The sequence below is a fragment of the Desulfoprunum benzoelyticum genome, from assembly GCF_014201505.1.
Taxonomy (GTDB): domain Bacteria; phylum Desulfobacterota; class Desulfobulbia; order Desulfobulbales; family Desulfocapsaceae; genus Desulfoprunum; species Desulfoprunum benzoelyticum.
In genome coordinates this window covers 10,924-67,930 of record NZ_JACHEO010000010.1, presented here as the reverse complement: position 1 = coordinate 67,930, position 57,007 = coordinate 10,924, and the positions used below count along the sequence as shown (strand labels likewise).

Annotated in this window: 50 protein-coding genes, 2 tRNA genes and 1 pseudogene (1 of these 53 cut by a window edge); 24 read left to right on the top strand and 29 right to left on the bottom strand. The window is 62.8% G+C overall.

The features are described 5' to 3' along the window. From HNQ81_RS09765 to HNQ81_RS09745, 5 genes are all read left to right on the top strand, one after another. Positions 1-306 carry the 3' portion of a TerS protein gene (locus HNQ81_RS09765; protein WP_183350829.1) on the top strand. 147 nt of this gene lie to the left of the window's left edge, so the window shows 306 of its 453 coding nt (coding positions 148-453); its start codon lies beyond the left edge, outside the window; its stop codon occupies positions 304-306. A 74-nt stretch (positions 307-380) separates the two neighbouring features. After that, positions 381-938, top strand: a complete 558-nt coding sequence (locus tag HNQ81_RS09760; RefSeq protein WP_183350827.1) for a hypothetical protein — start codon at positions 381-383, stop codon at positions 936-938. A 10-nt stretch (positions 939-948) separates the two neighbouring features. Then, positions 949-1,122 (top strand): hypothetical protein, encoded by a 174-nt coding sequence (locus HNQ81_RS09755; protein WP_183350824.1) that lies wholly within the window; start codon positions 949-951, stop codon positions 1,120-1,122. Between the two features lie 8 nt (positions 1,123-1,130). Then, positions 1,131-1,361 (top strand): hypothetical protein, encoded by a 231-nt coding sequence (locus HNQ81_RS09750; RefSeq protein ID WP_183350822.1) that lies wholly within the window; start codon positions 1,131-1,133, stop codon positions 1,359-1,361. A 584-nt stretch (positions 1,362-1,945) separates the two neighbouring features. Then, complete coding sequence (locus tag HNQ81_RS09745; protein WP_183350820.1) at positions 1,946-2,425, top strand: hypothetical protein; 480 nt, start codon at positions 1,946-1,948, stop codon at positions 2,423-2,425. Here HNQ81_RS09745 and HNQ81_RS09740 read toward each other — a convergent pair. The 3 genes from HNQ81_RS09740 to HNQ81_RS09730 form a co-directional block, all read right to left on the bottom strand. Continuing rightward, positions 2,409-2,486: transfer RNA gene (locus HNQ81_RS09740), tRNA-Pro, on the bottom strand. The genes HNQ81_RS09745 and HNQ81_RS09740 overlap by 17 nt on opposite strands. A 47-nt stretch (positions 2,487-2,533) precedes the next feature. Continuing rightward, positions 2,534-2,609 (bottom strand) — tRNA-Asn (locus HNQ81_RS09735). Positions 2,610-2,869: 260 nt separating this feature from the next. After that, positions 2,870-3,541, bottom strand: a complete 672-nt coding sequence (locus HNQ81_RS09730; RefSeq protein ID WP_183350818.1) for a flavodoxin family protein — start codon at positions 3,539-3,541, stop codon at positions 2,870-2,872. A gap of 287 nt (positions 3,542-3,828) precedes the next feature. Between HNQ81_RS09730 and HNQ81_RS09725 the strand changes: the two genes are divergently transcribed. After that, on the top strand, positions 3,829-4,290 hold the full coding sequence (locus tag HNQ81_RS09725; protein ID WP_183350816.1) for a CBS domain-containing protein: 462 nt from the start codon (positions 3,829-3,831) through the stop codon (positions 4,288-4,290). Positions 4,291-4,551: 261 nt separating this feature from the next. Next, on the top strand, positions 4,552-5,001 hold the full coding sequence (gene rpiB, locus HNQ81_RS09720; RefSeq protein WP_183350814.1) for a ribose 5-phosphate isomerase B: 450 nt from the start codon (positions 4,552-4,554) through the stop codon (positions 4,999-5,001). Between the two features lie 174 nt (positions 5,002-5,175). On the opposite strand, the gene HNQ81_RS09715 is transcribed toward rpiB, so the two are convergent. The 3 genes from HNQ81_RS09715 to HNQ81_RS09705 form a co-directional block, all read right to left on the bottom strand. Continuing rightward, positions 5,176-5,928: an SDR family oxidoreductase gene (locus HNQ81_RS09715; RefSeq protein ID WP_183350812.1), complete on the bottom strand. Its 753-nt coding sequence runs from the start codon at positions 5,926-5,928 to the stop codon at positions 5,176-5,178. Further along, positions 5,928-7,112, bottom strand: coding sequence for an aminotransferase class V-fold PLP-dependent enzyme (locus HNQ81_RS09710; protein ID WP_183350810.1), 1,185 nt, complete (start codon positions 7,110-7,112; stop codon positions 5,928-5,930). Before HNQ81_RS09710 ends, HNQ81_RS09715 begins: the two co-directional genes overlap by 1 nt. Positions 7,113-7,383: 271 nt before the next feature. Continuing rightward, positions 7,384-8,085 (bottom strand): FadR/GntR family transcriptional regulator, encoded by a 702-nt coding sequence (locus HNQ81_RS09705; RefSeq protein ID WP_240191637.1) that lies wholly within the window; start codon positions 8,083-8,085, stop codon positions 7,384-7,386. A gap of 420 nt (positions 8,086-8,505) precedes the next feature. Here HNQ81_RS09705 and HNQ81_RS09700 point away from each other — a divergent pair, with 420 nt between their 5' ends. The 3 genes from HNQ81_RS09700 (at position 8,506) to cimA (ending at position 14,397) form a co-directional block, all read left to right on the top strand. After that, entirely contained in the window at positions 8,506-10,617 is a 2,112-nt protein-coding gene (locus HNQ81_RS09700) for an acetate--CoA ligase family protein (protein ID WP_183350808.1), read from the top strand. A gap of 49 nt (positions 10,618-10,666) precedes the next feature. Then, complete coding sequence (locus tag HNQ81_RS09695) at positions 10,667-12,547, top strand: bifunctional acetyl-CoA hydrolase/transferase family protein/GNAT family N-acetyltransferase (RefSeq protein ID WP_183350806.1); 1,881 nt, start codon at positions 10,667-10,669, stop codon at positions 12,545-12,547. 257 nt (positions 12,548-12,804) lie between these two features. Next, positions 12,805-14,397, top strand: coding sequence for a citramalate synthase (gene cimA, locus HNQ81_RS09690; RefSeq protein WP_183350804.1), 1,593 nt, complete (start codon positions 12,805-12,807; stop codon positions 14,395-14,397). A gap of 22 nt (positions 14,398-14,419) precedes the next feature. Here cimA and HNQ81_RS09685 read toward each other — a convergent pair whose 3' ends face one another. Together HNQ81_RS09685 and HNQ81_RS09680 are read right to left on the bottom strand one after the other, a co-directional pair. Next, positions 14,420-15,448, bottom strand: a complete 1,029-nt coding sequence (locus HNQ81_RS09685; protein ID WP_183350802.1) for an FAD:protein FMN transferase — start codon at positions 15,446-15,448, stop codon at positions 14,420-14,422. Between the two features lie 43 nt (positions 15,449-15,491). Then, complete coding sequence (locus tag HNQ81_RS09680) at positions 15,492-15,824, bottom strand: hypothetical protein (protein ID WP_183350800.1); 333 nt, start codon at positions 15,822-15,824, stop codon at positions 15,492-15,494. Between the two features lie 312 nt (positions 15,825-16,136). Here HNQ81_RS09680 and HNQ81_RS09675 point away from each other — a divergent pair, with 312 nt between their 5' ends. Further along, complete coding sequence (locus HNQ81_RS09675; protein ID WP_183350798.1) at positions 16,137-17,114, top strand: malate dehydrogenase; 978 nt, start codon at positions 16,137-16,139, stop codon at positions 17,112-17,114. 85 nt (positions 17,115-17,199) lie between these two features. Here the strand turns inward: HNQ81_RS09675 and HNQ81_RS09670 are convergent, their stop codons facing one another. Beyond that, on the bottom strand, positions 17,200-18,981 hold the full coding sequence (locus HNQ81_RS09670) for an aldehyde ferredoxin oxidoreductase N-terminal domain-containing protein (RefSeq protein WP_183350796.1): 1,782 nt from the start codon (positions 18,979-18,981) through the stop codon (positions 17,200-17,202). Beyond that, entirely contained in the window at positions 18,978-19,400 is a 423-nt protein-coding gene (locus HNQ81_RS09665; protein WP_183350794.1) for a 4Fe-4S binding protein, read from the bottom strand. The genes HNQ81_RS09670 and HNQ81_RS09665 overlap by 4 nt, the downstream gene beginning before the upstream one ends. 270 nt (positions 19,401-19,670) lie before the next feature. Between HNQ81_RS09665 and HNQ81_RS17925 the strand changes: the two genes are divergently transcribed. Continuing rightward, positions 19,671-21,698: a transglycosylase SLT domain-containing protein gene (locus tag HNQ81_RS17925; protein WP_183350792.1), complete on the top strand. Its 2,028-nt coding sequence runs from the start codon at positions 19,671-19,673 to the stop codon at positions 21,696-21,698. A gap of 36 nt (positions 21,699-21,734) precedes the next feature. Here HNQ81_RS17925 and HNQ81_RS09655 read toward each other — a convergent pair whose 3' ends face one another. The 9 genes from HNQ81_RS09655 to HNQ81_RS09615 form a co-directional block, all read right to left on the bottom strand. Continuing rightward, entirely contained in the window at positions 21,735-23,231 is a 1,497-nt protein-coding gene (locus tag HNQ81_RS09655; protein WP_183350790.1) for an ABC transporter ATP-binding protein, read from the bottom strand. After that, positions 23,228-23,722, bottom strand: coding sequence for a xanthine phosphoribosyltransferase (gpt, locus tag HNQ81_RS09650; protein ID WP_183350788.1), 495 nt, complete (start codon positions 23,720-23,722; stop codon positions 23,228-23,230). The genes HNQ81_RS09655 and gpt overlap by 4 nt, the downstream gene beginning before the upstream one ends. Before the next feature lie 67 nt (positions 23,723-23,789). Beyond that, positions 23,790-24,710, bottom strand: a complete 921-nt coding sequence (locus HNQ81_RS09645; RefSeq protein WP_183350786.1) for an ABC transporter permease — start codon at positions 24,708-24,710, stop codon at positions 23,790-23,792. Next, the gene (locus HNQ81_RS09640) at positions 24,710-25,771 is read right to left on the bottom strand and encodes an ABC transporter permease (protein WP_183350784.1); all 1,062 of its coding nucleotides are present in this window, start codon (positions 25,769-25,771) and stop codon (positions 24,710-24,712) included. The genes HNQ81_RS09645 and HNQ81_RS09640 overlap by 1 nt, the downstream gene beginning before the upstream one ends. A gap of 35 nt (positions 25,772-25,806) precedes the next feature. Further along, positions 25,807-26,838 carry a BMP family ABC transporter substrate-binding protein gene (locus tag HNQ81_RS09635; protein WP_353740488.1) on the bottom strand — a complete coding sequence of 344 codons (1,032 nt, stop codon included), beginning with the start codon at positions 26,836-26,838 and terminating at the stop codon, positions 25,807-25,809. A gap of 125 nt (positions 26,839-26,963) precedes the next feature. After that, on the bottom strand, positions 26,964-27,698 hold the full coding sequence (locus HNQ81_RS09630) for an ATP-binding cassette domain-containing protein (RefSeq protein ID WP_183350780.1): 735 nt from the start codon (positions 27,696-27,698) through the stop codon (positions 26,964-26,966). Next, on the bottom strand, positions 27,691-28,653 hold the full coding sequence (locus HNQ81_RS17920) for an amino acid ABC transporter permease (RefSeq protein ID WP_420842278.1): 963 nt from the start codon (positions 28,651-28,653) through the stop codon (positions 27,691-27,693). The genes HNQ81_RS09630 and HNQ81_RS17920 overlap by 8 nt, the downstream gene beginning before the upstream one ends. 12 nt (positions 28,654-28,665) lie before the next feature. After that, positions 28,666-29,460 carry a transporter substrate-binding domain-containing protein gene (locus HNQ81_RS09620; protein WP_183350778.1) on the bottom strand — a complete coding sequence of 265 codons (795 nt, stop codon included), beginning with the start codon at positions 29,458-29,460 and terminating at the stop codon, positions 28,666-28,668. A gap of 70 nt (positions 29,461-29,530) precedes the next feature. After that, positions 29,531-29,698 (bottom strand): hypothetical protein, encoded by a 168-nt coding sequence (locus HNQ81_RS09615; RefSeq protein ID WP_183350776.1) that lies wholly within the window; start codon positions 29,696-29,698, stop codon positions 29,531-29,533. Between the two features lie 342 nt (positions 29,699-30,040). Here HNQ81_RS09615 and pdhA point away from each other — a divergent pair, with 342 nt between their 5' ends. The 4 genes from pdhA to lpdA are packed head-to-tail and all read left to right on the top strand — an operon-like array spanning position 30,041 to position 34,888. Beyond that, positions 30,041-31,147, top strand: a complete 1,107-nt coding sequence (gene pdhA, locus HNQ81_RS09610; protein WP_183350774.1) for a pyruvate dehydrogenase (acetyl-transferring) E1 component subunit alpha — start codon at positions 30,041-30,043, stop codon at positions 31,145-31,147. Then, positions 31,140-32,120, top strand: a complete 981-nt coding sequence (locus HNQ81_RS09605) for an alpha-ketoacid dehydrogenase subunit beta (RefSeq protein WP_183350773.1) — start codon at positions 31,140-31,142, stop codon at positions 32,118-32,120. Before pdhA ends, HNQ81_RS09605 begins: the two co-directional genes overlap by 8 nt. 12 nt (positions 32,121-32,132) lie before the next feature. After that, positions 32,133-33,431, top strand: coding sequence for a dihydrolipoamide acetyltransferase family protein (locus HNQ81_RS09600; RefSeq protein ID WP_183350771.1), 1,299 nt, complete (start codon positions 32,133-32,135; stop codon positions 33,429-33,431). 20 nt (positions 33,432-33,451) lie between these two features. Beyond that, positions 33,452-34,888 (top strand): dihydrolipoyl dehydrogenase, encoded by a 1,437-nt coding sequence (gene lpdA, locus HNQ81_RS09595; RefSeq protein WP_183350769.1) that lies wholly within the window; start codon positions 33,452-33,454, stop codon positions 34,886-34,888. Between the two features lie 45 nt (positions 34,889-34,933). On the opposite strand, the gene HNQ81_RS09590 is transcribed toward lpdA, so the two are convergent. From HNQ81_RS09590 to HNQ81_RS09555, 8 genes are all read right to left on the bottom strand, one after another. Continuing rightward, positions 34,934-36,229, bottom strand: a complete 1,296-nt coding sequence (locus tag HNQ81_RS09590) for a citrate synthase (protein ID WP_183350767.1) — start codon at positions 36,227-36,229, stop codon at positions 34,934-34,936. Positions 36,230-36,646: 417 nt separating this feature from the next. Continuing rightward, positions 36,647-38,482: an SLC13 family permease gene (locus HNQ81_RS09585; RefSeq protein WP_183350765.1), complete on the bottom strand. Its 1,836-nt coding sequence runs from the start codon at positions 38,480-38,482 to the stop codon at positions 36,647-36,649. Positions 38,483-38,501: 19 nt separating this feature from the next. Then, complete coding sequence (locus tag HNQ81_RS09580) at positions 38,502-39,128, bottom strand: LysE family translocator (RefSeq protein ID WP_183350762.1); 627 nt, start codon at positions 39,126-39,128, stop codon at positions 38,502-38,504. Positions 39,129-39,199: 71 nt separating this feature from the next. Beyond that, positions 39,200-41,092: a thiamine pyrophosphate-binding protein gene (locus HNQ81_RS09575; RefSeq protein WP_183350760.1), complete on the bottom strand. Its 1,893-nt coding sequence runs from the start codon at positions 41,090-41,092 to the stop codon at positions 39,200-39,202. A 173-nt stretch (positions 41,093-41,265) separates the two neighbouring features. Then, on the bottom strand, positions 41,266-41,892 hold the full coding sequence (upp, locus tag HNQ81_RS09570; protein WP_183350758.1) for a uracil phosphoribosyltransferase: 627 nt from the start codon (positions 41,890-41,892) through the stop codon (positions 41,266-41,268). A gap of 207 nt (positions 41,893-42,099) precedes the next feature. Further along, entirely contained in the window at positions 42,100-42,996 is an 897-nt protein-coding gene (locus HNQ81_RS09565; RefSeq protein WP_183350756.1) for a DMT family transporter, read from the bottom strand. Positions 42,997-43,170: 174 nt separating this feature from the next. Beyond that, positions 43,171-44,496, bottom strand: coding sequence for a tetratricopeptide repeat protein (locus HNQ81_RS09560; RefSeq protein ID WP_183350754.1), 1,326 nt, complete (start codon positions 44,494-44,496; stop codon positions 43,171-43,173). A 10-nt stretch (positions 44,497-44,506) separates the two neighbouring features. Beyond that, a complete protein-coding gene (locus HNQ81_RS09555; RefSeq protein ID WP_183350753.1) occupies positions 44,507-44,809 on the bottom strand; it encodes a hypothetical protein in 303 nt (100 codons plus the stop codon). Between the two features lie 266 nt (positions 44,810-45,075). Between HNQ81_RS09555 and HNQ81_RS09550 the strand changes: the two genes are divergently transcribed. Both HNQ81_RS09550 and HNQ81_RS09545 read left to right on the top strand, forming a co-directional pair. Continuing rightward, a complete protein-coding gene (locus HNQ81_RS09550; protein WP_183350751.1) occupies positions 45,076-46,518 on the top strand; it encodes a sensor histidine kinase in 1,443 nt (480 codons plus the stop codon). Next, a complete protein-coding gene (locus HNQ81_RS09545) occupies positions 46,515-47,876 on the top strand; it encodes a sigma-54-dependent transcriptional regulator (RefSeq protein WP_183350749.1) in 1,362 nt (453 codons plus the stop codon). Before HNQ81_RS09550 ends, HNQ81_RS09545 begins: the two co-directional genes overlap by 4 nt. A 17-nt stretch (positions 47,877-47,893) precedes the next feature. Here HNQ81_RS09545 and lon read toward each other — a convergent pair whose 3' ends face one another. Continuing rightward, positions 47,894-49,942: an endopeptidase La gene (lon, locus tag HNQ81_RS09540; protein WP_183350747.1), complete on the bottom strand. Its 2,049-nt coding sequence runs from the start codon at positions 49,940-49,942 to the stop codon at positions 47,894-47,896. A 492-nt stretch (positions 49,943-50,434) separates the two neighbouring features. Between lon and HNQ81_RS09535 the strand changes: the two genes are divergently transcribed. The 5 genes and pseudogenes from HNQ81_RS09535 (at position 50,435) to HNQ81_RS09515 (ending at position 53,632) form a co-directional block, all read left to right on the top strand. Further along, positions 50,435-51,214, top strand: a complete 780-nt coding sequence (locus tag HNQ81_RS09535; RefSeq protein WP_183350745.1) for a universal stress protein — start codon at positions 50,435-50,437, stop codon at positions 51,212-51,214. A 61-nt stretch (positions 51,215-51,275) separates the two neighbouring features. Continuing rightward, entirely contained in the window at positions 51,276-52,334 is a 1,059-nt protein-coding gene (locus HNQ81_RS09530) for a sulfite exporter TauE/SafE family protein (protein WP_183350743.1), read from the top strand. Between the two features lie 2 nt (positions 52,335-52,336). Further along, positions 52,337-52,750: pseudogene (locus HNQ81_RS09525) on the top strand (universal stress protein); the annotation flags it as partial. Beyond that, positions 52,733-53,221, top strand: coding sequence for a universal stress protein (locus HNQ81_RS09520; RefSeq protein WP_337833440.1), 489 nt, complete (start codon positions 52,733-52,735; stop codon positions 53,219-53,221). The pseudogene HNQ81_RS09525 and the gene HNQ81_RS09520, both read left to right, overlap by 18 nt. 111 nt (positions 53,222-53,332) lie before the next feature. After that, positions 53,333-53,632 (top strand): hypothetical protein, encoded by a 300-nt coding sequence (locus HNQ81_RS09515; protein WP_183350739.1) that lies wholly within the window; start codon positions 53,333-53,335, stop codon positions 53,630-53,632. A gap of 78 nt (positions 53,633-53,710) precedes the next feature. On the opposite strand, the gene rbr is transcribed toward HNQ81_RS09515, so the two are convergent. After that, entirely contained in the window at positions 53,711-54,286 is a 576-nt protein-coding gene (gene rbr, locus HNQ81_RS09510) for a rubrerythrin (RefSeq protein ID WP_183350737.1), read from the bottom strand. 386 nt (positions 54,287-54,672) lie between these two features. Here rbr and HNQ81_RS09505 point away from each other — a divergent pair. Beyond that, a partial coding sequence (locus HNQ81_RS09505; protein WP_183350735.1) for a retention module-containing protein occupies positions 54,673-57,007 on the top strand: 2,335 nt, incomplete at its 3' end.

Sequence of the window (57,007 nt, the reverse complement as noted above, 5' to 3'; positions counted from 1 at the left end):
TCTGATGCCTGGAGCGCGACAGATTTGATTTTTGCCGGGATTCTTGCGCGGACAATGGCCGATATTCGATCCCTGCAAGGCGATATTCGTAAAGAGGGTGACATAGTAGACGGCAAGAAAAATGCCAGGCATGACTTGCTCGACATGTTTGTCAGGCGATCTTTGGCTATCTCCCGGTTAATCCAGGTTCACTCATTGGCGACAAGCGGTCGAAGCGGCGACCAGGCGCGGAAGAACAGCCTAGCACGCGAGGCCCGCGACACCGACGGCGATGATGATCTTATTCCCGGAACTCGTGTCCAGTAGTCACCGCCCTCGAATTATGGCTATGTCCATATCGGGCACAGCCAAAACCCCCAAACAAACATGAGGTATCGAAAATGAAGAAACTGACCGATTACAAGGAATGGACCGAAGCCGAGGCCAAACTCAACGAGCTGAAGACCGAGCGCGACCGGATCGAGGCGGAGCTTACCGAGCTTTACAGCAGGAGCAAACCTTCCGGAGTCGATAAACTGACCGCCGCCGCCGAAATCCTGTTGTCTGGAGGTCAGGCAGTTGCACCGACCGGCGAAGGCTACGAAAAGCGGCTCAACGAACTTCACGGGCGCAAGCGGGTTGTTCTGAAGGCCGTTGAGATCCACGAGCGAGCGATGAAGGATCTTCGAGCCAAGCTGTCCGCCGAAATCTGCCGAGAGCTGAAACCGCAGTATCGAAAAATCGTTCAGCGGGTTGCTGATGCGGCGATGGCCTTGGATGCGGCAATGCAGGCGGAGAAGGATTTCCGCGACCAGCTCTTTCAGGCGGACATCGCCTATGCGGGCCACCTGGTCCCGACAGTTTTTCACGGTGTGGGAACGCTGGATGACGACAACAGCCGTATCAGTCAATTTTTCCAAGAGGCCAGGTCAGCTGGCTATCTTTCTTCAATTCAATAGAGGTGAAATCATGAAAACAGCAGCGGATGGTCTACAACGCAGAGGTGAAATTTTTGGAGCTGGACAGGCCAGGGTTGAGCGGATCAGAGAGCGGCGGAAGGCTGCACTTGCGGAGACCGAGGCACGGATTGAGGTTTTAGAACTGCGGGCGCGATTGCTCAAAAATCAGATTCTACATGGATGAGGTGAATCATGAAAGAATTCGCGAACGGATCACGAACCCCGCCCTCCTATGACCGCAACGCTATTCCAAGCGACGCGATCCAAAAAAACCCGGACCTCTTCAAAAGCCGTGATGGTCGTTTTGTTTGGTACCGAGGGCAGAAGTTCCCGTGTGTCGGGCGGGTCAGTACGCAGAAGGCAGACTGGCGTCTCGACATCCTCCGCAGGCGGCAGAGGCTTAACGAGTTGATGATGGAGTAACACCCTGCACCGCCCTGGAGGGCAAAGCAGGACCAAGGCCGGGGCGGAGAGATCTGCTACCGGCCTTTTTTGTGCCCGGCGGATTGAAGAGGCTATGGGGAATAGGCAAGGGCAGAGGACGGAACTTCTGCAACACGTTGCAGAAGTGGATTCCGGAAATACCCGCGACCTAGCCGCCGAAGCCGTAGGATGGAGCGGAACTCCGGCCTTTTCTATTTCTGGCGACCGGCGGCGACCACCCACCCGAACCCCACCATTGCACACACATTGCACACTGGCACACGAAACAGGCTGAAATAAGCAGCAGGATAGCCTTATTTTGAGCGTTTGCCGTTTACACGATCAACAGGTAAGCATATCACGCATAATCGACGCTACAGGGACAGGTCAGTCACGCCGATGAGATGCCCGCAGATTTGCGGAGTCATGCCGAGACGTCCCCAAAAATGGGGAGGTTGCCGAACTGGGCGCAAACTTGGGCTCAGTGTTGAGCTGACAGCAAAGTTGCGTTTAGTGACCAGTGCAAACTTGCGCCCGTTGCCGCCCGTGCCCGTGACCTCTACGACCGGCAGGCGCGGGAGAGGATGATAGCCACGCAGAACAACGCCGCTGCAAAAGCAGCCCCGGTAAATTTACCGGAGCAGGTCAAAGGCGATTCCCGAGACCTGGCAGGCAAGGCGCTGGGGGTTCTTGCCGACAAGATCAACGAGACTGCGGCTCCGGGGGATCGGGTCAGCGGGGTTGCGTTGCGTCAAAGAGTGATCGGAAGCACGACAGAGAAAAATCTATGTGTTCGTAACGAACAAATAGAACAACCGGATGGAGCAGAAGACAGCGAACAATCAACGGGGACCAAGAAGGAGGTGGCGAACAAGGTGGGAACCCGCTCAAGACTGAGCCGGTTACACCTGACCACGATCATGGACGGCGGCGGAGGGATGGTAAAATACCTGTCCATCACCTCAAAAAGGTGGACAAAAGGTGGACAAACTGAATTTTCCCGACCTATCGGAAAAGAAAATATTAGAAAATTTGCTGTAATTTCAATGGTCGGGGCGGAGTGATTCGAACACTCGACCTCCTGCTCCCAAGGCAGGCGCGCTAACCAGGCTGCGCTACGCCCCGACTGTCAAAAGAAAGGCCCGATTGAAAAATCGGGCCTTGAAAAATTCTGGCTCCCCGGGACGGATTCGAACCGCCGACAAGGTGGTTAACAGCCACCCGCTCTACCGACTGAGCTACCGAGGATTATGGACACCCTTCCAATGCCGCTGATTTTTCGACAAACTTTGTTGCGTCTATCGTTCGTGCCGCGGCTCTCTCATCGGCAAGGCGTCATTTGTGGAGGCGACTCTACACCAGTAGCGGCGGGGCTGTCAACGGTTTTTTCGCCTTCAGCCGGGTCTCGACCGCCACCCCGCCCCTCTTCCACCGATCGCTCGGCGACCCTGGCCAACACGTATCGGTTGACTGTCGTCATCTCTTCCGGATTACGGTTCGATCCAGGTTCATAACCCCCGGGTCTTCTCCCAGTACTGAGCTTCAAACGGCCACTCCTGCCGGCAGTACAGCATCAACTGCCGCATCCTTTCCTTGAACTGGGCCTTGCGCTCCGCGATCTCGGGCGATGCAATCTGATTTTGCCAGTCATGGACCAGTTTGCGCCCGAGGGACCGGGCATTCTCCACTATTTCCGGAGTGAATTCATAGTTGGGCAACTCTCCCATGTTGGCCCAGACCGAACCGACCGGGGTGATGCCGGTGGCGATCAGGAACTGGTTCATATACTCGGCGACGGGCTCTTCGTCGCCGCCTCCCGATGTCACCACCGCGGCCCCGTACCTGCCTTCGAAGCCAAGGCAATGAACGACGCCGCAGCATCGATCCATAAAGGCCTTCAGCTGGGCGCTGACGCTGAAAATGTAGTTGGGACTGGCCAGAACGACACCGTCGCTGGCGATGATTTTCGCCTTCAGGTCTTCAAAATCATCCTTCTGCGGGCAGATCCCCTTCTTGTGACAGACATCACAGCCCTTGCATGGCTTGATGGTCCCGCCCGGGAGCGCAATTGTTTCATACGTGGCGCCTTCCGCCTCCGCTCCCTTCAATACCTCCACCATCAAACGACCGGTATTTCCTTTTATCTTTCGAGGACTTCCAACAATGCCGATTATTTTCATACCTTGCAAATCTCCTTTTTTGACTTCGATCCCAACAATTGCCCGGATCCCATTAGCTACATTGTAGCAGCAACCGCTACCGGGTTCACGCGATTTTCATTGGCAACGGCCGGAAATCCCCTGCTCAGCCGGCAAAGCCTCTGATCTGCCTGAACGGCTCGGGATAGAGCAAAAATTGTCTTGAGGGCCTGGAGATGAATCGAGTAGTATCAATAAATGGTTAAGAAACCGAGTAAATCTCAAACTGAATGAGGATCGGACCTATGCGACAGACTGCAAGAGATATCATGGTTACGGAATTCAGCACTATCAACCACCATGCATCGGTAACCGAGGCCGTCAGGTTGATATACAACGGCAAGGTCAGGGAAACCGGCTATAAAACGATCTGTGTCATGGTGACGAATGATTTCGGCGATCTTGTCGGCGTTCTCTCAATGTTCGATATTCTTTACCATATACGACCGCCTTTTTTGAACTACCTGGGAGACAGCGTCCAGATCGGGATACAGGAGCTCGAGTCCTATGTCAACCGGTTCAAGGAACTGACCGTCGAGCAGGTAATGAATACTCCGGTCAAGTATGTCCTGCCGGACACCGATATCATGAAAGTCGTCGACCGGATGGTCAAGGACAAATGTCGCAGACTGCCCGTCGTCACAGGCAGCAAGGTTATCGGCATTGTCTATCTCTCTGAAGTGTACTGTCATATATGCAAAAACTGGCTGGATATCGACCTGACCGCGTAGTCGGCCGGATCCTTCCGATACCGGGGAACTTGTTCTGATACAGCGACAGGATCGCGGCAACATCCCGGGAAAGACAGTGTACGGCAGCAAATCCGCTAACGGCTCTATTGAAACTCCGGTAGAGATCGGAATAAAAACGAATACTCCATGGTTGCATCGCCATGAAGGCGTTCATTCCGTGCCGGGAAGATTACCTGAAGCTTGTGAACGAAGCCGATGTCTGCAACTGAACGATAGACACGAATCCTGGGAGACAGCGCCATGATAGTAGCTCTGGGGTCAGACCACGCCGGATATGTGCTCAAGGAGGAACTGAAAAGATTTCTCGCCGCCCGAGGGTGCGAAACCCTGGATTTCGGGACCGATTCCGGAGAGTCCGTTGACTATCCCGATTTTATCATTCCCGCGGCGGAAGCCGTTGCCGATGGAAGGGCACACTGCGGAATAGTCATCGGCGGCAGCGGCAATGGCGAGGCCATTGCCGCGAACAAGGTCGAAGGGATCCGCTGCGCTCTGTGCTGGAATACGGAGGCGGCGAGATTGGCGAAACAGCATAACAATGCCAATATGATCGCGCTGGGGGCGAGATTGATTGCACCGGATGCCGCAACCGGGATTGTCGCCACATGGCTGGATGCTGAATTTGAGGCCGGCAGACATGTCGCCAGGATCGCAAAGATTGCCCGGTTCGAGCGCGGCGAAACGCGCTGACATCGATCACCGACCGCCTTCAGGTTTTCTTCATCCTCGTTTTTCCGGCTGAACTCCCGAGGATGATTCGAGATATTTCCCTTTGATCGACGACGGCGGCGACACCGGCAGCCCCGGCCCAGCCGTTGCCGTCCCGGTCCGAAGCGGCATCGCCGTACCGTTATTGCCCTGCTTTCACTGCCGATCGATGGCGAACGGGTTCCAGCTCTGGCAGACCGGCATGACCTCGACCCGGTTGATGTTGACATGGGCCGGCCGGCAGGCGACCCAGTGGACGATCTCGGCGATATCGACGGCGGTCAGCGGCTCGGTGCCGGCATAGACCGCATCGGCCTTGTCCTTGTCGCCTCCGAAGCGGACCACCGAAAATTCGGTCTCGGCCAGCCCCGGCTCGATGTTGGTGACCCTGACGCCGGTGCCATGGAGATCGCAGCGCAGGTTGTTGGAAAACTGGCCGACGAAGGCCTTGGTCGCCCCATAGGCGTTGCCGCCGGGATACGGCCAGGTTCCGGCGATCGAGCCGGTATTGACGATGTGCCCCCGCTTGCGCGCCACCATTCCCGGCAGGAGGAGGCGGGTCATGTACAGCAGCCCCTTGATATTGGTGTCGACCATGACCTCCCAGTCGCCGAGGTCGGCGGTCTGAGCCGGATTGAGGCCGAGGGCCAGGCCGGCGTTGTTGACCAGGACATCGACTGCCCGAAAATTCTCGGGCAGGGCCGCCACCATCTTCTCCACCTCGGCCAGCTGCCGGACGTCGAAACAGGCGCAATGAACCGGAACACCGCTCAGCTGCTGCGCCAGTTGCCCCAGCCTCTCCTCTCTCCTGCCGCAGAGCACCAGCTGCCAGCCGGCGCCGGCGAACAGCTCGGCGCAGGCCCGGCCGAAACCGGAGGTCGCCCCGGTAATGACGATCGTTTTTGCCATCAGTTGTCTCCCTTTGAACGTTGTTCGGCGCAGATCCGGTTGACGATCGCCGCCGCCCCGATCATCTGCCGGTCCTGTTGATAGAAATGGGGCGCCAGCCGCAGGTAGCCGGCCGGCCCGGTCATCACCACTCCGGCGGTGGCGAGTTGCTGCATGATGGTCCCCAGATCGCCGTCGACCTCGAGGGCGACGATGCCCGACCGGTTGCCCGCGGCAAACCGCAGCGGTCGGACCAGCACCGGGTCGCAGTGGGCGAGAAAGACCTCCTGCAGGCGGAAGACCTCGTCGCGGATCGCCGCGATGTCGTAGCGGAGGAAGACCTCCTCCAGCACGGCGTTGAGGCCGGCGGCATGGTCCCAGGCCACGGTCGAATATTCGAACAGCCGCCCATCGTCATGGGGGTTCCAGCGATGATCGAGGTAGTCGAGACCCTGCCGCATCATCCCGGGACCGGTCATGACCGGCTGCAGTTTGCGACGGAAATCACTGCTGGTGTAGAGCAGGCCGCTGGCCCATGGCCCCATCAGCCATTTCCAACCGGACGCGGCGAGGGCGGCGATATGGCAATCCTCCGGCCGGACCGGCAGGCAGCCGAGGCTCTGGGCGCAGTCGACCACCAGGTCGATCCCCCGTTCCCGACAGAAACTCCCGAGAAGCCGGAGATCGGCGGCGTAGCCGGAGGAGAACTGGACGTGGCTGACGGCGACGACCCGGGTTCGCGCCGTCACCCGCGCCTCGAGCTCCTCCAGCGACCAGCCCCGCGGCCGGTCGCCGGGAGCGGGACGGCCGAGCGGGTCGCGGTCGGCGAGGAGGATCAGCTCGACCCCGCGCCGGCCCTGCAGGGCCCAGGGATAGTGGTTGCTCGGGTATTCGTGGACATAGCTGACGACCTGATCGCCGGGGGCGAAGGGATAGCCGTTGGCCACCATCGACAGGGCCTCGGCGGTGTTGTGAACGAAGGAGACGTCGGCGGCGGGGCAGCCGAGCAGCCGGCCGGCGTTGGCGTGCAGGCGCGGCAGGATGTCGAGGTGATTCTTCAGGCCGCCCACCCCGTGGACGGCGATATCGTCGGTAAAGTCGCGGATGGCCCGGGCTGCCGGGCGATACAGCGGGGAAACGGAGCAGTGGCCGAGAAAGATCGGCTCGTCCGGCTCGGGAAAAAGATCCGGCGTACCGGGCAACATGGGCACCTCCCCGTGGCGGGATTGGAGACAGTGATTACTGCTTCAGAATTGCAGCGATTTTCGACGACACCTGCACTATAGAGGCGGCATAACTGTTGGTCAAGCCCTTCTTCGACGATCCCGGGTTGGCCGGGCCGGGGGCTGTCCCCCTGGAGTTCAAAAGATTACGCAGCGGATGGAGGCCCCTGATCGAAGAGGCGCCGAGGTACGGCAAAAAGAGAGAAACACCGGCGAGGCGCCGCGGAAGCGCGGCGAGCGTCTTCCGGGCCGGTCAGCGACTGTGAAAATATTCCTTCACATAGATGATATGCTCGCGCATGGCCTCAAAGGCCTTTTCCGGTTCACGGTTGCGGATACATTCGAATACCGACCGATGATGATTGAGAATGTCCGCCAGCGATCCGGGATCGTCATACATATGGGTGAGGTTTTTTTTGATACCAACAAAGAGGAAGTCGTAAAAATTCCGCATCAGGTGGATCAGCACGGGATTCTTGGTGGCAAATGTAACCGCCATGTGGAAGGCGGTGTCCGACCCGATGCCGATCCTCTCGGTTTCCTGGAGATCCGTCTCCATTTCGATAAGACATTTCTCCATCGCCAGCAGATCGGTCTGGCCGGCCCGTTTCGCCGCCAGAAAGGCGGAATTGCATTCAAGCCCCATGCGGACCTCGAGGAGGTCGTCGATGCTCGCCTCCTCGATCGACATCGAAATCCCGAGAGAGCCGCTACGCTGGCCGTCCGGCAGGCTGACAAAGGTCCCCTGCCCCTGCCGGTGTTCGAGCAGGCCCATACCCACCATCTTTTCTATGGCGTTCCTGACGGACGTTCGACTGACCGACATCGAGTCGGCCAGTTCCCTCTCCGGCGGTATCTGCTGGCCCGGCTTGAACTCGCCTTTATAGATGAGTTCCCGTATCTGTTCAAAGACCTGGTCGGATATTCGCTTTGGTTTGATCGGCTTGAGTACCATAGTCAGAGAGTGTGGAATATGCCGTCAGGCCCCGGGAGGAGACGGTTTGACAGGGTTTTCCGGAATCGATCCGGCGTTTTTGCCATATCATACGGGTAACTGATATTCAAACTGCTTAATGTTACGGAAATTTCGCAAAAGGTGCAATAAAAAACCATCAGGATTCAACATGATTTGCCGATCTGGCTGCCGCCGGGTCGAAAAATCATGCCTAACCATTTCTCCCGGTGCAGATCACGATGACACAAAACCGGATCGAATCGCGTCCGGCAATGACGGACATGCTTTTGTCGGGCCCCGGGCTTGCCAGACAAAGGGACATGATATAGACTGTTTCAGTACTTTTGACACCCAAAAAATCCGGACATTACGCATCTCTGCTGAATTCTATCGGCACGTCACGAGAGGACCGACACCGTTATGCTAGAAAATCTCTTTTTCCCGGAAAACGTTGCCGTCATCGGCGCCTCCAGGCAGCCGGGCAAGGTGGGCCACGATATTCTCGCCAATCTGGTCAAAGACGGCTTTGCCGGCGACATCATCCCCGTCAACCCCGCCGGCGGCACCCTCTTTGATCTCAAGGTCTACCCGAGTCTCAGGGAATACCCCGGCACCGTCGACCAGGCCATCGTCGCGGTCCCCAAACCGCACGTGCTGTCGACGGTCAAGGATGCCCTCGCCAAAGGCGCCAGAAATGTCATCATGATCACCGCCGGCTTCAAGGAGACCGGGAGCGAAGGGGCCGAACTCGAGGCCGAGCTGACCGATCTCTGCCGCCGCAACGGCGCCCGGCTGGTCGGCCCCAACTGCCTCGGCCTGCTCAACACCGGAAACAGACTCAACAGCTCGTTCGCCGGCTCTCTTCCCAGGACGGGCCGGATCGGCGTCTTCTCCCAGTCCGGTGCCCTCTGCACCTCGATCCTCGACCTCGCCGAAGGCCGCAATCTCGGCCTGTCGAAGCTGATCAGCATCGGCAACAAGGCCGATATCAACGAGAACCACATGCTGGAATATTTCGCCGGCGATCCCGATACCGACGTCATCGTCGGCTACCTCGAAAACATCGTCGCCGGCGATTCCTTTATCAAGACCGCCACCGACACCTGCTCGATCAAGCCGGTGATCATCCTCAAATCGGGCACCAGCAAGGCCGGGCAGAAGGCGGCCGCCAGCCACACCGGCGTCCTGGCCGGGGCCGACACCGCCTACGGCGCCGCCTTCAAGCGCTCCGGCGTCATCCGCGCCGACACCTTCGAGGCCCTCTTCGACTACGCCACCGCCCTGTCGATGCAGCCCCTGCCCAAGGGTGACCGGGTCCTGATCATCACCAATGCCGGCGGCCCCGGCACCATGGCGGCGGATGCGGTCGAACATGCCGGCATGACCGTCGCCGAACTCGAGACCAACACCGCGACCTCGCTTCGGGAAAAACTGCCGGCCGCCGCCTCCGTCGGCAACCCGGTCGACGTCCTCGGCGACGCCCCGCCCGAGCGCTATGCCGATGCGCTCTTGGCGGCCCAGAGCGACGACTCGGTCGATGCGGTCATCGTCATCCTCACCCCCCAGGCGATGACCGACCCCAGAGAGACGGCCCGGCGCATCGCCCGCTCGATCGACGGCAGCAAACCGGTCCTCGCCTCGTTCATGGGCGGCAAGGAGGTCCTGCCCGGCCGCCAGGAACTGACGGCCGCCAGCCTCCCCGACTACGAGTCGCCGGAGCGGGCGGTGGCCGCCCTGAAGGTCATGTACCAGTACGCCACCTGGAAGAACCGGCCGCCGCGGGTCGTCACCCGTTTCCGGGTCAACCGCCGCCGCGCCTCCCGCATCATCGGCCGCAACATCAGCAACGGCATCTTCCAGCTCAACGAGAGCAAGGCCAAGAAGATTCTCGACGCCTACGGCTTCAACATCCTGCCGGGCCGACTCATCACCTCGGCCGAGGAGGCGATGGAATACGCCCGCGGCATCGGCTTCCCGGTGGCGATGAAGATCGTCTCCCAGGACATCGTCCACAAGAGCGACATGGGCGGGGTCAAGCTCCACCTCGCGACCGTGCAGCAGGTGCGCGACGCCTTCGACCTGATGATGATGCGCATCCTCCAGCAGGTGCCGAACGCCAGGATCGAAGGGGTCTATCTCGAGAAGATGGCCGATCCCGGCCTGGAGATCATCCTCGGCATGAGCCGCGATCCCCAGTTCGGGCCGATGCTGATGTTCGGTCTCGGCGGCATCTTCGTCGAGGTCATGAAGGACGTCACCTTCCACCTCGCCCCGATCACCCAGGAGGAGGCGATCCAGATGCTCAAATCGACCCGTTCCTACGGCATCCTCGAAGGCAAGCGGGGGCAGAAGGGGGTCGATATCCCGGCGATCGCCACCGGCCTGCAGCGGATCAGCCAGTTGACGACCGATTTTCCCCAGATCACCGAACTCGACATCAACCCCTTCATCGTCGGCGACATCGGCACCGACCCGGTCGTCGCCGACGCCAGGATCACCCTGGCCCGACCGCTTGAGAACAAGCGGGGCTGAGCGGCCACGAGGGCGAACTGCAAAAAATCATCTACCAAGGTGCAACGATATGGAGTTTGACAGCAACTGGCAGGAACGGTATGCGGCGATGGTGCGCAGCCCGCAGAAGGCGCTCAAGGAGATCCGCTCCGGACAGCGGGTCTTCATCGGCACCGGCTGCGGCGAACCGACGGAGTTGGTCAAGGCCCTGACCGCCAGGGCCGGCGAGCTCTCCGACGTCGAGATCATCCAGCTCTTCACCAAGGGCGACGCCTCCTATGCCCGGAAGAAATACGCCGACTGTTTCCGGCTCAATTCCTTCTTCATCGGCCAGAACGTCCGCGACATGATCCAGGAGGGGCTGGGCAGCTACACCCCGATCTTCCTGTCGAACATCCCCCACCTCTTCAACACCGGCCTGCTGCCGCTCGACGTGGCCCTGATCCAGACCACGCCGCCGAACAGGCACGGCAAGGTCAGCCTCGGGATCTCCGTCGATATCGTCAAGAGCGCGGTCGAGAACGCCTCGCTGATCATCGCCCAGGTCAACCCGCAGATGCCCTGGACCCGGGGCGACAGCGTCATCGATATCTACGACATCGATATCCTGGTGCCGGCCGACGTCCCGCTGATCGAACGGGAGGATGATTCGACGCATGAGATCAGCCGGATGATCGGCCGCAATATCGCCACCCTCGTCCCCGACGGGGCGACGATCCAGTTCGGTCTCGGCCGGATGCAGGGGCTCGGCCGCCTGCCCCATGCGACGATGGAATTCCTCAAGGACAAGAAGGACCTCGGCATCCACAGTGAGATGATCACCGACTCGATCCTTCACCTGATCCGCTCCGGCGCCGTCAACGGCGCACGCAAGTCGAGCGACCGCGGCCGGATCGTCGCCAGTTTCTGCATGGGGACGAAGGAGCTGTACGATGCCGTCAACGACAACCCCCTGTTCTGCTTCCGTCCGACCGAATACGTCAACGATTTCCGGGTCATCAGCCAGCAGACGAAGATGGTGGCGATCAACATGGCCCAGGAGATCGACCTCACCGGCCAGATCTGCTCCGATTCCCAGGCCGGGATGCTCTATTCCGGGATCGGCGGCCTCGTCGATTTCAACCGCGGCGCCACCGTCAGCAAGGAGGGCAAGAGCATCGTCGCCCTGCCCTCGACCAGCCTCGACGGCAGCCGCTCCAACATCATGACCCAGCTCAGCCCCGGCTCCGGGGTCTCGATCACCCGCGGCGCCGTCTCCTACGTCGTCACCGAATACGGCGTCGCCTATCTCTACGGCAAGAGCGTGCAGGAGCGGGTCATGGCCCTGATCGCGATCGCCCATCCGAAATTCCGCGAGCAGCTGTTCCGGGAGGCCATCGAGGCCCACTACATCCGGCCCGACATGGCCCGGGTCGGCGACAAAATCATCCTCCCCACCGACGAGACGATGCGCACCGTGCTGCTGCTCGAGGACGGCACCCAGATGACGATCCGCTCGATCCAGCCGACCGACGAGCCGCTGATGCGCGACCTGGTCTACACCCTGTCGCGGGAGACCATCTACTACCGCTTCATGAGCAGCCAGGTGGCCTTCAGCCATCGCCAGATCCAGGATTTCGTCTACGTCGACCACCGCAAGGACGTGGCGATCGTCGGCACCGTCCCCGAGGCCCACGGCGAGGATATCGTCGCCGTCGGCCGCTACTACCTCGACGAAAAAACCAACCGGGCCGAGGTCGCCTTCGTCGTCCGCGACGACTGGCAGGGCCGACGCATCGGCTCCTTCCTGTTCAAACACCTGACCGACCTGGCCAAGCGCAACGGCATCGCCGGCTTCACCGCCGAGGTCCTGCGCGACAACATCCGCATGCAGACGATCTTCAACCACTCCGGCCACAGGGTCCAGACCCGGCTGGTCGAGGGGGTCTACAGCTTCGTCATCGATTTCTGACCGTCCGCCGCCGCATCGCCGCCCCTCGCCGGCGATGCGGCACACCGCCCGCCAACGCTCCGTCCCTTGCCAACCGACCCAACCCGCCCCGCAGGTCCGGGGCCTGAAAATCGGGAAATGGCGGGGAGCGGAGAGAACTGTTTGCTTTTCCGCAAATCCTCCTTACTATAGTTGGCTTAACCGGAAACGATGCGGGGAGCGGCCGTGCTGCGCCCTGCGGCCAGGTTTCGAGACGAGCACCGAATAACGAGGAAGTCATGGGCAGAACAATAGAAATCTACGACACAACGCTGCGGGACGGCACCCAGGCCGAAAATTTCAACATCTCGGTCGACGACAAGATCCGGATCACCCAGGCCCTCGACCGATTGGGCATCGATTTCATCGAGGGGGGCTGGCCGGGGGCCAATCCCGTCTCGGCCGAATATTTCCAGAAGATCCAGGGGATGAGCCTGAAGCACGCCAAGGTCGCAGCCTTTGGTTCGACCCGCCACTTCCGCAACACCGCCGACAAGGACCCCAACCTCCTCTCTCTGCTCGACGCCCGCACCCCGGTCATCACGATCTTCGGCAAGAGCTGGGATGTCCACGTCCGCGATGCGCTCCATATCGGCCTCGAGGACAACCTCCTGATCATCGAGGACTCGCTGGCCTTCCTCCGCCCCAAGGTCGAACACTTGTTCTACGATGCCGAACACTTCTTCGACGGCTTCAAGGACAATCCCGACTACGCCCTGGCGACCATCGGCAAGGCGATCGACGGCGGCGCCGAGACCATCATCCTCTGCGACACCAACGGCGGCACCCTGCCGCACGAGCTGCCGCCGATCATCGACCGGGTCAAGCAGTACCTCGAAGGCTGCAGCCGCAAGGTCAGACTCGGCATCCACTCCCACAACGACTCGGAATCGGCCGTCGCCAACTCGCTGCTCGCCGTGTCCCTCGGCATCGATCAGATCCAGGGCACGATCAACGGCTTCGGCGAGCGCTGCGGCAACGCCAACCTGACCTCGATCATCCCCGCCATCGTCTTCAAGATGGGCCTGGCCTGCGAGGTGCGCAAACACATCGACCGTCTCTACACGACCTCGCGCCTGGTCAACGAACTGGCCAACCTGCCGAACAACCGCTACCAGCCCTACGTCGGCGAGTCGGCCTTCGCCCACAAGGGCGGCATCCACGTCAGCGCCGTCAGGCGCAACCCGCTGACCTATGAGCACATCGAGCCCGACAAGGTCGGCAATATCCGCCGCATCCTGATCTCCGACCAGGCCGGCAACGCCAACGTCCTCCACAAGGCCAAGAAGTGGGGGCTGAAGCTGAGCGCCTCCGACCCGCTGCTGGCAACGATCACCAGCGAACTGAAGGAACTGGAGAACCAGGGCTACCAGTACGAGGCCGCCGAGGCCAGCTTCGAACTGCTGATGCGCCGGGTGCTCGGCCTGCAGCGCAACTACTTCAAGTTCGAGAGCTTCCGGGTGATCATCCACAAGGTCGACATGGAACGGGCCCCGATCACCGAGGCCACCATCCGTCTGTACGTCGGCGGCGACGAGGTCCATACCGCCTCGATGGGCGACGGCCCGGTCAACGCCCTCGACTGTGCGATGCGCAAGGCCCTGACCCGCTTCTATCCCTGCCTCGAGGAAATGGTCCTGACCGACTACAAGGTCCGGGTTCTGACCGGGGAACACGGCACCGAGGCCAAGGTCCGGGTCCTGATCGAAAGCCGGGACCACGTCTGCAGCTGGAGCACCGTCGGAGTTTCGGTCAATATCCTGGAGGCGAGCTGGCAGGCTCTGGTGGACAGCATCAACTACAAGCTGATGAAGGAAGACAACAGGAAGTAGGACGCACAGATCCCCTCGAACTTCATGGGGTATCGAGAAGTTTCACCTTATCTCTGATTCCCTTGGTCATCAGGACCTCACCGTCTTTGTCGACGATGACCCCGTCCATGCCGAGCCGCTCCAGGGCGGCGATGCCCTGCTGCGGCCCCATGATGAAGATCCCGGTGGCGAAGGCATCGGTGGCGGCCGCCGACGGGGCGATGACCGTGACGCTGCGGCACAGATCCTGCGGGTATCCGGTTGTCGGGTTGAGGAGATGGTGATAGCGGACGCCGTCGGCAAAAAAGTAGCGCTGATAATCACCCGAGGTTGAAATCGCCCCATCGTCCAGATGCACCGTTGCCAGCAGGGCGGTGTCATCGTCGGCCGCTCGCGGGTGCTGGATGCCGATATGCCATGGCCGGCCGTCCGGCTGCCGCCCGAAGAGCCGGATATCGCCGGCGACGGCGACGATCCCGTCGTCGATCCCGTGGTCCCGCAGGACGGCGGCAGCCCGATCGGCGGCATAGCCTTTGATGATCCCGCCCAAATCGATCTGCACCCCCTGTTTGTCGAGGTAGACGGTGGAGGCTCCGGGGTCGACGACGATATGGCGGTAGCCGACCAGATCCATGGCCGCGGCGATCGCCTCCCGCGAGGGGATCTTCTTTTCCTTGAAATCCCAGAGCCGGACCAGGGGGCCGACCGTCACGTCGAAGCCGCCCTTTGTCGCCTCGGCGGCATGGACCGCCTTCTCGATGACGGCAAGGGTTTCTGCCGAGACCTTCACCGCCGCAACCCCGGCGTTCCTGTTGATCCGGCTCAGTTCACTGTCCGGCGCATAGAAATTGAGAAGCTTGCCGACCCGCTCGAGTTCGCGGTAGGCGGCATCGATCGCCTCCCTGGCCCTGGTCTCCGAGCGCGTCACGACCGTGATCGTCACCAGGGTGTAGAGCGATGTCCGGCTCTCGCGGAACAGGCGCTTGCGCTGGCCGCCATAAAGGAGGAGGGCAAGCAGCAGGAGGCCAACGACAACGATGATCAGAGTACGGAGGAGGGTATTGCGCGCCATTGTTGCAACCGGGGCCATAGCCGGGCGGAGATCGGTCCCGTCGCTATGGTTTCTCGAAAAAGATATAGGACGTCGAATAGTCGCTGAACTCGAAATAGACCTTCTTTTCACCAGGGTCCACCGCCCCGTTGAGATTGTCGTCGAGGATGCCGTAGCCGAAGCGGTACGGCCTCTCGCCCTTGCCGTCGGTGGCGGCTGCCGTCGACAGCTTGTCGATCTTCAGAAAGCGTTTGACCAGTTTGTCACCGGCATAGACCTCGAGCACCCCGTCCGTCCCGGTCCAGTTCTGGACGGCCCGGCCGAACTTGTTCTGGGTTTCCTGGGTGCAGGCGGCGCAGCCCAGGAGCACCACGGCGATGACACAGAAATATTTCATTGCACTTCCACCTCATGTTCGTCGGTTCACCACAACGCCGGACCAATGCCCCAGGGCTGCCGGCGTCCTCTTCGTCTGCGACAGACTATCCCACAACCTGCGGCACGACAAGCAGTTTCACACGACCGCCCAACCTGACCGCTGATGATAACGGATGTTCGCCTTCTTGCCTCTTTATTCATTTTCATCTCTATGGTATCTTACCGCCATTGCCTGCGAACACTGACATCTCGATTCACAGGAATCCTGGATATGGACGGGCAACCGGTGTAACATCATTATTCAACAACCCTAAATCACATGGAGGACTCGATGAAATCCCCAGTACGCGTGGCCATAACCGGCGCCGCCGGCCAGATCAGCTATTCCCTCATCTTCCGCATCGCCGCCGGCGACATGCTTGGCCCCGACCAGCCGGTGGTCCTGCAGCTTCTTGAAATCACCCCGGCGATGGGCGCCCTCAACGGCGTCGTGATGGAACTCAACGACTGCGCCTTTCCGCTGGTCGCCGGCATCGTCGCCACCGACGATCCGAACGTCGCCTTCAAGGACGCCGACTTCGCCATTCTGGTCGGGGCCCGTCCCCGCGGTCCGGGCATGGAACGGTCCGACCTGCTCCAGGCCAACGCCGCGATCTTTTCCGTCCAGGGCAAGGCCATGAACGCCCACGCCAACCGCAATATCAAGGTCCTGATCGTCGGCAACCCGGCCAACACCAACGCCCTGATCACCCTGAAGAACGCCCCGGATCTCAATCCCCGCAACATCACCTCGATGATGCGCCTCGACCACAACCGGTCGCTGTCGCAGATCGCCGCCAAGGTCGGCAGCCACTGCACCAAGGTCGAGAAGATGGTCGTCTGGGGCAACCATTCGGCCACCCAGTTCCCGGACATCAGCCATGCCACCGTCGACGGCAAACCGGTGGTCGACCTGGTCGACAACGACTGGTACGTCAAGGAGTTCATCCCCGTCGTGCAGCAGCGCGGCGCCGCCATCATCAAGGCCCGCGGCGCCTCCAGCGCCGCCTCGGCCGCCTCGGCGGCGATCGACCACATGCGCAGCTGGGCCCTGGGCAGCAGCGGCCAGTGGGTCAGCATGGGCGTCTACAGCGCCGGCAACTCCTACGGCATCGACGAGGACATCATGTACGCGTTGCCGATCACCTGTGAGAACGGGGAGTGGCAGGAGATCAAGGGGCTTGCCGTCAGCGACTTCGCCCGCGGCATGATGACCGCCACCGAGCAGGAACTGGTCTCGGAGCGCGACGCCATCGCCCATCTGCTGTAACGATCCCGGCGCGGCTGGCTATCGGCGGGGAATCTTCGATTGCCCGCCGACCAGCCGCCGTCGCTCTCGCTGCATCCGCCGTCCTTCAGCTTCCCTCGTTTGACCGGGGCCCGTCCGCCCCCGACCCGGCCGCCGCCAGCTCCATGATCCGCCGGCCGTACTCCTGTTTCAGGACATCGAGATACTCCCTGCTCACCGGTCCTTTCCAGGTCCTGACATCATAGAACCGTTTGGGGATCGTCAGGGCATCAGGATCGAAGCCGGTGGCGATGCGGGCCTGCCAGCGCAGGCGGCGGACATAAGCGGCGACCTCGGGGATCGACCCGGCCAGGGTGTCGAAGCCGACAGCCGCGAGACACTCCGCCAGCCTGGTGTCGGTATAAACCGAGCGGGCAAAGAGGCACGCCACCATCGAGGTGAGAAAGACCCTTCCAGGCTCGTCGGCAATCAGAAAGTCGACAGCCGGCTCGACATCGCGACGAGCGTTCTTCTGGTCGTAGCTGTAGGCCCCGGTATCGAGATGCGAGTGGCGAAAACCGAGGGTCTGGGCGGCGAAGAACAGCTCGCCGGTGGCGTATCCGGCCATCTCCTGGCCGAGGACGCAGGCGAATTCGCCGCCGCCGTACGCCGCTGCCGCCCGCAGGGTTCCCATGCCGAGAAGGCGGTAGAAGTCATTGATCCCCCGACCAAGATATTCGGCGGCCTGCTGGTAGGCGGCGGCATCGCCAAACTTGAGAGGGACCACCGTCTCCTTCTCCGAGACCAGACCCTGCTCGCTTGCCTCCGTGGCCCAGGCCAGCGCCACGCCGCCGGACATGGCATCGAGGCAGACCTTGTCCATGACATCGAGGATCCGCAAGACGTCAAAAGGCCTGGTCACCCCCAACATGGTCCCGGCCGCGAAGATCGGCTCGTAGTCATAGGCCACCTGGTGGTAGTGATAGCGGTTATCCTTCAGCGTTTTCTCGCGAACATAGCCGACATGGATACAGCCCACCGGGCAGCCGGAACAGGCCCCATTGCGCAGCAGGGTCTCGTCGGCGAAGGCCTCGCCCGTTATGCCGGCGATGGCCGGATCGCAGGTCTTCTGCAGGTTGTTCCAGGGCAGGGATTGAAGATCGTTCAAGCCCTGCAGGTTGGCTGCAGTACCGAGATTGTAATACTTGCGCATCATATCGGTGGAGGTCGCCTGACCGTAGACCTCCTTGAAAACCTTGGCATAGGCGCTGCCGGCCGGCCCGGCGAAATCGCCGTCACCCTGGACGACGATGCCCTTGAGGTTCTTCACCCCCATCACCGCTCCACCGCCCATTCTGCCGAAATGGCGGTAAGAATCGACGTTGATGCAGGCCATTGCCGAGCCGATCTCGCCGGCCGGACCGATGCGAAGGATCGAACGATGGCCTGGCCCCCTGGCAAACATCCGCCGCAGCAGCTTGCCGGAGGCATCGGCCTCCAGGCCCCGCATGAAGTCGACATCCCTGACCTCCAGGTGCCGGCCGCCCACCACCAGACACGACAGCCTCCACGCCCGGCCGGTGATGACGAGGGCATCGAGATCGGCGAAGCGCAGGGCATGGGCCAAGCGACCGCCGGCGTGGCTTTCGGTATACTGGTGATGATACGCCGATCTGAAGGCGCAGACGGTCTTGCTCATCAACGGGAAACAGCCCGTCAGCGGTCCGATGGCAAAGATCAGCGGCTGTGCCGCATCATCCCAGGACAGGTCATTGTTGGCGAAGCGATCATAGAGCAGGGCCGCCAGGCCGCTGCCGCCGGCCACCAGATTGCGGCCGTCGAGCAGCTTTATTGACCCTTTTCCTGTTCCCAGATCGACACAGAGCACCCTGAATTCTTCCCGGATCATCGCCGCACCTCCATGCTGTCGCCGAACTCCGCCAGTTCCAGGCAGTCCTGTGGGCAGAACTCGACACAACGGCCGCAATGGATGCAGACGAAGACCTCCCCCCACCGATTGACGGAGACCGCATCCACCGGACAGGCCTCAACGCATTGGCCGCACTGGAGGCAGAGCTTCTTGCGGACCACCACCCCGCCCCCAAGGCGCTGGCTGAAGGCCCCGGTCGGGCAGGCGGCCACGCACGGGGCGGGATCGCAGGCCAGGCAGTGCACCGCCATGAAACCGGTCGACAGGCCGCCGGCGGTATGAATCCGTATCCCCGCGGAACTCCAGGAGAGACGCTGATGGATCAGCCTGGCGCAGGCAATGGCGCAGGAATGGCAACCAATACACTGGTCAATACGTGGAGCCGCAAGCTGTTTCATGATGGTTCCCGGGGGCGAAGCGCTCGCCGCCACTATTTTCTGAAGATGTTCGCCGCAAATGCTGCTGCACGACGTATCCAACTCGTCGCTCAGCATAGCAAAGCAGGTCAATAAAGCAAGGAAGGAGACCGCCAATTCCCCACGGAACCGCGGACCACCGCCAAACATCTTGTCTTTCCGATGTTTTTCGATAAATCCAATTGACATCGGGACCGTCTTTCTTTATCACTTCGAGATCAGACACACCCACCATCCCGAGGAGAGCTCCCCGTGCCCCGTCACATTCGGAATCTGCCCGTTGTCTTTCTGCTCGCCGTCCTGCTGTCCATCTTTGCCGGCAACCGCCCGGTCGCCGCCGAAATCGTCAGGCTCCCAATCACCCTCGATTATCCCCTGCTGCAGAATCTCATGATCAACAAGGCCTTCAGGGAACGAAACGAATCGGTGGTGCTGGTCGACGAGGGCAGTGGCTGCCTCTACCTTGCCCTCTCCCACCCCCGGATCATGGAGGAGAAGGGCTTCGTCCGCCTTGAAATCGAAATAACGGCCCACGCCGGCACGCCGCTCGGCCGTGAGTGCCTGATGCCGCTGGCGTGGAAAGGCTTCCTCGTCCTCTACCAGCAGCCGGCCATCAACAGCCGGACCTGGCAGCTTTCCTTCCGCACTTCCCGTTCCGGTCTCTTTGACCGCAACCATCAGCCGATTCAGCTCGGCGGCATCCTCTGGCAGCTCATCGAATCCCGGGTCTTCACGTACCTCAATTCAATCACCATCGACCTGGCGCCGCCGGTCAACAATCTCAAGGAATTTCTCTTCCCGATGTTTCCGCAGCATGTGCGGCAGCAGACGCAGACGATGCTCGACAGCCTGCGCGCCGGCGAACCGCAGATCACCCCGGAGGCGATCAAGCTCGACATCCTCGCCGATGTCAAGGAAATCTACCGACCCGAAGATGCCCGTATCACCGAGACCCTGAGCGGCAAGGAACTGGAGGAGGTCGTTGCGGTCTGGGAAAACTGGGATGCCCTGCTCAGTTTCATGGTAGCAATGACAGCCAAGGATGTCCTCAGCCCGGAGGAACGCCAGACCTTGATGGACGTTCTCCTCGAAACCCGGTACTCCTTCCTTGACAGCATCGGCAGCAACTCCGTCACCCACGATTTCGTCCGGGTCCAGTTCGCCAGTGCCTGGAAACAGCTGGCCCCGATCTTCCGCAACCATATCACCGCCGACTCTTCACCCCAGAGAATCGGCTATCTCTCCTTTTTCACCGCCGCCGACGCCCTGACGATTCTCGACGGCCTCGGACCGACCTTCGGCATCGAGGTCAGCCGCAACGGCATGATCCGGCTGGCCCGGATGCTCAGCAGCGATCCTGCGATCCTCCGCTACGGTTCCGGGATCAACCCCAACCTCCAGCGTCTGTTCGAGGTCACCCCGGAACCGGTGCAGGCCCCGGCCGCAGCGGAGGATGAAGTGCCGCCGGAGGGGAAATTTCTGGAGCAGGACCTGCCCCTCACACCGCCACCGGAACCGTCCTCGCAACCGCCCCAGGCACCCCCTTTGGAACCTCCTTTGGAACCGCATTCGGAACTGCCTTTGGAACTGCCTTTGGAACTGCCGGCTGAACCGTCATTGGCACCACCACCGGAGCCGACCTCGAGTCTCTTCGACTTCCTCTGCGCCCCGCTCCATGCGGCCGAGGGCCGCAACCTCGAAGAGTTGCGCAAATGGACCGTTACGAGGGGCAACGTCGACAACATTGTGCGGAAGGTCGTGAACCTGCTCAAGGCCCAGGCCCAGACAACCGCCCGGGAGAAAAAGGTCCCCCCCGCCTTCCGCTCGACCTACCGCCTGATGATACCGGCCATAGCGTGGCAGGAGAGCTGCTTCCGTCAGTTCGTGGTCCGCGATGACAAGCTGACCTACCTGTTATCGTACAACAACAGCTCGGTCGGCCTGATGCAGGTCAACACCCGGGTCTGGCGCGGGGTGTACGACCTCGAACGGCTGCGCTGGGATATCCGCTACAATGCCGCCGCCGGCTGCGAGATCGCCACCCTGTACCTGAAAGATTATGCCTTGCGGGAGCGGAAAGGGCAGAAGAAACCGGACAACGAGACCATCGCCCACCTCGTCTATGCCATGTACAACGGCGGACCGGGCCAGTATCGGAAGTACCTCGAACGGCAGCGAAACGGGAAGCTGTATGCCAGTGACAAACTGTTTCAGGAAAAATTCAAATGGGTCTCCGCCGCCGACTGGGGCAAGATCAGCAAGTGCCTGATCGGCGGCTGAGGCCGCCGCTCAGGACACCCCGACCCGGCGGGGTTCTCAGGCGGTGATTTCGAGACCCGCCATCATCTGGGGAATACGGGCGACATGCTCCCGATCGTCGATGGCAAAGGTGGCGACGATCCGGCCCTCGAACATCACCGCGATGCGGTCGGACAGGGCCAGGGCCTCGGCCAGATCACCGGTCACCAGCAGGATGCCGGCCTGCTCCCGGGCCTCGAGCAGCAACCTCCAGACATCCTCGGTGGCGGCGATGTCGAGACCCTGGGTCGGCTGTTCGGCCACGATCAACCGGGGTTTGCGATAGAATTCCCGGGCCAGCACCATCTTCTGCAGGTTGCCGCCGGACAGCTGCCAGGCAAGCGCCTGCGGATTCGGCGGGCGGATGTCGAACTCGTCGATCAACCGCTTCGCCTTCTCCTCGGCCTGCCGGCGCTGCAGCCAGGGGCCGCGGACGAAACCGCCCCGCGTCGTCAGCAGAAAATTATCGACCAGATCAAGGTTGCGGCAGGTGGCGAGCCCCTGCCGGTCCTCCGGGATATAGCTCAAGGCGAGATCCCATTTCTGGTCGGCGAAAAACTTCCGCCATTCCATGCCGAGCAGGCGGATGCTCCCCGCCGGCGGCCGATGCAGGCCGCAGACCATCTCCACCAGCGGTTTCTGGCCGTTGCCGGCCACCCCGACGATGCCGAGAATCTCGCCCTGCCGGACCTCCATGTCGATCGCCTGGAGGCCGTCACCCGCTACCTTTTCCACCTTCAGCACGATCTGCCGCGGCTCGACGGCCTGTCGATCGACCTCCAGCAGGACCTCGCGCCCCACCATGCGCTCGGCCAGTTCGACGGTCGAGGCGACCGCCGCTGCCGCGACCCGGTCGACGACCTCCCCCCGCCGGAGGATGACGATATTGTCGGCAATCGCCATGACCTCCTCGAGCTTGTGGCTGATGAAGACGATGGCCTTGCCCTGGCCGACCATCAGCTTCATCGTCGCAAACAGGTTGTCGGCCTCGCTCGGGGTCAGGACCGCGGTCGGCTCGTCGAAGATCAGCACCCGACTGCGACGGTGCAGCAGCTTGAGGATCTCGACCTGCTGTTTCTCGCCCATCGACAGATCGGCGATCCTGGCCCCGGGGTCGACCTTCATGCCGTAGAAGGCGGCCAGCTCCCGCACCTCGTCGTTGATTTCCGCCCAGTTCAGCCACATCCCACCGCCGTGGCCGAGCTGGATATTCTCGGCGACGGTCATCGCCTCCACCAGCTTGAAGTGCTGGTAGACCATGCCGATTCCGGCGGTGATGGCCTTGTCGGTCGAGGTCAGCTCGATCGGGGCGCCGTCGTGAAAAATGGTGCCGGCATCCGGCTGCAGCTGCCCGGCCAGAATCGACATCAGGGTCGACTTGCCGGCCCCGTTCTCGCCGAGCAGGGCCAGAATCCTGCCCTCCTCGATATCGAGACTGATATCGCGATTGGCGTGGACCGGTCCGAAAGATTTACTGACCGCCTGCAGGCGGATGAGCGGCGTCTTCCCGCTCATTCGGTGGTCCTGTCCCTGCCGGCCAGCGGAGTGACGAACTGGGATTCCGAATCCCAGGGAAAGAGGATCCAGGTATCCTGGCTGACCTCGGTGATATAGGTGTCGACCTGGGGCCGACCCGCCGGCTTGGCATAGACTGTGGCGAAGTGAGCCTTCGGCACCATCTGTTTGACGATCGCGGCGGTACGGCCGGTATCGACAAGATCATCGATCAGCAGCCAGCCCTCGCCGTTGCCCTCGAATTTCTTCAGTACGTCGGCCTCGCCTTTCTTGTCCTTCCAGTCGTAGCTCGACACGCAGATCGTATCGACCAGGTGGATGTCGAGCTCCCGGGCGATGATCGCCGCCGGCACCAGGCCGCCGCGGGTGATGGCGATGATCCCCTTGAAGTAGTCGAGATGAAGCAGGCGCCAGGCCAGGGCCTTCGAGTCACGGTGCAGTTGATCCCAGGATATCGGATAGGTCTTGCGGTAGGTGCTGTTGGTTTGCATGCTGTTTCCTCTGTTGATGTCTTACCGATCACTCTCCGCCGGGCAGTCCAGGGGCGGCGGTCTTCCCCTAGTCCGCCGGTTCCATGTTGACTCCCAGCGCCGCCGGAGCCTCACTCGCCCCCCGCCGCCATGAGGACAGGACCAGGACGATGACGGTCAGGGCATAGGGCAGCATCAGCAGCAGCGAGGAGGGAAGCTGGGTGCCCGAGGCCTGCAGGCGCAGCTGCAGGGCCATGATGCCGCCGAACAGATAGGCCCCGAAAACGGCCCGCCCCGGACGCCAGAAGGCAAAAATGACGAGGGCCACCGCGATCCAGCCCCGGCCCCCGGTGAGGTTGTTGGTCCACAGATGGGTGTAGGAAAGCGACAGGTAGGCCCCACCCAGTCCCATCAGAAATCCGCCGCCAAGGATCCCGAACCAGCGATAGGCGGCGACATCAAGGCCTGCCGCCGTCGCCGCCGCCGGATATTCCCCTGCCGCCCGCAGGCACAGTCCCGGTCGGGTCCGCATCAGGCCATACCAGATCAGGGGCGGGAGGCCGTAGGTCAGGTAGACCAGCGGATCGTGGTTGAAGAAGATCGGGCCGACGATCGGGATCTCGCTCAGCAGCGGCAGGGCGACGGGGGAAAAGCCGGGCGCCGTGCGGCCGACGTAGGCATTACCGAGATAGTCGGCCAGGCCGGTGCCGAGGATGGTCAGGGCCAGGCCGGACACGACCTGGTTGCCCCTGAACCACAGGCAGACCATGCCGTGAATGGCCGCCGCCAGAGTGCCGGCGACCCCGGCGGCGACAAAGGCCAGGACCGGGCTGCCGGTGGTCAGGGCGACGACAAAGGCGGTCAGGGTGCCGAGGATCATCACCCCCTCGACGCCGAGGTTGAGAACCCCCGATTTCTCGGTAACAATCTCGCCGAGGGTCGCATACAGGATCGGCGTTCCCGATTGCACCGCCGCCGCCAGGAGGGGCACGATGATCGCCAGTTCCATCAGCTCCTCCTCACGCTGAGGCGATAGGAGGTGAACAGCCCGCCGGCGAGGACGGTCAGGAGAATCAGGCCCTCGAGGATGCCGCCGAAGGCTGCCGGCACCTGGAGGTCGAGCTGCAGATTTTCAACGCCCACCCGCAGACCGGCAAGGAGAAAGGAGGCGATGGCGATGGTCAGGGGATTGAGCCGGGCCAGCCAGGCCACGACGATGGCGGTATAGCCGTAACCGACCATGATGCTCGGCTGCAGGCGGTTGATGGTGGCGGAGGCCTCGAGAAAACCGGCCCAGCCGGCCAGCGCCCCGCTGATCACCATCACCAGCACGACCAGCCGGTCATAGGGAATCCCGGCATAGCGGGCCGCCCGGACGCTGTCGCCGGCCGCCCTCAGTTCGAAACCGATGCGGGTGAAGCGGATGAAGACCCACACCACCGTGCCGAGAACCAGGCAGTGGCCCAGCCCCCAGTTGACGCTGGTCGAACCGATTTTGCCGACGACGGCCTGCGGCGGAAACTCGCTGGTCATCGGAAAACCATAGCTGGTGGGGTCCTTCCAGACGCCGTAGACCAGATAGTCGAGGAAGAGGATGGCGATGTAGTTCATCATCAGGGTGACGATGATCTCGTTGGTCTGCAGGCGCTGGCGGAGGAGGGCGGGAACCATCCCCCACAGGCCGCCGGCCAGGGCGGCCATGAGTATCATCGCCGGCAGCAGGATCGGGCCGGGCAGTTCCGGGAAGGTCAGGGCCACCCAGGTCGCGCCGACGGCGCCGAGGGCGAACTGCCCCTCGGCCCCGATGTTCCAGATCTGGAGGCGGAAGGCCACCGCCACCCCGAGGGAACAGAGGAAGATCGGGATGGCCTTGATCAGACAGTCTTCAATGGCGAAACGGGAACCATAGGCCCCCTTGAACAACACCGCGAGACCGGTAAGCGGAGAAATATCCCTGAGGCTGAGAAGGACCCCGCTCAGCACCAGCGACAGAGCGACAGCCGCCCCTAAAACGAACCAGGAACTCCAGCCGCGGGGCTCCTGTCTCCTGGTGATCCGAACCCGGAACATCCGCTGACCGTCGATGGGCGGAATCGTTGCCGCCCCTACTCGGTGGTGCCGACCACGCCCTGGACGAACCAGGTCATGCCGAGCAGATCCTGATCCGGGGCGACGACGCCGGCGGCGATCCTGACCGCTCCCTTCTGGTCTTTGATCGGGCCGACGAAGATCCGGTTGCTGCCGGCGACGATGTCGGCCCTGGCGGCCATGACCCTATCCTGCAGTTCCTTGGGGACCATGGCGCTGAACGGGGCGAGGTCGACGATGCCGGTCTCGATCCCCGGCCAGACCGACTCGGCCTTCCAGCTCCCGTTCCGCACCTGTTCGATCACGTTCCTGTAGAACGGCGCCCAGTTCCAGATCGGCGCGGTGAGATGGGACTTCGGGGCGAAGGTGCTCATGTCGGTATTGTAACCGATGGAATAGACCCCCTTCTCCTGGGCGGCCTCCTGCGGCCCCGGCGAATCCTGGTGCTGGGCGATGACATCGGCGCCGACATCGAGCAGCGATTTGGCGGCCTCTTTCTCGGTCGCCGGATCATACCAGGTCTTGGTCCAGACGACCCGGACGGTGGCCTCCGGATTGACGGCCTGGACCCCGAGGGTGAAGGCGTTGATGCCGCGGATGACCTCCGGAATCGGGAAGGCGGCGACGTAGCCGATGGTTTTGCTCCTGGTCATGCCGCCGGCGACCATCCCCGAGAGATAGCGGGCCTGGTACATGCGGCCGAAATAGTTGCCCATGTTGTCGGCGGTCTTGAAACCGGAGCAATGCATGAATTTGGCGTTCGGAAACTGTTTGGCAACCTTCAGCATCGGGTCCATGTAGCCGAAACTGGTGGCAAAGATGACATCGTAGCCCTTGCGGGCCATGTTCAGCATGACCCGCTCGGAGTCGGGCCCCTCGGCGACCGCCTCGACATACGAGGTCTTGACCCCTTCCATCCCGTCGAGTTCCCGGCGCGCCAGATCATGGGCGTAGGACCAGCCAGCATCGCCGATCGGCGAAACGTAGATGAAACCGACATTGATCTCCTTTTCCGCCGCCTGGACGGTGGAAAAGCTCAGGCACAGCATCAGTACAGCGAGGGCTTGCAGCACGCGCATCACACGATCCTCCATATTCTCGATAGTCTGTTCATTGTCGTCATCGACACTGTTGCATTGCGGCTTTGACGCTTACGGCCGCCAGGAGGCAGGCCTTACAGCACCTGCTTGAGGAAGAGCTGGGTTCGCTCCTCCCGCGGACTGGTGAAGAAATGCTCGGGGGTCCCGGTCTCCACGACCTTGCCCTGATCCATGAAGATCACCCGGTCGGCAACCTCGCGGGCAAAGCCCATTTCATGGGTCACCACCACCATCGTCATTCCTTCACGGGCCAATTGTTTCATGACATCGAGGACTTCACCGACCATCTCGGGATCAAGCGCCGAGGTCGGTTCGTCGAAGAGCATGACCTTCGGATCCATCGCCAGGGCCCGGGCAATGGCCACCCGTTGCTGCTGGCCGCCGGAAAGGCGGGAAGGGTACTCCTTTTCCTTGTCGGCGATACCGACCTTGACCAGCAGTTGTCGTGACTTTTCCTCGGCGACCGTCCGGCTCCGCCGGCGCACCCGGATCTGGGCCAGGGTCAGGTTCTCCAGGACGTTCTTGTGCGGGAAGAGATTGAACTGCTGGAAGACCATCCCGACCTCGGCCCGGATCTTGTTGATATTGGTCTTGCGGTCGGCGAGATCGACCCCGTCGATATAGATATGGCCGCTGTTGAACGATTCCAGGCCGTTGATGCAGCGAAGAAACGTCGATTTGCCGGAACCGGACGGGCCGATGACGACCACCACCTCGCCTTTGGCGACCTCGAGGGATACTCCATCCACCGCCCGGACGGTGATGCCGCGGCCGGTGAATATTCTTTTGACGTCGACGGCTTTAATCACTGACGGCGAACCTCCTTTCCATATAGAAGACCAGTTGCGACAGCACCGAGGTGATGATCAGGTACATCGCCGCAATCACCAGCCAGACCTCGAAGGTCGCGAAGGTGCTGGTAATGATCTCCCGCCCGGATTTGGTCAGGTCGGTGATGGCGATGACCGACACCAGCGACGAGTCCTTGATCAGGCTGATGAACTGGCCGGACAGCGGCGGCAGGATCCGTTTCAGGGCCTGGGGCAGGATGATGTCGAGCATCGCCTGGGGCATGGTCATGCCGAGCGAGCGGGCGGCCTCCATCTGACCGCGCGAGATCGACTGGATTCCGGCCCGGACGATCTCGGCGATATAGGCCCCGGCAAACAGCGCCAGGGCCCCGACCCCGGCGACGTTGCGGCTGAGATTGAAGACGGTGCCGACAAAGAAGTAGGCGATGAAGATCTGGACCAGCAGCGGCGTCCCGCGGATGAACTCGATATACACCGCCGCCAGCCCGTTGATCGTGAAGTTTTTCGAGATCCGCGCCAGACCGGTGAGCAGGCCGATGATCAGACCCAGGATTCCGGAGACGAAGGAGATCCAGATCGTCGTCCACATCCCCATGATCAGCGGTCCCATCTTCCAACTGGAGGAAAATCCGACCGCATCCCCGGAAAACACCTCTTCCTCGAGTTCGACCTTGACGGAGGCGCTGTCGACCTCGAGCACCGCTTTCTCCCCGGCCGCGGAGGTGACGGTCACGGCGGTCACCCTACCCTGGCCGTCAATCGCCGAGACCTGACCGTCGAACGGGGCCTTCTGCAGATCTTCGGCCTTATAGAAAAAATACTGAGGAACCCGGTACCAGCGCCATTCGTAGTCTATCTTCTGCACGGCCCCCCAGATTGCCGCGGCCATCCCGAGGAGGATGACCGCCAGCAGAAGTCTCCAGGGCCACGTATCGCCAGTGGCATTCACAATAGTTCCCTTTTATTACTGGATTTCTTTCAACCAGGCATCATCCTGGAACCATTTGTGATAAATCCGTTCGTAGGTGCCGTCATTCTTGACCTGGTACATGAAATTTTCCAGCCAGTTGAGAAAGTCGGCATCGCCCTTGCGGACACCCCAGGAAATCGGTTCGAAGGTGAACGGGGTATCGAGGTGGACGATCTTGCCCTGGCCTTTCTGGCTCATTGCGACGATGTTGTAGGGCTGGTCATAGATGAAGGCGTCGATCTTGCCGTTGACCAGTTCCATGACGCCTTCCTGCTCGGTCTCGTAGCTGTTGTACTTGGCCTTGGGGATCATCCTCTTGGTCGCCTGCTCACCGGTCGTGCCGAGCTTCGAGGCAACGGTGTACTTGGGATCGTTGAGATCCTTGTAGGTCTTGATCGTAGCGGCGAGATCCTTTTTGACCAGAATGGTCTGACCGATGACGACATAGGGCGGGGCGAAGTTGATGCTCATATTCCGCTCCTGGGTCAGAGTCATCCCGGACATGATGATATCGAACTTGCCGGTCAGCAGGGCGGGAATGATGCCGTCCCAGGCGGTGCTCACCAGTTCCAGTTCGACCCCCATGGCCTTGGCCATCGCCGCTCCCATGTCGGCGTCGAAACCGATGATCTCGCCCTTTTTGTTCTGCAGTTCAAACGGCATGTAACCCGGCTCCATTCCGACGCGCAGCTTGCCGCGCTTCTGGATTTCTTCAAGGGTGCCGGCCATGGCGGTTGCGGTCATCGCCAGGAACACCAACGCGGCAAACAGCAGGGACAGTCTTTTCATTGTCTTCTCCTTTGGCAGCTGTTTCAGATTGACAAGGGCCTGGAAGCGGACCCCCGTACCATACGCCCTTTCAGAACGACTTGCCCTCGTCGAGCAGTTCCTCGATGATCATCCGCGTACCCTGGCATTCCGGGTTGGGACAGCGGGGCATTTCCGTTATCGGCAGGTAGACGATCATCGGTTGCCGGCACTTGGGACAGACCAGTTGAACCGGTTCGTTTTTGCCGCGGTCATGCATGGGCAGTGTCCTCCCTCTGAAAGAATTCACCTCATTTACAATGCCTTTGCGTAACAAACTACACGGTAAAACTCAAGGAGAATCTTGCCCCCCGACACGCTCTCGCAATCGCATGCAGCGGCATTCAAGTGGTCAATTTCATTGATGTTGCAACCGGGACTGGAACGTACCCGAAACGGCTCCATCCGACCGAAACCCCGATTGCCACCGTCAATCCATTTTTCCCCGGCAGGCAATTGTAATTCTCTGCCCAAGAGATATAGTTGAAACAGAACCAAACACGACGCAGACATCCTTCCCTAACTGCCGGCGGCCACATCAGGCTGCTCAATGGAGGCGACCATGCCACGAAGTGACATTGCGGTTACCGACAGCCTCGAAAGTCTCTCCATCCTCGACGAACACGGCAATCTCGACCGGGACCTGGAACCGCAGCTCTCCAAGGCCCGGCTCCTCGAGCTGTACCGAGCGATGCTGCTGGGCCGCCGGTTCGACGAGCGGCTGCTCGATCTCCAGCGCCAGGGCCGGATCGGCACCTTCCCGCCGATCAAGGGCCAGGAGGCCGCACAGATGGGCGCCGTCTTCAACCTGCGGCCAAGCGACTGGTTCGTCCCGGCCTTCCGCGAAACGGCGGCCGAGATCTGGCGCGGCCGGTCGCTGGAGAGCATCATCCTCTACTTCAACGGCTTCAACGAAGGCGGCCTGGTCCCCGAAGGCCGCAAGGACCTGCCGATCGCGATCCCGGTCGGCTCCCAGGTCCTGCACGCCGTGGGGCTGGGCTGGGCCGCCCGCTACCGCCAGACCGACGAGATCGTCATGACCTTTTTCGGCGACGGGGCGACCTCGGCGGGCGATTTTCACGAGGGCCTCAACTTCGCCGCGGTCTACCAGACCCCGGTGGTCTTCGTCTGCCAGAACAACCAGTGGGCGATCTCCGTGCCGGTCAGCCGCCAGACCCATACCCCGACCCTGGCCCAGAAGGCCCATGCCTATGGCATGCCCGGCATCCGGGTAGACGGCAACGACGTCCTGGCGGTGTACGCCGCCGCCGCCGAGGCGGCCGAGCGGGCCCGCAGCGGCGGCGGACCGACCCTGATCGAGTGCGTCACCTACCGGGTGATGATGCACACCACCGCCGACGACCCGAAACGCTATCGCAGCGAGGAGGAGGTGGCCCAGTGGCAACAGCGCGATCCCCTGCCCCGGTTTGCCGCCTACCTCCAGCAGAAGGGGACGGCGACCGAACCGCAGCTGGCGGAGATGGAGACGGGGGTCATGGAGGAGATCCAGGCGGCGGTCGATGCCGCCGAAAAGCGGATGGGGGAACTCGGCGATCCGCTCGCCATGTTCGACCACCTCTATGCCGAGATGCCGCCGCAGCTGGAGGCCCAGAAATCGGCCCTGGCCCGGGAACTCGCCGACGGCGGCAAGGAGGTCGACGATGAGTAAGATGACGATGGTGCAGGCGATCAATCTGGCCCTGCGGCAGGAAATGGCAAACGATGACCGGGTCGTCCTGCTCGGCGAGGACATCGGCCGCGACGGCGGGGTCTTCCGGGTGACCGAGGGCCTGATCGACGCCTTCGGTCCAGAGCGGGTGCTCGACACCCCGCTCGCCGAATCGGCGATCGCCGGCATGGCCGTCGGCATGGCGATCTACGGCCTGCGACCGGTGTGCGAGATCCAGTTTTCCGGTTTCGCCTACCACTGTTTCCACCAGCTCGAGAGCCACGCCGCCCGGTTGCGCTGGCGCTCGCAGGGGCGGCTGTCGGTGCCGATGGTGCTGCGCGCCCCTTACGGCGGCGGAGTGCGGGCCCTCGAGCACCACTCCGAGAGCCGGGAGGCCTACTGGGCCCACACCCCCGGGCTGAAGACCGTCATCCCCTCCGGCCCCCGCACCGCCCGGGCCCTGATGGTCAGTGCCATCCGCGACCCCGACCCGGTGGTGTTCTACGAGGCCAAAGGACTCTACCGGGCCTACCGCGAGGAGGTGCCGGACGAGGAGGAAATCATCCCCATCGGCCGGTCACAGATCGTCCGCGAAGGCGGCGACCTGACGATGATCGCCTACGGGGCGATGGTCCGGCCGGCGCTGGAGGCGGCGGAGGAACTGCGAGCCAGCGACGGGGTCGAGACCGAGGTCATCGATCTGCTGACGATCGCGCCGCTCGACGACACCCTGATCCTCCAGTCGGTGACCAGGACCGGCAGGGCGGTGGTGATCCACGAGGCCCCGCGCAGCTTCGGTCCCGGCGCCGAAATCGTCACCCGCCTGATGGAGGGGGCCTTCTACTACCTCGAGGCGCCGATCGCCCGGGTGACCGGCTACGACCTGATCATCCCCTATTTCAGCCGGGAAAAATGGTATATTCCCAACGTCCGGCGCATTGTCGACGCCGCGCGCCAGACCCTTACCAGCTAAGCGGGAGCCGCCATGTCCAGAACGTTTCGATTGCCCGACCTCGGCGAAGGGGTCCGTGAAGCCGAAATCCTGGCCGTCCATGTCACGGTCGGCCAGGTCATCCGCGAAGGCGATCTCCTCCTCGAGGTCGAGACCGACAAGGCGGCGGTCGAGATCCCGTCGCCGTTTTCCGGCACCGTCCAGGAGATCCGGGTGCGCAAGGGAGATATGGCCAAAGTCGGCGCTATCCTGATCAGTTTCGCCGATAGCGCCACGGCGGCGGCAAGCGGACCCGCCGCCAAACCCGCTACCGTGGCGCCGCCTGCCGAGACCCCCGGCCATTCCGCTGCCGTTCCAGGATCACCGGTGCCGGCCTCGCCGGCGACCCGCCGCCTGGCCCGGGAACTGGGGGTCGACCTGCGGGCGCTGACCCCCAGCGGCGCCGGCGGGGTGGTGACCAGAGACGACGTCCTCGCCTTCGCCGAGGGCACGGGGAAACCCGAGACCCCGCCGCCAGCCCCGCAACCTTCGCCGCCGGCTTCGGAACCGGCGCCGCCGCCCGAGGCCACGGTCGAGATCACCCCGCCGACCCTGCCCGATTTCAGCCAGTGGGGTCCGGTCAGCCGCGAGCCCTTCCACTCCATCCGCCGGGCGACCGCGGTCCGGATGACGACCTCCTGGACCCGGATCCCCCACGTCACCTGCCAGGATGCGGTCGACATCACCCGGCTCGAGGCCTTCCGCCGCCAGCACAAGGGCGAGATCGAACAGGGCGGCGGCCGCCTGACCATGACGATCTTCGCGCTGAAGGCGGCGGCCACGGCGCTGAAGCGATTCCCCCATTTCAACGCCAGCCTCGATCCGACAGCCGGGGAGATCATCGTCAAGCACTACTATCATATCGGCATCGCCGTCGACACCGAACACGGCCTGATGGTGCCGGTGATCCGCGATGTCGACCGCAAGAGCATCAGGGAGCTGGCGGTCGAACTGCAGGGAGCCGTCGACCGGGCGCGCGAGCGCCGCACCAGCCGGGAGGAAATGGTCGGCGGCACCTTCACCATCACCAATGTCGGCGGACTGGGGGGCAGTTACTTCACGGCGATCATCAACCATCCCGAGATCGCCATCCTCGGGCTCGGTCAGGGACGGCTGCAACCTGTCGTCGTCACCAGCGCCGAGGGCGAGCACGACATCGTCCCCCGGCTGATGATGCCGATAATCCTCTGCTTCGATCACCGGGTGGTGGACGGGGCCGACGCCGTCCGCTTCCTGCGCCGGATCATCGAACTGCTCGAGGACCCGGACGAACTGTTCCTCACGATGATTTAACCCGTAAACGGAGACAGGCCATGGTCATGGGCGAAATGGAACTGACCTGCGAGGTCCTGGTCATCGGCAACGGCCCGGCCGGCTACGCCGCCGCCTTCCGGGCCGCCGACCTCGGTCTCGATGTGACCCTGGTCGACCCCCGGTCGAAGCCGGGCGGCGTCTGTCTCTTTGAAGGCTGCATCCCCTCCAAGACCGGCCTGCACCTGGCCGAGCTGATCGTCGACGCCCGCCAGGCGGCGGCGATGGGCCTCCATTTCGCGCCGCCGCGCCTCGAGCTGGCCGAGGTCCGGAGCTGGAAACAGCAGGTCATCGCCACCATGGCCGACGGCCTTCTCCAGCTCGGCGCCAGGCGCGGGGTCCAGTTGATCACCGGGCGGGCGCAATTCGAGAACTCCACCACCGTTCGCCTGGAGCACGCCGAGGTCCGCCGGGTCCGCTTCCGTCACGCCGTCATTGCCACCGGCTCCCGCCCGGTCGCCTTCCCCGGTACGGCCTTCCGCCCGGGGAGCCGGATCATCGACTCCTCCCAGGCCCTGGCCCTGGCCGACATCCCGGATTCGCTGCTGGTCATCGGCGGCGGCTATGTCGGTCTCGAGCTGGGCTCCCTGTATGCCGCCTTCGGCAGCCGGGTGGAGGTCGTCGAGGTTGGCGATCGCCTGCTGGCCGGGGTCGACCGCGACCTGGTCGAACCGCTACAGCGCCGCCTGAGCGGGCTGTTCGCCGCCATCCACCTCAACACCAGGGTCCTGACGCTGACGGAGCAGGACGACGGGGTGAAGGTCCGGTTGCAGGACGCCGACGGCGGGACCAAACCGCTGGTGGTCGACCGGGTGCTGGTGGCGATCGGCCGCCAGCCCAACAGCGGCGATCTTCATCTGGACAAGACGGCGGTGCAGCTCGGCGAGCGGGGCAATATCATCGTCAACGGGCAACAGCAGACGGCCGACCCGCATATATTCGCCGCCGGCGACGTCACCGGCGGCATCCAGCTGGCCCACAAGGCCACCCGGGAAGGGCGGGTGGCCGCCGAGGTCATCGCCGGCCAGAACTCCGGTTTCGACGTCAGGGCCATCCCCGCCGTGGTCTACACCGACCCCCAGATCGCCTGGTGCGGCCTGACCGAAGAACAGGCGGGAAAAGAGGGGCTAGCGATCGCCGTGCAGAAGTTCCCCTGGAGATACTCGGGCCGGGCCCGGACCATGGCCGCCGCCGACGGCTTCACCAAACTGATCGTCAACCCCGGGGACGGCCGGATCCTGGGGGTCGGCATCGTCGGCCGCAACGCCGAGAGCATGATCGCCGAAGGAACCCTGGCGATCGAAATGGGGGCCTTGGCGGAGGATCTGGCCCTGACCCTGCACCCCCATCCCACCCTGTCGGAGACGGAGGCCGAGGCGGCGGAAATCTTTATCGGCAGCCCGATCCATACCCTCCCGACCCGTCGCGGCGACCGCTGACGATCGGCGCCGAGGTGTCTTCCGCCGCCCGGGGCGGCAGGCCGCTCACCGCTCTTCGAGCTCGGTGAACGGCCGGCTGACGATGCCGGTATAGACCTGCCGCGGCCGGCCGATCCGGCTGCTGTCCTTGTCGAGATTCATTTCCTGCCAGTGGGCGATCCAGCCGGGCAACCGACCGAGGGCGAACATCACCGTGAACATGTTGGTCGGGATGCCGATCGCCCGATAGATGATGCCGGAATAGAAATCGACGTTCGGGTAGAGGTTGCGCTCGCGGAAATAGTCGTCCCCGCTCACCCGCGCCTCCAGTTCCAGCGCCACTTCGAGTAATGGATCGGCTATCTTCAGGCTGCCGAGGACATCATGGCAGGCCTGCTTGATGATCGCCGCCCGGGGATCATAGGTCTTGTAGACCCGGTGCCCGAAACCGCTCAACCGGAACGAGCCCTCCGGGTCCTTGGCCATTTCGAGGTACTTGTCATAATTCCGGCCGTCGGCCTCGATCTTTTCCAGCATCCGCATCACCGCCGCGTTGGCCCCGCCGTGGAGCGGCCCCCACAGGGCACTGATCCCGGCCGATATCGAAGGATAGAGGCGGACGCCGGAACTGCCGACCAGGCGGACGGTGGAGGTCGAACAGTTCTGCTCGTGATCGGCATGGAGGATGAGCAGTTTGTTGAGGGCCGAAACCATGACCGGGTCAATTTCATAGGGGATGTTCGGTCGATCGAATATCATGTGCAGGAAATTGGCGCAGTAGCTCAGATCGGCGCGGGGATAGACCAGCGGCTGCCCCATGTTCTTCTTGTAGGAGAAGGCGGCGATGGTCCTGATCTTCGACAGCAGTCGCGCCGTCGTGGTGGTGATGCCGCCGTAGGGATCCTCGTCGAGGTCCATCTCGGGGTAAAAATCGTGCAGGGTGCCGACCATGGTCGAGAGGATCGACATCGGCGAGGCATTCGGCGGAAAATGATCGAAGAAGTGAATCATGTCTTCGTGAAGCAGCGCATACCTGGTCATATCATTACGAAATTGCAGCAGTTCTTCTGCATTCGGCAGCTCTCCGTTGAGGAGCAGATAGGCGACCTCGATGAACTGGCACCTCGCCGCCAGGTCGGCGATGTCGTAACCGCGGTAGCGGAGAATCCCCTGTTCGCCATCCAGGTAGGTTATCTGGGACTGGCAGGAACCGGTATTCATGAACCCGCTGTCGAGGGTTATCAACCCGGTTTCCCGGAGCAGGCTCCGGATATCAATTGCCCGTTCACCGGTGGTGCTTTCAATGACCGGCAGGGTGTAAACGTTTCCATCAACCATGAGTTGCGCATTACGATCCGACATGATTTCTCCTCGTACAAAAATGAGAGCGAGAGGCGTCTTGAACCTTTGACAGCCTCCTCAGGGGGATATCCGGGGGTATACAAAAACCGCCTCCGGATTGCTTCGATGAGCAGCAGGAGGCTTTTCCTTGCTGAAAGGACAACGGTGCAGAAAATCCTGGCGGCAGGCAGGGAACGACAGCCTTCAGCCACGCGGCAGAAGACGGAGATGTCCTTCCCGGATGTTGAAATATGGCAACAAATATAGACCATTATGAGGCTTCCTGCAAGCCTGTCCCTTCCCGTTTCTGCCACGACGGGTCGAAAATGCGGCGATCCCTGCCGTAGCATGCGGAAACGACGGCGCAAACAGGTCACCTCCAATACTGCGGATGGCCCTGGCGACCATCGTCATCGGAGCAGGCAGCGGCAGCGGCGGCTACAGATAAATCAGCGGCAGCAGGAACGAGAAGGCAAGCCACATCAGCATCACCAGAGGCAGACCGACCCGGAGGAAATCGCTGAAGGCGTATTCGCCGGCATTCATGATCAGCAGGTTGGTTTTGTAAGCCATCGGGGTGGCGAAGCTCATGTTGGCGGCAAAGAGAACGGCAAGAACATAGGCCTCCGGCGCCTGGCCGGTCTGGCCGGCGATCGAAATGGCGATCGGGGTGCCGATGACGGCCGCGGCATTGTTGGAAATGACATTGGTGAAAAAGGCCACCAGCAGCATCAGGCCGCCGATGACCAGGGCCGGCGATGCATCACCGAGCACGGCCACGAACAGACTCCCGAGGTAGGCCGCCCCGCCGGTGTCCACCATCGCCTTGCCCAGGGCCAGACTCGTCACGACGATCAGCACCACCTGGGCGTTGAGCGCCCGCGTGGCGTCGCGCCAACTCAGGCAGCCGCTGACAATCATCAGCAGCACACCGCAGACGGCGCTGACGGCGATCGGCAGGATGCCGAAGGCGGCGGTCAGGATAATGCCTTTCATGATGAACATGGCCGTTGGCGCCTTCCTGGTAAACGGCAGGTCGATGATGGCATCGAGGACCAGCATGTCCGTACTGTGTTTCAATTCCGCTATTTTCTCACGGGGGCCCTGTACCAGCAGGATATCGCCGGTGGCCAGTTGAATGTCCCCGATTTGCTCATGAAAACGCTGGAGCCGCCGGCCCGGACGGTGGATCGCCAGCGTTATCAGGCCATAGCGGTCGGCGAAACGATAGCTGCTGAGCGTCGAGCCCTGCAACGGAGAACCCTGGATCACCACGACCTCGGCAATCTGCTGATCAGCGGCCTGGAGTGGATGGTCGTCGTCAACGGGACGCTCGGCCGAACCGACCGGATACAGGGTCCCGGCCAGGATTTTCTCGTACTCCTTGAGCCGCGTCGGGGTATCGCGGAGGACCAGGCGATCGCCGGCCCGCAGCGTCACATCCGGCAACGGGACGATCATATTGCCCTGTCCCCTTTCCACCGCCTCGACCTTCATGGCCCCGTCAGTCAGGCGCAGCGCCGCGGCGAGACTGTCTCCCACGACAGGACTGTCGGGCAGGAGAGCGAGATGGGCGGCGAACACCCGCGGCGAATCATCGTCGAGGGACAGGGGCCGTTTCGGAAGCAGCCGTGGCGCCACCAGCCACAGATAGATCATGCCGACACTGCCGGCGAGAACGGCCGGCAGCAGATAATCGAACATTCCGATCCGCGCCAGTCCCATGTCGGCGGCAATCGACACGACCAGCAGGTTGGTCGAGGTGCCGATGGTGGTGGTCATCCCTCCCAGCAGCGTCGAAAAACCCATCGGCATCAGGACCGCCGAGGCCGGGCTGCCGGTTTTCGCCGAGACGCTGATCAACACCGGCAGCAGCAGCACGACGACCGGGACATTGTTGATAAAGGCACTGAGAAAGGCCCCGAAGAGCAGGGTGAGCAGAAACGAACCCTGGGGAGATGTTTTCCACATTCTGGCGAGAATTCTGCCGACCGGCTCGAGCGCCCCGGTGCGCATGACGGCCTGACCGGCGATCATCAGCGCGCAGACGGCGACCAGCGCCTCGTTGCCGAAACCGTGGAAGAAATGAACGGCATGGATGGTTCTGCCGCCCGCTGAGAAGGGAAAAAGCTCAAACCCGACCGCCAGAACCACCAGAATCACGAGGCTGGAGGTTTCCAGCGATATCCGGCTGCGACTGAACAGCACCAGGGCGATGGCGGTCAACATCAGCACTCCGGTGGCGTGGGGATTGGGGGGGAGGAGAATGTTCATCGATCAGTGCCGCGGCTCCTCAGCGTTCGGTCAGTGCCAGCTTGATCGCCAGGCCGGCAAAAACGCCGCCGGTCAGCCACTTCAGGACCAGCCGTGCCCGCTCAGAACGGCGGAAGCGATCGCCGCAGGCCCCGGCCAGCAGGCTGATGCCGCCAAAGATGATGATCGTCGCAACGATGAACAGGCCGCCGAGCACGATGATCTGCGGCGCCAGCGGACCGTAACGGGGATCGGCGAACTGGGGCAGAAAGGCGAGGAAGAAGATCGAGACCTTGGGGTTGGTGACGTTCATGATGATCCCCCGCCGGTACAGCCGGGCCAAGGGCAGATCAACGGCCCGGGGGCCGTCGCCATCGTCACTGCCGAACCAGAAGACCTCCGCGGCAAGATAGAGCAGATAGACGGCGCCGAGATATTTCAGCAGACTGAAGGCCAGGGCCGAGGCCTTGACCACCGCCGCCAGACCGAGGGCCACGGCGGTGGTATGGACCAGCAGGCCGGTGCACAGGCCCAGGGTCACCGCCAGTCCGGCGATTTTTCCACGCTGGGCGGCCTGGACCAGGACAAAGAGGTTGTCCGGTCCCGGCGCCAGGGCCAGGAGAATGGAGGTGGAAAAAAAGAGGAGCAGGGCGTCGACTGGGGGCATGACGGTCCTCGGCTGCGGCGGATCTTCGGCCCGATCCCCGGCGGCGGGGATCGGGCCGTCTTGTTACCGGATCAGGCCCCGATCAGGGTCGTGATCCGGTTCTTGATATCGGCGACGGCCAGGCCCTGGTGCGGCAGCTGTTCGTCGAGCCCGCCGTGGCCGGGCCGGCTGGTGCCCATCGCCGCGTATTTCGGGGCATAACCCCGCTCCAGGAGCCAGGTGCCGTAGCGGATGCCGAGGCCGGTCCTGGTGTTCTGGCTCTCGACGATCAGGGCGAAGGGGCCGGCGCCGACCGCCGCCAGCATCTCCTCGTCGCAGGCGTTGAGGGTGGTCTTGTTGATCAGGCCGACGTCGATCCCTTCCGCCCGCAACTGCTCGACCGCATCGAGGCAGCGGTACAGCATCTCGCCGTAGCTGACGACATAGCCCGCCGTTCCCCGGCGGATGATCTCGTCGCGGCCGGGGGTGAAGACGTAGCCGTCGCCGTAGAATTTGTCGCCGTTTTCCTTGAGGATGAAGGGGGTGGCCGAGCGGGTCGAGAAGACGAAGCGGAGGCCGGGGTCGTTGAAGATCGTCGGCAGCACCGCCTTCAGCTGCAGGGCGTCGGCCGGAAAGTAGAGCCGGGTCAGGTCGCCCTCGGCCAGGGCGTTGTCGGCGAAGAAGTTGTTGATCCCGAAATGGCAGGTGTTGTCGGCCATGTCGTCGACCCCCGAGTGCGAAAAGTGGGCGAGGACATTGGCGTTGTTGAGGCGGGCCATGGTGATCTCGGAGACCACCATCTCGAGAAAGGCGGCGAAGGTGCCGAAGATCCCCTGCCGTCCCGGCTCCGAACCGAAGCCGGCGGCGACCGAGAAGTTGTTGCGCTCCATGATCCCGGCGTGGACATAGACCTCGGGGAAATTCTTGCGGATGTGGTGCAGGCCGCAGGAGCCCTCGAGATCGGAGTCGACGACGATGACCTTCCTGCTCCGCTCGTCCATCCCCGCCAGGATGTCGCAGACGATCTTGCCGAAGTCGTCGCGGTTCTTGGCGGTCTCCGGGGTGCTGCCGAGGTAGGTCGTCCTGGTCTTCGGGGAGGCGTAATTCTGCAGCAGGGCCACCGCCTCGCTATAGCCGCGGGCCTGAAGATAGTCGACGGCGAGGTTGACCGGGATGACGTCGTGCCCTTTCGGCAGGCCTTCGATCCCGGGGACCCCGACCGCCATCGGCCGCCTGCTGATGACCGCCGCCGGCCCGTCGGCGGCCAGGGCCCGACTGATCCTGGCGAACAGGGCGTCGAGGTCCTCGCCGTCCCCGGCATCGACCGTCAGGCCATGGCCGGCCAGGGTTCTGGCGACATCGTAACCGGCCATGTACTGGCTCGGATGGCCGGCGATGGTGACGTCGTTGTCGTCGATGAACAGCTTGACCTTGAGGTTGCGGGCCACGGCGTAGCGGGCGGCCTCGGCGTCGTCGCCCTCCATCTGCGAGCCGTCGCTGCCGAACAGCACCAGGATCTTCGCCGGATCGGCCTCGGCGACGCCGTTGACGTAACTCCACAGATGGCCGAGCCGACCGGAAGAGAAGAACACCCCGCCGGCATCGTCACGCTCCGGGTGGCCGTAGTAGCCGTGACCGTATTCCCGGTAATGGAGCAGCGACTCCGCGTCGCGGTAGCCGTTGAGCACCGCCATCATGTACTGGATCGCCACCCGATGGCCGGCCTCGTCGAAGTGGACGGGGTGGATCTCCGGGTTGCCCTTCATGAAGGCATCGATGATCAGCAGTTCCGGGACGATATCATAGGCGCCGCCGGTATGGCCGCCCAACCCCTTGGCATTGGCATAGGCGGTGAAGAAGATCAGGCTGTCGCGAACGACTTTGATGTTGGCCAGCAGGGTCCGGCGCTCGTCGTCGGTCAGGGTGGTCTGGTTCAGCGGGAAGCGCTGGGGGACAAACTGGTGCAGATCGATGGGGAAGAACATATCTCAACCTCCGGGGCAAGGGTTCTGGATCATAATAGGGTATATACCTGCATTCCCGGACCGGCGGAGACCGGGCGGGAACAGGCCTGGGGCAGCACGGCAGATGGCGCAACCGCCTTCCACTGCTGCGATACAGGCATCATACGCCGGCAGCTGTCATCTGCTGCCCGCCGTCATTTGGTGCCGAAGATCTTGTCGCCGGCATCACCGAGGCCGGGAAGGATATATCCGACGTCGTTGAGCCGTTCATCGACCGCCGCCACGTAGATATCGACGTCCGGATGGGCGGCCGCAACCCGCTCCAACCCCTCCGGCGCCGCCACCAGGAACAGGCCCCGGATAGTGCGGCAGCCCCGCTTTTTCAAGGTCGCGATGGTCGCCAGCAGGGTACCGCCGGTGGCCAGCATCGGATCGAGGATCAGGGCGACCCGCTCCTTCAGGTTGCCGGCGGTCTTGACGTAATACTCGACCGGCTGCAGGGTCTCCTCGTTGCGGTAATAGCCGACGACGCTGACCTTGGCCGACGGGATCATGTCGATGACCCCGTTCATCATCCCCAATCCGGCCCGCAGGATCGGGACAATGGTGATCTTCTTGCCCTTGATCTCCTCGACCTCGATTGGTCCCGCCCACCCCTGGATGGTCTTTTTCCGGGTCGGCAGGTCCTTGGTGGCCTCGTAGGTCAGGAGGCGGGCGACCTCGGAGGCCAGGTCGCGGAAGTCCTTGGTGGAGACGTCATGCCGCCGCAAAAGGCCGAGTTTATGCTTGATGAGAGGATGATCGGCAACATGGATGGTCATGGTCAAGCTCCCTGCGAGAGGTGAAGTGAATGCCGGCGACGCCCGGTCATGGCTGCGACCCGAACGGGGCACAACCGGCGCCGGGCCGCACCGTTTCCTCGCCCGGAGGCCGGAACGAGCGTCCGGCGACAGCACCTTCTCCGTTGCGGACGGTACTGTCTGATAAAAAAATTACCGGAAAAATGCAAGGTCTTTTGCGGTCGCCGATCAACTCAACGGCCGCGATTTTCCTAGCATTGGCAGGAGCTCGACGGCAAGGATACAGCAGAGGATCAGGCCGGCCCCGGCAATCCTGACCGCGGCCAGGCGCTCGTCGAGGAAGATGAAGCCGGCGAGGGCGGCGAAGACGGTCTCCGAGCTGAGGATGATGGCGGCGTCGGCCGCCGGGGTGAAGCGCTGGCCCACGACCTGCAGGGTGAAGGCCAGTCCGACCGAGAACACGCCCACATAGCAGATGCCGTAGAGAGCGCCGAAAAAATCGGTCATCGTCGGCTGCTCGACCAGGATGCCGACGACCAGGCCGGTCAGCCCGCAGACGAGGAACTGGATCGTGGCGACGACCAGCGGCGCCCGGGTCCGCCAGGCCATGATGCCGACGAGGATGACGTGCACCGCCCAGAACAGGGTGCTGGAGAGAACCCACAGGTCGCCGAGGCGAAAATCGAGCCCCTGGGCCCCGCTCATGATATAGGTGCCGGCAAGGCAGCCGCAGGACGCCGGCCACACCGACCAGTGGACCCGCCGCCGAAGGAAGAGCCGGCCGATGATCGGCACCAGCGGCACGTAGACGGCGGTGAGAAAACCGGCGTTGGCCACCGAGGTCCGCAGGATGCCGTGCTGCTGCAGCACGGCGGCGGTACAGAGCACCAGCCCGGTGACGGTCAGGCCGAACCAGTCGCGGCGCTGAAACGGCCGCTCCTCCCGCTCCACCCGGCGGAACTGGCGAAGGGCAAAGGGGAGGACGACGAGGGCGCCGAGCAGGAAACGGGCCCCGGTGAAGGAGATCGTGCCGAGATTGCCGGTGCCGATCTGCTGGACGACAAAGGCGCTGCCCCAGATCATCGCGGCGAGGGTGAGAAGGAGGTTGGCCTGGGTTCGACTCATCGATATTCCGGGTAGCAGGGAGAAGTGGATCGCATTGGCGGGGCACTATACCGGAATCGATCGTTTTTTCAAAGCACGGACCGCGGTATTTTTCCTGCGGCGGCGGCAACGGGTGTGGCCCCGCCGCCCGGCGCCTGATTGTCCGGATCATGCCGCCGTCGAGACACCGACGTTCTACCGCCGCAGCAGGTAGAGGTCGCCGGCGATCCACTCGCCTTCCTCCCGGCGGATGCCGTGGGAGCGGTGCGTCAGGATCGTCCAGCCATGCTCTGCGGCCAGCCGCTCAACATAGGCCGAGGACTGGGCATAACGGCCGGACGGGCGCAGCAGGTAGTCCTGCCCTTCTTCGCAGCGTTCGATCGAAAAGCCGAGCAGGGCCCCGGGGGCGGCACAGCGGTCGAGGGCGGCAAAGATGGGATCGAGCCGGCCGATATAGACAAAGACGTCGGTGGCAATGATCAGGTCGTAGCGCCGGCGACAGTGTTCGAGCCAGACCACGATATCCTCCTGTTCCAGCAGATCATAGAGGTTCTTCGCCCCCGCCCGGGCCAGCATTCCCGCCGAGATGTCGACCCCATGCCGCTGCCGGGCCATGGGGCGGAAGGCCTCCCCGGCGAGGCCGGTGCCGCAGCCGAGGTCGAGCATCCGCTCCACCTGTCGTCCGTCCCCCAGAACTGCCGCCACGATCTCCTGCAGGGCCTGCGGCACGGTATACTGCAGCTGTTCGGTCAGGTGGCGGTCGAAGCGGCCGGCGTAGGTATCGAAGGTCTCCTCGACATAATCGCGCGGGGCGGCCTCCGTCGTCTCCCCGGAGAGGGCCGCCAGCATGTGGCCGGCCGGGGCATGCTCCGGCTGCAGGGCCAGCAGTCGCCGCAGATGGGCGATCGCCTCCTCCCGGCGGTTGAGGCAGTTGCAGACGCCGGCGACATTGTAAAGGGCGTTGATCGATTCCGGCTCCAGCTCCAGGGCCCGGTGGAAACAGGCCAGGGCCTCGTCGTGCCGCCCCTGGCTGCCGCAGACCACCCCGAGATTGTTGAGGGCCAGCGGGTAATCGGGGGCCAGTTCCAGGGCGCGGCGCAGACAGCGCTCCCCCTCTTCGCCCCGGCCCCGCTGCTGCAGGACCTTGCCGAGGTTGTTCAGTGCCCTGGCGTCATCCGGCTCCAGCTCCAGGGTCCGCCGATAGCAGGCCTCGGCGGCGGCGGGGTCGCCCTCCTCCTCCAGGATCGCACCGAGATTGAGGTGGAGCAGGGGGTCGTCGGGGGTCTCGGCCAGGGCCTCGCGGCAGCATGACGCCGCCTCCTGCAGGCGGCCGAGCTGCCGGTACAGGGCGGCGAGGTTGCCGAGGATCTTGGGATGACCCGGGAGCACCTGCAGCACCTGAACATACCGTCTCTCGGCCTCCTGAAGCCGTCCCTGCCGATGGAGGGCCACCGCCGCGGCGAACAGTTCCCCGGGGCCGCCCTCCGCCCCCTCATGCTGCTGACTGCGCATAGCCTGCATCGGCCTCCCTCTATTTCCCGCAGACCAGGCCGGCCGGATCGGCCGCCGTCGTCAAGCAGCCGTGGACCGTATCCTGGACCGCCTGGTCCAGATTGGCCTTCTTGCCCATCCTGGCGATGGTCTCCCGCCACTTCTGGGTATCAACGGCGGGGTCCTTGAGCTTCGTGCAGATTCTGGCCGCCCCGTGACATCTGGTGCAGGTGTTGGCGATCGTCGTTCGGCATTCGTCCTCGTTGACGGCGGCACGGGCGGCCGGGGAAACAACGCCGATGGTCAAAGTGATCAACAGGGCCGGGATCATCAGGGTCTTCATCGCTCTTCTCCTCTTGTGGACAGGGACTCTTCATCACCGGGCGGCGATCGCCACCCGGCGGCCGGATTGATTACACCAGATTGTTGCAGATTATCGGGTGAAAGTGAAGAACAATTCCTTCCGGCCGCCGGTTCGCGGCACCGGCCGCGACAAACGCCACGAAGCAATTTACAGCGCCGCTCTTTTTGGGTAGAAGTTGATACAGCGGCGACGAGACCCGACAGCCACATTCCGTTTTCTCATTCAGCCGACCGGAGGAAGCAGCAATGGCCAGCAGAATCCATCTTAATCTCAGATTCAAGATGATGTTCAACCTCGGCTGTTACATCCTCGGCATCCTCGGCATGAGCCTGATCTCCTACAACGACATGGAGACGACCGAGGACAAGATCGGCATCCTGGAATTGGCCTACAGCCTGAACAACATCATCCTCGAAGCCCGGCGCTACGAGAAGAACTACCTCCTCTACAACGAGGCCGAGGCCTTCGAAGAAAACGGGAGATACCTGGCCCAGGCCCGCGACACCGAGAAGGCGATTCTGGCAACGGGGGGAAAACTGAAGATCGCACCGATCCTGGAGGAACTCGACAGGCAGATCCTGTCCTACGGCGAGACGATGCAGTCGCTCTCCCGCCAGGAAGACCGCACGACCGCGGCATATGCCGGGATTGTCGACCTGCTGCGGGAGATGGGCAAGGGTATGACCGAAAAGGCCGAGGAACTGGTCGCTTTCGAACGGGGGCAGATCCACTCCAACCTCAATCTCTTGAAAAAACAGCTGATCGCCTGGTCGTCGCTGGCGGTGGCCCTTGGGGTCGTCATGCCGATCCTGCTGGTCTTCGGCATCTTCGGCCCCCTGTCGGTCATCAAGAACGCCACCGCCGATATCGCCCTCGGCCGGTTCAACCGCATCCAGGTCATCAACACCCGCGACGAGATGCAGCAGGTCATGGAGGCCTTCAACACCATGGTCCGCGAACTCGAACGGCGCCAGGACCAGCTGGTGCAGTCGCAGAAGCTGTCCTCCATCGGCACCCTGACCGCCGGCGTCGCCCACCAGCTCAACAACCCGCTCAACAACATCTCGACCTCCTGCCAGATCGCCCTCGACGAACTCGAGACCGGGGATCTGGAGCTGCTCCAGCGGATGCTGAAAAATATCGATCAGGAGACCCTCCGGGCCCGGGATGTCGTCAAGGGCCTGCTCGAGTTCTCCCGGGTCCAGGAATTCTCGCTGCGCACGGCGCCGCTGGCGGAAACCGTGCGCCGGGCGGTGCGCCTCGTCCAGAGCCAGATCCCGGCCGACATCGCCCTGCGGGTCGATATCCCCGACGATCTCGTCCTGCCGATGGATACCCAGCGGATGCAGGAGGTCTTCCTCAACATGATCATCAACGCCGCCCAGGCCATCGGCAACCGGGGGACAATCACGATCACCGCCACCGCCGACGACCAGGCGGGGGAGGCGATCATCGAGGTCCGCGACACCGGCAAGGGGATCCCCAGGGAAATTCAGGGCCGGTTGTTCGATCCCTTCTACACGACGAAGGAGGAAGGCCAGGGCACCGGTCTCGGCCTGTCGGTGGTCTACGGCATCATCCAGAAGCACCAGGGCCATATCACCGTCGAGAGCAGCCCCGGCGAAGGGGCCGCCTTCTTCATCCGTCTCCCCCTGGCAACCGGCCTCACCACCGCGACCACGGCATGAAGACCAGAACAATCCTCATCGTCGACGACGAACCGATCGCCCGCGACAATCTCGACCATATCCTCAAAAAGGCCGGCTACCTCACCCTGCTGGCGGAGAACGGCCAGCAGGCGATCGACCTGCTCAAACAGCAGGAGGTCGATCTCGTCCTGACCGACCTGCGGATGAAGGGCAAGGACGGGATGGCGGTGCTGAGCGAAGCGAAAAAGCTGTGGCCGTCGACCGAGGTCGTCGTCATCACCGGCTACGCCAGTGTCGACACCGCCGTCGAGGCGATGCGCCAGGGGGCCTACGACTACGTCGCCAAGCCGTTCAAGATCGACGAACTGCGGATCATCGTCGACAAGGCGCTGGAGAAGACCTCGCTGCGCCGGGAGGTCTTCCAGCTGCGGGAGCAGGTCACCGCCAGGACCGGGACGGCGCGGATCATCGGCCGGAGCCCGAAGATGCAGACCCTGCGCGAGACCATCCACCAGGTCGCCCAGCTCGACTGCAACGTCCTGATCCAGGGGGAGACCGGCACCGGCAAGGAACTCGTGGCCCGGACCATCCATGAACTCAGTCCCCGGGCCGCCAGACGCTTCGTCGCCTTCAACTGCGGGGCCTTCACCGAGGAACTGATCACCAGCGAGCTGTTCGGCCACGAGCAGGGGGCCTTCACCGGGGCCGGCAAGGCCAGGAAGGGGCTGCTCGAGATGGCCGAGGGCGGGACGGTATTGTTCGACGAGGTCGGCGAACTGTCGCTGTCGATGCAGGTCAAACTGCTGCGGATCCTCCAGGAACGGTCCCTGATGCGGGTCGGCGGCACGGAGGAGATCCCGGTCGATATCCGGGTCCTGGCCGCGACCAACAAGGACCTGAAAAAGGCGGCGGCGGACGGGGCCTTCCGCTCCGATCTCTTCTACCGCCTCGACGTCCTCACCATCCACGTCCCGCCGCTGTCGGAGCGCCGCGACGACATCCCGCTGCTGACCGGCCACTTCCTCGCCAAGCACGCCCGACCGGGCCGGACCGCCCCCCGCCTGTCGGCCGAGGCGGCCCGGCGGCTGATGCAGTACGAGTACCCCGGCAATATCCGCGAACTGGAGAACATCGCCCAGCGCATCCTGTTCCACTGCGACGGTGACATCGTCGAACTCCAGCACCTTCTCGACGACCTGCACGAGGCGGCGCCGGTCGCCGTCCGCGGCACCCGGGAAGACTGGCCGCCCCTCGACGAGCACGAAAAACGCTACATCCTCGAGGTCCTCGACGAGGTCGAGGGCAACAAGTCGGCCGCCGCCAGGATCCTCGGCATCGACCGCGTCTCGCTGTGGCGCAAGATCAAACGCTACGGCCTCGAACACCCCGACGCCTGAACTCCCCCCGCCCCCGGCTACAGCGGCAGGATGTAGGCCTTGCTCTCCAGCACCAGGTCCACCGCCTCCGCCGCCGTGCCGATCAGGGTGATCCTTATCCCTTCGACCACATCGGCCGCCAGGGCCTCCACCGCTTCCCGGTTGGTCCGGGGCAGCAGCACCACCCGCACCCCGGCCCGCCTGGCCGCCAGCACCTTCTCGCGGATGCCGCTGACCGGCAGGATCCGCCCGCTGAGGGTCATCTCCCCGGTCAGGGCGACGTCGCGCCGGGCCGGCCGCCCGGTCAGCAGCGACAGCAGCGCGGCGAAGATCGTGATCCCGGCCGACGGCCCGTCCTTGGGGATGGCGCCGGACGGAAAGTGGATGTGGATGTCGGTATCCTGGAAAAAATCGTCGCGGATATTGAATTCCCGGGTACGGCTGCGGATAAAGCTGAGCACCGCCTGGGCCGATTCCTGGAGGACCTCGCCGATGGAGCCGGTGAGAATGAGCTTGCCTCCCCCCGGCATGGTCGCCGTCTCGACGCTGATGATCTCCCCGCCCGTCTCCGCCCACACCAGACCGGTGGCGATCCCCACCTGAGCCCCGCCCTCGGCGGCATCGCGGAAGTACTTGCGCGGCCCGAGGAGCCGGGTGATCATCTCCCCGTCGATCTCCACCTCCTGTTCATGGGAATCCGCCTTGAGGCACAGCAGGGCGATCTTGCGGCAGATATCCGCCACCTCCCGTTCCAGATTGCGCAGACCCGATTCCCGCGTATAGTCGGTGATGACCCGCGAGATCGCCTCCGGGGTGAACTGGATGGAGGTCCGCGGCAGCCCCGCCGCCTTCAACTGCCGGGGAACGATGAACTGCTGGGCGATCTGCTGTTTTTCCCGGTCGGTATAGCCGGCGAACTCGATCCGTTCCATCCGGTCGAGCAGCGGGGCGGGAATCCGCGACAGGTCGTTGGCGGTGGCGATGAACATGACCCGGGACAGGTCGAAGGGGATATCGAGATAGTGGTCGGTGAAGCGGACGTTCTGCTCCGGATCGAGGACCTCGAGCAGGACCGAGGCCGGGTCGCCGCGGAAATCCTGGCCGATCTTGTCGATCTCGTCGAGCATGAACACCGGGTTGTTGACCCCGATCTTCTTCAACTCGGCGATGATGCGGCCGGGCAGGGCGCCGACATAGGTCCGGCGGTGGCCGCGCAGTTCCGCCTCATCCCGCAGACCGGCGAGCGAGATCCGCACGAACTGGCGCTGCAGGGCCTCGGCGATGGCCCGGCCGACGGAGGTCTTGCCGGTGCCGGGCGGGCCGGTAAAGCACAGGGTCGGGCCCCGCCCCATCTCGACGAACAGCTTCTTCTCCAGCACCTCCTTGACCGTGCGCCGCAGCTCGTCGAGGTTGACCGGTTTGCCGAGATAATGGGCCGCACCCTTGCGCAGCGCCTCCACCGCCGAAGTCACGGTGGCGAAACCGGTGATCATCATCACCGGGATCTCCGGCGACACCCGGTTGACCTGATGCAGCAGTTCGAGGCCGTCCATCTGGTCCATCTTCAGATCGGTGATGATCAGGTCGATATCGTCTTCGGCCAGGATCCGCAGGGCCTCGACCCCGTTTTCGGCGCCGCGGCAGTTGTAGCCATCCTTTTTCAGCACATGCTCCATGTTGGCGCGGGCGATCTCCTCATCGTCGACGATCAGGATGTTCTGTCTGGCCTTGCCGCACAGGGTCTTGGCCGCCAGGAACTCGAGGATCCGCTGCTTGACCTGATTGAGGCCGTAGTGGCGGGTGTCGAGGATCGACTGGGCCCGGGCCAGCTCGAGCTTGCACTGGGACGAGACGTTCCACGGCAGCGACAGGATGAAGTCGATGTAATTGTGGCCGACGGAGTATTCAGCGACGGCCGGATCGGTCTTCTCCATCTTCTCCAGTTCCCGGAGCGCCGCCTCGGTGACGTGATGGGGGAGCTGGGCCTCGTCGATCCGGGACCGGAGTCGGGCGAGGGGAGAGACCTCGTCTGCCGCTGCGGCCGGGGATGGTGCTTCGATCGGTACCGTTTTCCTGCGAAAAAACATGGATCCGCCTCATTGATGGATGTTTGACGGTCGGCCCGGCTACCGGGCGAGCCGGGTGTTGTTCCTATCCTAAACCACCTGAACTTCACTGCAAGATTGATTCCATCCAAGGCGGTTCATTCCCGTCCGACAATCTCGTGACCGTAGCCCGGCGACAGCCGGCATCCTGCCGCCACCCCGCCCCTTGCCCCCCTGTTGCATCCTCCCGGAGAAGGTTGCAGATTGCAACATCCTGCAACGGCTTTCTCCCCGATTCCGCCACCGTTTGTTGCTGTTTGCAACATGTCAAAGGCAGCGCCCTTGTCCAGATTTTATTTAATTAATTATACCGAGTAGTTATCGAAGAAAAATGAGATGGCACGCATCTTGGAATCCCCACACCAGTCGTTGAACCGAACCGCGGCAGGACAAGCCATGGGTCAACGTCATACCAACCTTTCTCCAGAAAACCAGGCGCTCGAGATCAGTATGCGACATCAAAGCTGCAGCGGCATGAAAACCACGAAGCCCACCTGCATCCTGGTCGTCACCAGGAACGGCCACATGGCCGAACCGGTGATGGACTATGCCGTCAACGTCGCCGAACGGATGAAGTGTTCGATCCTGGCGGCCCATATCAACACCCTGCCGTTTTACCGCGACGGCGGCCGCCGCAGCGCCCTCTTCACCGCGGCGATGCAGGAGAGCACGACCCTGTTCGAGAACAAGGCCAGGGGCAGAAACGTCACCGTCGAACATATCGGCGACGCCGGCAGGATCGGCAAGGCGATCAAACGGCTGTGCCATTCGGAGCGGCGGATCGAGTTCGTCGTCATCGACCAGGGGATCAGACTGGACGAGGTCACGGCCCACTCACCGGTGCCGGTGTTCACCGTCAACTACCCGAGAAAACAGGCCGGTCTTCAGCGCAAGACCGTTACTTCTCAACCATCCCAACAAGGAGTACAGCGTATGTCTACTGCACGCAGAAAACGGCATCTCCACAACTGTCTGGTCTTCGGCGGTCTGACGACCGCGCTGTATGCGGCGGTTTTCACCAACCAGGACGTGGTCATGACCTACTTCTCCAAGGGCGGGGTCTTCGCCCTGCTGCCGGTCTCGGTGGTCTTTGCCGTCTCGTATTTCCACGGCAATTTCACCAGCTCCTTCTGGTCGGCGCTGGGCATCGAGGGATCGACGGCAAGCGCCGGCAAGAAGGCCGAGGTCCGCAAGGAAGCCGAGACCGCTCCGGTCAGGAAGGACACGCGGCCCCGGGCCCAGGTCAACGCCTGAAATCCACTGTTACAACCCTGAACCCTCGTGAGAGGCAAACAATCACTAGCGGAGAAGAACCATGCACGGACCAGTCACGGAAGTTCTACAGTTTATCGACCTCAACGCCTCATCGATCATCTTTCTCTTCATCGTCGGCTTCATCGGCGGCCTGGTCAGCGGCTTCATCGGCTCCGGCGGGGCCTTCGTCCTGACCCCGGGCATGATGAGCCTCGGCGTCCCCGGCACGGTGGCGGTCGCCAGCAACATGTGCCACAAGTTCCCCAAGGCCCTCGTCGGCGCCATCAAACGCCACAAATACGGCCAGGTCGACATCAAGCTCGGGCTGATCATGGGGATCTTCGCCGAGGCCGGGGTCCAGATCGGGATCATGGTCCAGCGCCACATCCTCGAGAAATTCGGCCAGGCCGGCTCCAACCTCTATGTCAGCTTCATCTTCGTCATGGTCCTGGTGATCGTCGGCTCGTTCGTCATGCGCGATGCGATACTGATAAAAAAATCGACCGCAACATCCCCGACCGGCTCGCCGCTGGCCAGGAGGCTGCAGCAGATCGAATTGTGGCCGATGATCACCTGCAAGACCGCCAACCTGCGGATCAGCATGTGGTTCCTGGTCCCGGTGGCCCTGGCGACCGGGATGCTGGCCGCCACGATCGCCGTCGGCGGCTTCATCGGCGTCCCCGGCCTGATGTACATCATCGGCGCCACCAGCATCGTCGCCTCGGCCACCGAACTCGTCATCGCCTTCGTCATGGGGCTGGGCGGCACCCTGATCTGGGCCTATTACGGCACGGTCGACATCCGCCTGGTCATGATCATCCTTGCCGGGTCGCTGTTCGGCGTCCAGCTCGGGGCGATCGGCACGACCTACGTCAAGGACTACATGATCAAGTACGTCATGGCCCTGATCATGCTGATCGTCGCGGTCAGCCGCTTCTTCGCGATGCCGAAGTACCTCAATGAACTGCACCTCACCTCCTTCACCGATGGGAGCGTGTCGCTGATGACCCAGCTCAGCTTCGGGGTCATGTGTTTCGCCCTGCTGACCGGGGCCACCATTATCCTTGTCAACCTGTTCAAGGCCAGGAGCTATGAACGGGTTGCAGCCGCACGAGGTTGACCATGCTGAATACCGTGAAATCGATCCTCGTCGCCATCGATCCCGGGTTTGCCAGCCAGATGGCGTTCCGCCAGGCCCTGCAGCTCGCCGCCTCGATGCAGGCGACAGTGGAGGCGGTCTCGGTGACCCCCCGCTACGAGGGCAACATGCACCGCTGGAAGCTTGAAGATGCGAACGACCAGCTGGATCTGCCGTTCAAGAACTGCCTGAACAATGTGATCCAGTGCGCCGCCTATCTCGGGCAGAAGGTCAAGACGGTCCACCGGGTGGGAGAACCGGCGGAGGTCATCACCGCCCTGGCCGAGGAATAGGGTATGGATCTGCTGCTGATGGGGTACCCGCGGCGCTCGTACGTCGAGGGAATCCTCCTCGGCCGCACGACCGCCAAGGTCATCGGCATGAGCCCCTGCGACGTGCTGATGATCCCGGAGAACGCCGAGATCGGCTTTTCCCGGATCCTCGTCGGCCTCGACGGTTCGCCTCACAGCATGGCCGCCGGCCAGCGGGCCCTCGAACTGGCCCTGAGCTACGGCGGCGAGGTCCACGGCCTGACAGTGCTCGACGTCCCGGTCGAGCGCAGTCTCCGCTACGGGGTCCTCGACGAGGCCCGGCACAAGAACTTCACGGCGCTGCAGATCCTCGCCCGGCAGGGGGAGAAACTGGGGGTCCCGGTGATCACCGAACTGCGGGAGGGATCGCCCGACAAACACCTGGTGCAGTACAGCCAGGAGCACAACATGGACCTGATCGTCCTGGGATCGTACGGCCGGACCGGCTTCAACCGCCTGCTGCTGGGCAGCGTCGTCGAACGGGTGGCCGCCCTCTCTTCCCTGCCGACCCTGGTGGTCAAGAGGTCGTACGGCAACCAGGAGGCGGCGGTCAACTGAGAAGACGGCCGGAGAGCGGCCGGAGGACCCGACGCGGATCGAAGCACGGGAAAAGAGGCGGGAAGAAGAACGGGGAACCGACAGGTCCTCAGGTCAAAAATGGAGGAAATCATGGAACCTATCGAATTTTTCACGACAGCGGTGCTGACGATCTGCGGTATCCATTTGGCCTCGGTGGCCGGAACCCGCCTTCAGTCGTGGTGGATGAAGACCACCGGGCGCAAGAAACCGGCGGTGACTACCGGCAGGCAACGGAGCGACTGGTACGCCTTTTTCCACTGCGCCGATCTGGTCGGCAAGGAGCCTGCCCCGAAGCACGGCGCCCCGGGGGTCGGCAGCACAACCGGGGTCGTCGGCAAGCGCGTGGCCCCGGTCGCCAGACGTCCCGACACCCGGCTGCGCCTGTCCTGATCTGCAGAAAAAAAGAGGGGGCATGGGACGAATCACCGTCCCATGCCCCCTCGTCATCTTTCTTCCAAATCTTCCTTCCTACCAGTTTTCCCCCAACAGTTCGAAATGGGCCTGTTCATGGGCGCAGGCCGGGCAGAGCTCGGGGGCTTCGTCACCCTCGTGGAGGTAACCGCAGTTGCGGCAGCGCCAGGTGACTTTGCCGTCGCGCTTGAAGACCCGGCCGGCCTCGATATTGGCGGCCAGGTCGCGGTAGCGTTTCTCGTGCTGCTTTTCGGCGACGGCGATGGCCTCGAAGATCGCGGCGATATCGACGAAACCTTCCTCGCGGGCGGTGGCGGCAAATTCCGGATACATGACCATGTGCTCATGGTTTTCGCCGCCGGCGGCCTCCTTCAGATTGTCGAGGGTCGTGCCGACGACTCCGGCCGGAAAGGCGGCGGTGATCTCGACCTCCCCCCCTTCCAGCAGCTTGAACAGCCGCTTGGCGTGCTCCTTCTCCTGGTTGGCGGTCTCCTCGAAGATCGCCTGGATCTGGACATAGCCGTCCTTCTTGGCCTGGGAGGCAAAGAAGGTGTAGCGGTTGCGGGCCTGCGATTCGCCGCTGAAGGCGGTCAGGATATTCTTCTCGGTCTTGGTTCCTTTCAGACGTGCCATATTGATGCATCCTCCATATTTGAGTTGATCTGCAGACGACACGAGACACTTCCCTTCCCTTCGCGACAGCATATCAGCATCGAATAGTCGTCGAGTCTGCGTGCATGGGGCAGAGCCCGTCCGCTTGGTGCCGGCCGGACTCCGTACTGGGGAAGGGATCGTCATCGTGGCGACGATTTTACAATAGATGATAATCTATACTAATTAATAATCGTTTGCAACAAAAACTTGGTCCAGCTGTCCCTTCCGCCGGTCGCCGGATTTCCTTCCGGGAGAAGGAAAAAAACAGCGGTCTACGACCATGGTCCAATACCCAACCCGCGGCGGTGAGGATACTCTGTCGTCAATAGACAGATCATTCCATTCCACGCTCATTGGAGGCAACCATGGCAACAGGAACTTCTCTCCCCGCAGGCGGCGCCGCCCAGATCGTCGGCAAGGTGCAAATCGTTCACGGCACGGTCCGGGCCCAGGCAGCCGACGGGACGATCCGGGTGCTGCAGACCAACGATCCGATCTTCGCCAATGAACGGATCATCACCGGCGCCGACGGCATGATCGCCATCGCCTTCGGCGATGCCGCCAACACCCGGCTCGATCTCGGCCGGATGTCCGACGTCCTGATCGACGAAGACGTGTTCTCGGGCGAGGTTCCGGCCGACCTCGGCGATGCCGCAGCCGAGGTGGCGAGCATCCAGCAGGCCCTGACCGATGAAAGCTTCGACCCAACGACGGACCTCGAGGCCCCGGCCGCCGGACCGGCAGCCACGGACATCACCGCCGCCGGCGGCAGCCACGACTATGTCAAGTTCGACCTGACCGCCGATGAGGTAACCCCGGTTTCCGGCGCCGAGACGATCGGCATCGCCCGGGATTTCGTCGAATCTGACAAGCGGTTGTTCGAAGTGGAGGAACCGGTGATTCAGGAGGTGATTGTGGAGGAGGAAGTACGTGCACCATCGCCCCGACCCACCCCTGCCACTGAAACTTCGAACCCCGAACTGCCACCGGTTGAACCGCCCCCGCCCGATTTTAAACCGGTGGCCGGAAATGTCGTTCGGGAGATAGATGAGAAACACTTTGCCAACGGCACAGCTCCCAACTCCGACCTCACCATCACCTCGGGTACGCGTGCCGATCTGGGGGTCAACTTCCCCGGTGATCTGCCCGGCCGCCTGGTCTTCGGCGACACCACCATCCTGCTCGACGGCAGCGGCGATTCGTACTCCATTGTCGGCAAGTACGGCACCCTGACGGTCAACGACGACGGCAGCTGGAGCTACACCCTCGACGACAATATTGATCATCCCGACAACGACCCGAACGACGGCGACGGCACCACCGGCACCGATGATTCGCTGCCGGAGGTGTTCAATTTTTCGGCGGTCGATGCCAACGGCAGCACCGCCCCCGGCTCGATCACGATCAATATCCTCGACGACGGCCCGGTCATCAACCTGTCCGGAGGTTCAGCCTCCGGCGCCGTCCAGGAGGACGCCCTCGGCAACGAAGGAGCCGATCCCGCCGCGCACGATAACGATTCCTCCATCGGCAACCTCGATCCCGACGGCAATACCGACACCGTCACCCTCGACCTTGCCGACCTGGTCACCATCACCCCGGGCGCCGACAACCCGGCCACTGTTACCTACAACCTCACCGGCCTCGGCACCGGCGTTGCTACTTCGCTCACTTCCGGCGGCAGCACTGTCTACTACCACCAGATCGGCAACACCATTGTCGCCACAACCAGCGCGACGCCGCCTACCTTGGTGACTGATCCGAACGTCTTCACTTTCAGCGTCGACACCACCTCCGGACAGGCCGTTTTCAACCTCAACGACCAGCTCGATCACACCCCCGGTGTTGCGGGGACGGACGATGATACCCTGTCGATCGACAACCTCGGCTCCTATGTCCAGGTCAGCATCACCGACACCGACGGCGACAACGTCACCAAGACCTTGGATGACCTGATCACCGTCACCGTCGAAAACGACGTCCCTGCCGTGACCATAACCCCGGTTGCGGAGGCGAGTGTCACGGGCCAGGTTCTGGAAGACGGCCTGTCAACCTCCGAGGGCGATACTGATGATAACTCCGAGGGTTACCGTGAGGATGGCGAGTCCCTCACTTCCGACGAGATCAGCGGCGGCACCAATCTGACCTCCCTGTTCACCGCCGCCTATGCCCCGATCGGCGCCGATGAACCAGGCACGCCCGTAACCCCAGCCATCACCGTCGGCCTCACCAACGATCTCACGGCCCTTGAGAATCTCACGCCCCTCTATTCCAATGGCGTACAGTTGAGCTACAAGGTCGAGCAGGGCAACGATGCCGACACCCTGACCGCCACCGCGGGCGTCGACGGCAATACCGTCTTCACCCTCGTCGTCAACCATGACGGCACCTGGTCCTTCGACCTCGACGACCAGCTCGACCATATCGAAGACGGCGACAGCGAAGGCGATTTCCTCCGCACCAGTCCTGACGACACCACGGGTGTCCAGGGCATCGACTTCTCTTCCATCCTGGTCGGTACCGCCACCGGCACCGACTTCGACGGCGACCAGGCCACCGCAACCACCTCGGCCACCGGCTCCTTCGTGGTCACCGTCGTCGACGACGTCCCTGCCGTGACCATAACCCCGGTTGCGGAGGCGAGTGTCACGGGCCAGGTTCTGGAAGACGGCCTGTCAACCTCCGAGGGCGATACTGATG

Bases quoted from the DNA above. Each gene is read 5' to 3' on its own strand.
- HNQ81_RS09605 (WP_183350773.1), top strand. From the start codon at position 31,140: ATGAGTAAGATGACGATGGTGCAGGCGATCAATCTGGCCCTGCGGCAG.
- HNQ81_RS09515 (WP_183350739.1), top strand. From the start codon at position 53,333: ATGGAACCTATCGAATTTTTCACGACAGCGGTGCTGACGATCTGCGGT.
- HNQ81_RS09645 (WP_183350786.1), bottom strand. From the start codon at position 24,710: ATGGAACTGGCGATCATCGTGCCCCTCCTGGCGGCGGCGGTGCAATCG.
- HNQ81_RS09555 (WP_183350753.1), bottom strand. From the start codon at position 44,809: ATGAAGACCCTGATGATCCCGGCCCTGTTGATCACTTTGACCATCGGC.
- lpdA (WP_183350769.1), top strand. From the start codon at position 33,452: ATGGTCATGGGCGAAATGGAACTGACCTGCGAGGTCCTGGTCATCGGC.
- HNQ81_RS09680 (WP_183350800.1), bottom strand. From the start codon at position 15,824: ATGAAATATTTCTGTGTCATCGCCGTGGTGCTCCTGGGCTGCGCCGCC.
- HNQ81_RS09565 (WP_183350756.1), bottom strand. From the start codon at position 42,996: ATGAGTCGAACCCAGGCCAACCTCCTTCTCACCCTCGCCGCGATGATC.
- gpt (WP_183350788.1), bottom strand. From the start codon at position 23,722: ATGCAAACCAACAGCACCTACCGCAAGACCTATCCGATATCCTGGGAT.
- HNQ81_RS09520 (WP_337833440.1), top strand. From the start codon at position 52,733: ATGAGCCCCTGCGACGTGCTGATGATCCCGGAGAACGCCGAGATCGGC.
- lon (WP_183350747.1), bottom strand. From the start codon at position 49,942: ATGTTTTTTCGCAGGAAAACGGTACCGATCGAAGCACCATCCCCGGCC.
- HNQ81_RS09635 (WP_353740488.1), bottom strand. From the start codon at position 26,838: ATGCTGTGCCTGAGCTTTTCCACCGTCCAGGCGGCGGAAAAGGAGATC.
- HNQ81_RS09620 (WP_183350778.1), bottom strand. From the start codon at position 29,460: ATGAAAAGACTGTCCCTGCTGTTTGCCGCGTTGGTGTTCCTGGCGATG.
- HNQ81_RS09615 (WP_183350776.1), bottom strand. From the start codon at position 29,698: ATGCATGACCGCGGCAAAAACGAACCGGTTCAACTGGTCTGTCCCAAG.
- HNQ81_RS09585 (WP_183350765.1), bottom strand. From the start codon at position 38,482: ATGAACATTCTCCTCCCCCCCAATCCCCACGCCACCGGAGTGCTGATG.
- HNQ81_RS09530 (WP_183350743.1), top strand. From the start codon at position 51,276: ATGCACGGACCAGTCACGGAAGTTCTACAGTTTATCGACCTCAACGCC.
- upp (WP_183350758.1), bottom strand. From the start codon at position 41,892: ATGACCATCCATGTTGCCGATCATCCTCTCATCAAGCATAAACTCGGC.
- HNQ81_RS09535 (WP_183350745.1), top strand. From the start codon at position 50,435: ATGAAAACCACGAAGCCCACCTGCATCCTGGTCGTCACCAGGAACGGC.
- HNQ81_RS09745 (WP_183350820.1), top strand. From the start codon at position 1,946: ATGATAGCCACGCAGAACAACGCCGCTGCAAAAGCAGCCCCGGTAAAT.
- cimA (WP_183350804.1), top strand. From the start codon at position 12,805: ATGGGCAGAACAATAGAAATCTACGACACAACGCTGCGGGACGGCACC.
- HNQ81_RS09545 (WP_183350749.1), top strand. From the start codon at position 46,515: ATGAAGACCAGAACAATCCTCATCGTCGACGACGAACCGATCGCCCGC.
- HNQ81_RS09760 (WP_183350827.1), top strand. From the start codon at position 381: ATGAAGAAACTGACCGATTACAAGGAATGGACCGAAGCCGAGGCCAAA.
- HNQ81_RS09670 (WP_183350796.1), bottom strand. From the start codon at position 18,981: ATGATCCGGGAAGAATTCAGGGTGCTCTGTGTCGATCTGGGAACAGGA.
- HNQ81_RS09685 (WP_183350802.1), bottom strand. From the start codon at position 15,448: ATGGCGCGCAATACCCTCCTCCGTACTCTGATCATCGTTGTCGTTGGC.
- HNQ81_RS09675 (WP_183350798.1), top strand. From the start codon at position 16,137: ATGAAATCCCCAGTACGCGTGGCCATAACCGGCGCCGCCGGCCAGATC.
- HNQ81_RS09725 (WP_183350816.1), top strand. From the start codon at position 3,829: ATGGTTACGGAATTCAGCACTATCAACCACCATGCATCGGTAACCGAG.
- HNQ81_RS09715 (WP_183350812.1), bottom strand. From the start codon at position 5,928: ATGGCAAAAACGATCGTCATTACCGGGGCGACCTCCGGTTTCGGCCGG.
- HNQ81_RS09705 (WP_240191637.1), bottom strand. From the start codon at position 8,085: ATGGTACTCAAGCCGATCAAACCAAAGCGAATATCCGACCAGGTCTTT.
- HNQ81_RS09695 (WP_183350806.1), top strand. From the start codon at position 10,667: ATGGAGTTTGACAGCAACTGGCAGGAACGGTATGCGGCGATGGTGCGC.
- rbr (WP_183350737.1), bottom strand. From the start codon at position 54,286: ATGGCACGTCTGAAAGGAACCAAGACCGAGAAGAATATCCTGACCGCC.
- HNQ81_RS09665 (WP_183350794.1), bottom strand. From the start codon at position 19,400: ATGAAACAGCTTGCGGCTCCACGTATTGACCAGTGTATTGGTTGCCAT.
- HNQ81_RS09750 (WP_183350822.1), top strand. From the start codon at position 1,131: ATGAAAGAATTCGCGAACGGATCACGAACCCCGCCCTCCTATGACCGC.
- HNQ81_RS09655 (WP_183350790.1), bottom strand. From the start codon at position 23,231: ATGAGCGGGAAGACGCCGCTCATCCGCCTGCAGGCGGTCAGTAAATCT.
- HNQ81_RS09600 (WP_183350771.1), top strand. From the start codon at position 32,133: ATGTCCAGAACGTTTCGATTGCCCGACCTCGGCGAAGGGGTCCGTGAA.
- HNQ81_RS09730 (WP_183350818.1), bottom strand. From the start codon at position 3,541: ATGAAAATAATCGGCATTGTTGGAAGTCCTCGAAAGATAAAAGGAAAT.
- HNQ81_RS09700 (WP_183350808.1), top strand. From the start codon at position 8,506: ATGCTAGAAAATCTCTTTTTCCCGGAAAACGTTGCCGTCATCGGCGCC.
- HNQ81_RS09575 (WP_183350760.1), bottom strand. From the start codon at position 41,092: ATGTTCTTCCCCATCGATCTGCACCAGTTTGTCCCCCAGCGCTTCCCG.
- pdhA (WP_183350774.1), top strand. From the start codon at position 30,041: ATGCCACGAAGTGACATTGCGGTTACCGACAGCCTCGAAAGTCTCTCC.
- rpiB (WP_183350814.1), top strand. From the start codon at position 4,552: ATGATAGTAGCTCTGGGGTCAGACCACGCCGGATATGTGCTCAAGGAG.
- HNQ81_RS09560 (WP_183350754.1), bottom strand. From the start codon at position 44,496: ATGCAGGCTATGCGCAGTCAGCAGCATGAGGGGGCGGAGGGCGGCCCC.
- HNQ81_RS09580 (WP_183350762.1), bottom strand. From the start codon at position 39,128: ATGCCCCCAGTCGACGCCCTGCTCCTCTTTTTTTCCACCTCCATTCTC.
- HNQ81_RS09755 (WP_183350824.1), top strand. From the start codon at position 949: ATGAAAACAGCAGCGGATGGTCTACAACGCAGAGGTGAAATTTTTGGA.
- HNQ81_RS09640 (WP_183350784.1), bottom strand. From the start codon at position 25,771: ATGTTCCGGGTTCGGATCACCAGGAGACAGGAGCCCCGCGGCTGGAGT.
- HNQ81_RS09590 (WP_183350767.1), bottom strand. From the start codon at position 36,229: ATGTCGGATCGTAATGCGCAACTCATGGTTGATGGAAACGTTTACACC.
- HNQ81_RS09710 (WP_183350810.1), bottom strand. From the start codon at position 7,112: ATGTTGCCCGGTACGCCGGATCTTTTTCCCGAGCCGGACGAGCCGATC.
- HNQ81_RS09550 (WP_183350751.1), top strand. From the start codon at position 45,076: ATGGCCAGCAGAATCCATCTTAATCTCAGATTCAAGATGATGTTCAAC.